This window comes from Prosthecobacter sp., assembly GCF_020439865.1.
Lineage (GTDB): Bacteria > Verrucomicrobiota > Verrucomicrobiia > Verrucomicrobiales > Verrucomicrobiaceae > Prosthecobacter.
Genome location: NZ_JAGRPF010000009.1, coordinates 1 through 46,701 on the forward strand (window position 1 = coordinate 1; position 46,701 = coordinate 46,701).

The window sequence follows — 46,701 nt, forward strand, 5'->3', positions numbered from 1 at the left end:
ACAGCGTCATCATTAACGGCGGCTCCAACACGGTGAACGTGACGGCAACGGCGGGCACCACTAACGCGCTGACCTTCACCGGGACGGATCCGTACGTGCGCACGTCCGGCACCGTGAACTTTGTGCAGAACACCGTCGACGGCGGCAGCATTGTCCTCACCAACGCGCCTTCCGGCGCGGGCAATGTAAGCGGCGGTCTGCTTGTAGGTGCAACGCTCAACGGCACCGATTTGATCGCGGCGCAGTCCGGCGTGCTGACCGCCTTCAACGGCTGGGTGCCAACGGGAACCAGCACATGGACCAACGGTGCTTCGATGGATGTGACCGGCACTAATCCGGTTGCCTATACCTCAGAAACCATCAACGCGCTGCGCTTCGACACCGCCGGCGCCCTTACCGTCACGCTGACAGGCACTCACACGATTGACTCCGGCATGCTGCTGGTCACGCCGACGGTGGATGCGAATTTCTCCACCATCACCGGGGGTGAATTGCGCGGTCCGGCAGGCGGTGAACTCGTCGTGGCGCAATACAACACGCTCGGCAGCCTGGAGATCGCCTCCAACGTCGTGGACAACACCTCGGTCACTTCCTTGATCAAGACTGGAGGCGGCACACTGGTGCTTTCCGGTTCGAATACCTACAGCGGTTCCACGCGGTTGAATGAAGGCGTGATCGAAGCCGCCGATGGCACTGGTTTGTCTTCAAACTCAGCCCTGGTGCTGAACGGCGGGGTGTTTCGATCCACGGCGGCCACATTCAATCGAGCGCTTGGCAGTGGGGCTGGCCAAGTTTCGCTCATCGGCGGCACCACGGGCTTCAGCGCTGGCTCTAGTGCGGTGGCGGTGAATCTCGGCGGTTCGGGAACCACGGTGCAGTGGGGTTCAGCTTTCTTTGATTCCGCGACGCTGGTTCTGAATGCGACCGGTGCCACGGCGGGCCTGGATTTTCAAAACGGCCTGGATTTGAACGGAGCCAGCCGCAGCATCCGTGTGGATGCGAATACGGCCACGGTCTCTGGAGTGATCAGCAACAGTGTTGGCGGCACACCGGCGGGTTTCGTAAAGGTCGGATCGGGCACGCTGCGCCTCACGCAGTCGAACACGTTCAACGGTGGTCTGACTGTCTCAGCGGGTACGCTCGCTGTCGGCAACGACAACGCGCTGGGCACGGGCGATCTCAAGCTCAGCGGTGGCACGTTGCAGGCGGACGGCGCGGCACGCACCGTCGCGAACAATGTGGTGATCGCGACGTCGTCCACGATCGCCGGTTCGCAGACCCTCACGCTCTCCGGTGTGATCTCGGGATCCAGCACGCTCACCAAATCGAACACAAGTGTCGTCATCCTTTCCGGCGACAACACCTACACCGGTACGACCAACGTCACCGGAGGCATTCTGCGGCTCCTCTCGAACACGGCCCTTGGATCCACTTCCGGCGCCACCTCGGTTTCGGGTGTGGCGCATGTGGAGCTCGGCGATGGAGTCGTGGTGACGGGTGAAACCATCACCATCTCCACCACCACTGGCACGACGGGAGACGGCTCTCCCACTCCGAATCGCGGTGGTCTTCAGGCTTCTGCGAATGCGACCGCCCAATGGGCCGGCAACGTGATCATCGGTGCCAATCAGGGACGCATCGGCGTTCAGGAAGGCGGCACGCTGACCATCAGCGGCACGATCACGGATGGAGCGAACAGCTACGACGTGCGTCTCAGTGGCGAACTCACCGGCACGGGCGGCCTGATCATAGCCGGCACCGGCAATTCATGGGATGGCCAGACGGAAATCGTTCGTGGCACGGTTTTCCTCGGTGTGAACGACGCCCTGCCCACCACCACGGCGCTCGACATTCATTTCACCAGCAGCAACAACACTGAATACGCCGGCGTGGACATGAACGGCTTCAACCAGACCATCGGCAGCCTGCTCAACGAAGGCAACACGGGCAGCAATGCCGAACTGACCAACAGCAGCGCCACGCTTTCCACCCTGACGATCAATCAAAACGTGGCATCCACTTTCGGCGGCGTCATCACGGGGAATCTTGTTTTGATCAAAACGGGTTCGGGTGTGCTGACCCTCGCTCCGGTGACCGGTGCGAACAGCTACACGGGCGGCACCATTGTGAATGAAGGCACGATTCGCCTGGGCAACGCCAGCACGGCGATCCCCGGGGACCTGACCGTCAATGGCGGAGCGACCGCCGGCGGAACGTTTGATCTGAACGGCCAAAACATCACCCTCGACACGCTGAACGGCGCGGCTGGAACTGTCAGCGGCGTCATTGCCAACAACAGCACGACTGCTGCCGTCCGCACGATCACCGTCGGCGCCAATGACGCCAGCAGCACCTTTGCGGGCACCTTGGTGGACAACACGGGTGGCGGTGCACTCGGACTGTTGGCTCTGACCAAGATCGGCGCCGGAACCCTCACGCTCAGCGGTGCCAGCACCAACAGCGGTGGCATCAACGTCAATGCCGGCGTGCTCTTGTGGAGCGGAGCCAACGACCTCCCTTCCGCCGGGATGCTCAACGTCAACTCGGGTGGCAACTTCAGTCTCGCCGATGGCGTCGCACGCAACACTTCCACGGGTTCTCTCGGACTCGCCGACGGTGCGATCCTGACCTTTGACTGGAACGCCGGCTCTCTTGACCAGCTCATCTCGACCAATGTGGCCACCGCCACGGGCAAGGTGACGATTCTCTTCAACGAAATCAGCCCGACGGGTTCAGGTGGCACGCTCATCAGTTCGACAAACGGCGGCCTGACTTCAGGAGGAGCGAACTACTTCATCGTCAACAACACGAACTACACCGCGGTCATCACCCAGAGCGACACTGCTGTCAGCATCGGCGAACAAACAGCCGCCACTCCGCTCACGGACGCCTACTGGCTGGGCGGTCTCGCGGGAGCTTCGGGTTCGATGTCGCTTTCCACTGGCGCAGCCAGCAACTGGGCCTCTGACGCCGCAGGCACTTCGGCGGGCGGCCTGGTTCCCGGAGGAAGTTCGGTCAATGTCATTTTCAGCGCCACCGGTGCCACACAGCAGGACATCGTGACGACGGACGTGGATCTGGATCTCGCCAGCATCACCTTCAACGACAGCGCCGCAGTCACCATCTCCGGAGCCAACACGATCACCCTTCACAGCCCCTCGGGCACGGCGGCGACATCCTCCGGATCAGGAACGACGGTCACCGTGGGCAGCGCCATCACCGTTACTTCCTCGGCCAATGCCACCAACACCATCGGCGTCAATCTCGTGCTCGCGGGTGACCAGACGTGGAACATCGCCAGTGGGAAGACGCTCAACGTCACCGGCGACGTTTCAGGCAGCGCCGGACTCACCCAGGCGGGAACTGGCACACTGGTTCTCTCCGGCACCAACACCTATACCGGTAGCACCATCATTGGTGGCACTTTGCAGATCGGCAACGGCGGTGCGACCGGGACGCTCGGTGGCGGCAATGTCGTCAACGACGGTGCGCTCATCATCAACCGCACTGGCACGCTCGCCGTGGACAATCTTATCAGTGGTTCCGGTTCACTGACGCAGTCCGGCACCGTCGCGACGACCTTCTCGGCTGCCAATACTTACACGGGAGACACCACCGTGTTCGGAGGCACGCTCACGATTGCCAGCGGGGCTTCCATCGGCGTTGCCGGTGCTTCGGCGGGAAGCCTGCAGATCGGCGACTCCAGCACTGGTGCGGTCATTGTCGAAGCCGGTGGCGAATTGCGTGTCGGCAGCGGTTCCTCCAGTTCCCTGCTCGTCGGTGCGCGCACGACGCTCAGCGGCACGACGTCGGGCACCTTGGACATGTCGGCGGCGACCACCTTCATTGCGAATGTCGGCCTCTTTCAGGTCGGCGGCTCCACCTCCACGAGTCAGGCTGGTGCCACAGGCACTGCGGTGGGCACCGTCACGCTCGCCCATAACAACACCATCACGGCCAGCACGGGAATCGTGGTCGCGGAGATGGCGCCCGCTGTTTCGAACACGCCTGTGACCAGCCTTCTCACCTTCGGGGCCGGAACGAACAATGTCACTACTCCATCACTGCTCGTCGGCGGCAGCCGCAGCACCGGGAGAATCACCATTGCAGCCGGGGGCACTCTCACTCTTTCCAACGGGGCAGGAAAGACCGACCTCACCATTGGCAGCAATCATGTCCAGGCCACCAATACAACGACCTCGGGTGAGATGGACCTCACCGGCGGCATCTTTGTCGCCACGCTTGGTCAGGTGATCATCGGCGACAAGAGCAACAGTACCAACTCTGGCGCGGGCACCGGCACCGGAACTCTCACCCTCGACGCCACCGCCAACAACGTCACCGCAGATTCGGTTGTGCTCGGCAATCTCGCCGCCAGCGCCGCCAGCGCCAATCTCACCCAGGGAACCCTGAACTTCGCAGGCGGCACTTTCACCGTCGCCAATGATGTCAGCCTTGGAATCATCTCAAATGGCGCGGGCGCGACCGTCAAAGGCACGCTTAATCTCACCGGCGGCACCTTCACCATCGGTGGAAACATCACCAGCACCAACAGCGCGAGCTCCACCGCCGTGGTCAAGCTTGACGGTGCCACCCTCGACATGACCGGCGGATCCATCGATGCCAACACCTTCGATGTGCGCTCAGGCGCCCTTAAAGACGTCAGCGAGATCTACGACGGTGGCGGCACCGTCGCGGCGGATCTCACGAAAACCACGACGGGCACGCTTTCCCTCCTCGGAACCAACAGCTACACCGGAGCGACCGTCGTCAATGCTGGCGCCCTTGAAGTCCGGGGCACCACAGGCACCGGAGCCGTGACCGCCCAGACCGGCAGCACGGTTTTTGGCACGGGCGTCGTTCAAGGAACCACGTTCACACTCGATTCGGGAGCCACACTCCGTCCCGGCGACAGCGTGGCCGACAGCTCTCACGGCACGCTGACCTTCACACCCGCATCCGCCTCGGGCAGCACCAGCAGCCTCCAGGGCAACATCGTCCTCGGTCTCACCGGTGCCACGCTCACTGACGCGACTTACGGAGGCAATGTCCTTGGCTCCGCAGGCTACAATGCCTGGGTGGACGCGATCTCCGGTGCAGGAAATCATGATCGCCTCGTCTTTAACGATCCTGCCAGCGGCAGCGGTTACACCCTCGACTTCCTCACGACCTCAGGAAGTCTGCAGATCGTCGGAGACAACTTCACCGCTGAGCAGGGCATGGCGTTCAATCTTCTCGACTGGGGCGATCTGGTGACGGCTGACTTCACCGGATTCACCTTCAACAGCGGCTACTTCATCGGCAATGGCGACGAAGGTGCTGATCTCGACCTGCCCGATCTCACCGGTCTGGGACTCGCCTGGGACTTCAGCCGCTTCACCACGTCCGGAGTCATCGTCATCGTGCCGGAACCTTCTCGCGCGTTGTTGGTGATGCTTGGATGTCTGGCTCTGGTGTTCCGCCGCCGTCGTTGATTCCGGTTTGAACGCAGGTTGCGCGGCGGTTCGTCTCCGCCACTATCGCGCATGCTTCGCCCCCTTCTGGTCCTCAGTCTCCTCTCGTTCGCTTCCGCTGCCGCCGAACTCCAAACGACCGGCGCAGGCGTTGAAATCACCGCAGGAAGTCTCGGCAGTTTCACGCTCACCTACCCGGAGTTTGAACCGGCGCACAAACAGATCGAAGTGAAGGCGGCAGGCTCCCAGGCGGCGATTCGTTATGAAGGCGGTGTCGAGTGTGCGGTCTCGATCACCAAAGACGAAATCGATCTCGTCTTCAAGAACGTCCCTGCGGGAACGAAATCATGGAAGATGTCGATGCTCATCGACATCGGCTTTGCCAAAGGCGGATCGTGGAAGATTGCCGACAAAGAAGGCGTGTTTCCGGCGGAGAAGGCTGCGCCGCCGCAGATTGCGAGCCTGAACGGCACGTCGTTCAGGCTGAAAAACGCGCAAGGGCAGAGCTTGGACATCACGACTCCGGATTACGCGTTTCAGCAGCTCACCGACAACCGCGAGTGGAACTGGGCCATCTACAACTGGTTCTTCATGGTGCCGTTCAATGCGGACAATCCGACCGGGAAGATTCGCATCACGTCCGATCTCGCCTCGGTGACGAAATTGATCGATCCCTTCGGCCAGAGCCTCAAAGACAGCTTTCCGAACAAGCTCAATAGTCTCGACGATCTGAAAGCCGACGTGGAGAACGAGAAAGCCTACTACGTCGGCATTGAAACACCGAAGCTGGACCGCTTCGGTGGTCTGCCAGGTAGTGGTGAGTTGCTTGGGCTGAAGAAGACAGGCTTCTTCCGTGTGGAGCAGAAACAGGACAAGTGGTGGCTCGTCGATCCGGATGGCAACGCGTTCTTCCACTTCGGCGTGTGCGGCTTCGCGCCGAACGACGACTACACCTATGTCAAAGGCCGTGTAGGCATCTACGAGTGGCTGCCGAAGCTCGACAGCGAGTTCGCCAGCGCCTTCCGCGAGCACAACCCTGATCATTTTTCCTTCTACCTCGCCAATGTGATCAGGAAGTTCGGCGTGCCCTACGATTACGAATCGCATGCGGCGCGAATGATCGAGCGCGTACGCAAGTGGGGCTTCAACAGCATCGGTGCGTTCAGTCCCGTGCCGACCACTGCGCATGTGAAGGCCGACTTTCCGTATGTGGCGCATCTGCCGATCAACGAATGGGAAGGCGTGCCGCGCATTCCCGGCGCTCACGAAGTCTGGGACCCCTATGATGCCGCCACGACAAAGATGATCGCCGACAAACTCGCCGCCGAGTTGCCTGCGCGCGCGAATGATCCGCTGCTCATTGGTTATTTCATCGTCAATGAGCCGCGTTACGACGAACTGCCTCGCGTGATCCCGTCGCTGCCGGGCAAACATGCCTGCAAGCAGCGTCTCGTGGCCTTCTTGAAGGACAAATACAAGTCGGCGGACGCGTTCAACACCGCGTGGCAGGCCAAGGCGGCCTCGTTTGACGATTTGATCGAGCCCGGCCTCGCAGTGACGACTGATGTGGCAAAGGCGGACGTGAAAGCCTTTGTCGGCGAGTTCATGGAAACCTACTTCACGCAGATCGAGAAGGCTTTCCGTCAGCATGACGCGAATCACATGCTCATCGGCAGCAGGCTCCAACCCATCACCATCGAGGACGAACAGCTCTGCCGCATCATGGGCCGGCATCTCGATGTCGTGAGCTACAACTACTACACCTACGGCGTCGATACGGCGGCGTTGAAGCGCTACCACGATTGGACGGGTGGGAAACCAATGATGCTCAGCGAGTTCTTCTGGGCCTCGCCGAAGGACAGTGGCCTCATTGGCGGCCGCGAGGTGAATTCGCAGCAGGAGCGTGGTCTCGCGTATCGGAATTACGTCGAGCAAAGCGCCGCGCTGGGCTTCATCATCGGCATCGAGTGGTTCACGCTCGTCGATCAGGCCACCACGGGGCGCTGGTTCAGCCAGTACAACGGCGAGAGCTACAACACCGGCCTCCTCAGCGTCGCCGATCGTCCATGGAAAGACATGCTGGCAGAGATGATGAAGACCAATCATACGATCTACGACCTGCTGCTTGGCAAACGTCCGCCCTTCGCGTGGGATGATCCGCGGTTCCGTTCCGGTTCGAAGTGACGCATCCAGATCAAGGATGGTCATTCAAGCGCCAAGGATGCTCATTTGGCCCTGCTTGTCAGTTGTGCTGGTGATCTGCAAGTCTGGTCGCTAAGATGTCGGGTATGCCAGCCAAATCCAAAATCGTTCAGCTCGTGGCCAGCGGTGACCTGCGCCTTTCCGCCAATCAAACATGCTGGCCGGCCCAGCAGGCCATGGAGGAGGCGTTGGAGGCCGCGCTCAAAGCCGAAGGCTGGCAGGTCAAACGTGCGCACGCCGTGGACCCCGCCAAGAAGCACGGCTTTATCGATTCGCAGAAGATGGGCATCGAGGTCTTTCGCGGCATCGATCCCGAGGCGCCGCTGATCGTCGCGGAGGCGGTGTGGCAGTACTCGCATCATGTGCTGGCCGGATTGACCACGCATCGTGGACCTATCCTGACGGTGGCAAACTGGAGCGGCCAGTGGCCGGGTCTGGTGGGCATGCTCAATCTGAACGGATCGCTCACCAAGGCGGGCGTGAAGTACTCGACACTGTGGAGCGAGGACTTCACCGACACCTTTTTCAAGACCAAGCTCAAGCAGTGGTTGAAGTCGGGCGGCATCACGCATGATCTCAGTCATGTGAAACCGCTCGAGAAGGTGAAAGTGCCTGCGAAGGCGACGACCCTGGGCAAGGAGCTGGCGGCGCAGCTTGTCACCGACAAGGCGATCATGGGCATCTTTGATGAGGGATGCATGGGCATGTTCAACGCGATCATTCCCGATCACGCGTTGCATGCCTGCGGTGTGTTCAAGGAGCGGCTCAGCCAGTCGGCGCTCTATCACGAGGCCATGCAGGTGAGCGATTCCGATGCGCTGGCGATTCATACCTGGGTGGTGAAGCACGGCATGACTTTCCAGCTCGGCGACGACCACGCCACACAGCTCACGCGCGACCAGGTGCGTCTCCAGTGCAAGATGTACGCCGCGGCGTTGCGTATCGCAGATGATTTTGGCTGTGACGCCATCGGCATCCAGTATCAGCAGGGCTTGAAGGATCTCATGCCCGCGAGCGACCTTGTAGAGGGCATGTTGAACAACACGGACCGTCCGCCGGTGAAGTCGCGTGACCGCAAACGCACGCTGTTCGAAGGCCAGCCGATGCTGCACTTCAATGAAGTCGATGAATGTGCCGGCCTGGATGGCATGCTCACGCATCGCGTGCATCGCGCCCTGCAGCAGCCGGTGGAAACGACGCTGCACGATGTGCGCTGGGGCGAGAAGTTTGGCAAAGACTACGTCTGGGTGTTTCTCATCAGCGGTGCCGCTCCACCCGCGCATTTTGCGGAGGGCTGGAAGAGCGCCGAGGGCTTCCGCCAGCCGCCGATGTACTTTCCGAACGGCGGCGCCACGCTGCGCGGCATTTCGAAGCCGGGCGAGATTGTCTGGTCGCGCATCTACGTGCAGGATGAGGCGCTGTACATGGACATCGGGCGTGGCTGCGTCGTCGATCTTCCGCGTGAGGAAACCGAGCGCCGCTGGGAGCTCACCACGCCGCAGTGGCCGATCATGAGCGCCGTGACCTATGGCGTGAGCCGCGACCAGCTCATGGCCAAGCATCAGGCCAATCACATCCAGGTCGCCTATGCCAACGACGCAAAGGCGGCCGACGAATGCATGTTCGCCAAGGCCGCCATGGCGCGTGCGCTTGGTATGAAGGTGAATGTGTGCGGCACGCTGTCTCGCTGATCGTTTTTCCAACCATGAAGTCCCTCCAACTCTTCCTCCTTGCCACGCTCGGTTCCAGCGCGTTTGCCGCCGAAGGTCTCACGCCGCTCAAGTACAACAACCCCGGTCTCGTCGTTGATCTCGGCGTTGGTCTGTGGGCCTGGCCCATGCCGATGGACTTCGATGGCGATGGCGACCTCGATCTCGTGGTGAACTGCCCGGACAAGCCCTACAACGGCATCTACTTTTTCGAAAACGCCAGCGGCGACACCGCAAAGAACAATATGCCCGTCTTCAAACCGGCGAAGCGCATCAGCAAAGGCGCGCAGAACGTGCAGGTGAGTTACATCGACGGCAAACCAGTCGTGCTGACGCCCGGCAATGTGCATCCCGATTTCCTCAAGACGGGCATTGAGCAGCAGGAGAAGCTTGGCCCGCCGGTGAACGTCCACATGAACAAGGTGCGCGGCAACATGTGGCGCATGATCGATTACGATGGCGATGGCAAAAACGATCTCGTCGTCGGGATCGGTGACTGGACCGAATACGGCTGGGACAACGCCTACACCGAGAACGGGCGCTGGATGAACGGTCCGCTGCGCGGCTACGTGTATCTGCTGAGCAACACCGGCACGAACGAGGCGCCGAAGTATGACAAACCGAAGAAGATCATGGCCACCGACCGGCCCGTGGAGACCTTTGGCTGGCCCTCGCCGAACTTCGGCGACTTCGACGGCGACGGCGATCTCGATCTGCTCTGCGGCGAGTTCCTCGATGGCTTTACCTATTTCCAAAACACCGGCACGCGCATGAAACCGAAGTATGCGCTCGGCATTCATCTCAAGGCCGACACGGGCCGCTACCTGACGATGGATCTCGAAATGATCACGCCAACCGCGATCGACTGGGACAAGGATGGCGATCTCGATCTCATCTGCGGCGACGAGGACGGCCGCGTGGCTTTCATCGAGCACACAGGCAAGTATGACAACAAGGCGCCCATCTATGCCGAGCCGCGCTATTTTCAGCAGGAGGCGGATCAGGTGAAGTTCGGCGCGCTCGCCACGCCTGTCGGCTTTGACTGGGATGGCGATGGCGACACCGACATCATCTGCGGCAATACCGCCGGTTATGTCGCCTTCATTGAAAACCTTAGCGGCAAAGGCGTCGAAACACCGAAGTGGGCCGCGCCCGTTCGCCTCGAAGCCGAGGGCAAGGTCATCCGTCCCATGGCCGGTCCGAACGGGTCGATTCAGGGGCCGTGTGAAGCCAAGTGGGGCTACACGACGCAAACCGTGGCCGATTGGGATCACGACGGCCTGCCTGACCTGCTGCTCAACTCCATTCTCGGCAATGTTGTGTGGTATAAGAATATCGGCACACGTCAGAAGCCGAAACTCGCCGCCGCGCAGCCCATCGAAGTCGAATGGAACGGCGAGCAGCCGCATCTCGCCTACGGCTGGTTGCGTCCCGATGGCAAAGCCTTGCTCACGCAGTGGCGCACCACGCCAGTCGGTATCGATTGGAACAAGGATGGCCTCACCGATCTCGTCATGCTCGATCAGGAAGGCTACCTCGCCTTCTTCGAGCGTGCGAAACTGGGCGACAAACTCATCCTTAAACACCCGCAACGGGTGATTTGCGCTTCGAAAGAAGCGAAAGCCCCGGGCTTAATCGACAAAGCGCTCGAGCATCTCAAAGTGAAGACACCCGTCGCCATGAAACCCGGCGAGTCTCTTCGCTTGAATGGCGGCATCGCCGGCAAGAGCGGTCGTCGCAAGATTTGCATCATGGACTGGGATCAGGACGGCAAGCTCGACATCCTGCTCAACTCCGCGAACGCCAACTTCCTCCGTCAGACCGGCAGCGAAGGCGGTCAGTGGTTCTTCGCCGACATGGGCCTCCTCTCCGACGCCAACATCGAAGGCCACGACGTGAGTCCGACCACCGTCGATTTCAATGACGACGGTCTACCTGATTTCGTCGGCGGCGCTGAAGACGGGCATCTCTATTACCTGCGGAATCCGAAGGCGAAGTGAAGAATGCTTGGTTTGGATATTTGAACGTAGCCGATAACATTTGGCTTCGCCTAGCTCATTGATTAGCCTGATGAGTGAATTCTGATATAACCACTCCATCCAGCCCGGAATTTTGGGAGCATTGGGCCATGATAGGCGCTGTTGATGAAACTGTAGAGTTTCTCAACAGATGTCTTAATCCGTCCTTCTTCAAAAGGGTTACTCTCATCGAAATGAGTCAGAGATTGAGGCAGTTTTACGATCTGCCTTGGAACACGCTCGAACTCAACGAGACCGAAATCAGCATGTCTCTCGACTTCCATCGAGCATGGATGCATCACAGTTGCCTTCGAGATTTGGCATCACTAGACAGAGGATACCTAATGTTTTTGATTTCGCCGTTCGTGTGCGAAAGGTTGGAGGAGCACCCAAACGACTTGTTTAACAAATATGGAAGCTGCGAGAGACTGACGCACAGAGTCATCCGAGCGCTCAGGCTGCTCAAGGAAGGCGATTTTTGCACCACTTCTTCATTTGCACTGCACCCCGATAGTGGACGTTCCGGTGGGACAATGGTATCTGCGGGCGGGCTGCCCCATGAAACCCGCTCGTTTAGCCCAAATGACTGTGAATTGTTCGAGCGCTTGATGCAGATTCCCGATCAAGGCAAAGAATCTTATAGAACGGCCTTGGACTTTTTTGAAGCCTCATTCCGCACAAGTGGAATAAACCGTTTTCTCATGTTGGTAACCACGTTGGAAGCCATCCTCAATTCTGGCAAAGATCAAATTCGCCAAACGTTTTCAAGACATGGAGCGCTTATCATGGCGGCAGGAGATTTGGAGCGCTTTAGGGTTTCTTATAAGCTCATGAAGAAGGCATATGATGTTCGGTCAGAGTTGGTCCATGGAGGCGCACACAAGTCAGTGCCGCCTGAGGTAATGAATGCGGTTTCCGAGTGCGCACGAAAGGCGCTTGTGATGTGGATATCAAATCCCGTTTCGAAGCATGAATTGTCCGAGCGTTTCATCGAGATGGGATTTAGCCAAAAGCTGTTCTGATTGCTCGTCGATTTGGTTGATTACGATTCGCTGACAATGACTCTCATCGAACTCCTCGCCCTCGCCGCCGCCGGATGCACGGCGGGTGCGATCAATGCGGTCGCGGGCGGTGGGACGCTGGTGACGTTTCCGGTGCTGCTGATGTGCGGCACGCCGCCGGTGATGGCGAACGTGACAAGCACGGTCGGGCTGGTCATCGGCACGGCGGGAAGCATCGTGAGTTTCCGCAAGCATCTGCGGGCGATCCGGCACTGGCTGGTGTGGTTCATTCCGGTGGGCGTGATCGGCGCGGCGATCGGAAGCTGGCTGCTCACGAAGACGACGGACGACCAGTTCTCGAAGCTCATTCCGTTCCTCGTGCTGTTCGCCACGGTGCTGTTTTTTCTTCAGGGCTTTCTGCGCAAGTCGGCGACGGAGACGAAGTCGAAAGCGCTGTGGTTTTCCATCGCGCTGCAACTGCCCGTGGCGATCTATGGCGCGTTTTTCGGTGCCGGGATCGGCATTCTGATGCTGGCGTCGTTCGGGTTCATGGGCATGACGCACATCCATGAGATGAACGCGCTGAAGAACCTGCTAGGCAGCCTCATCAACGTCGTAGCTGCCCTTTGGTTCATCTCGGCGGGCATGGTGAACTGGCCGCAGGCGCTGACGCTCACGGCGGGCGCACTGGTGGGCTATTACTTCGGAGCGCACTACTCGCAGCGCATCGAACCACGTCGCGTGCGGCATCTGATCACGGCGATCGGCTTCATCATTTCGATCGTCATGTTCTGGAAGCAGTTTGGCTGATAATCACGCCAGCTTCCACGGGCCGCGCATTGGACGCGTGAGCATCGCGGAGGCCTCGGCATCGTCGATGATCTGCTCTGTTTTCGGATCCCAGCGCAATTTGTCGCGGTGGAGGCGCAGGCCGATGTTCGCCAGATGTGCGATGGTGATGCTGCGATGCGCATACTCGATGGGCGCGGCAGGTTTTGCGCCATCGCGAATGGCGTCGATGAAGTTGCGGAAGTGGTCCTTGCTCTCGTAGAGGCGCACGTCGCCCTCGGCGAGCGGCTTGCGCAGTTCGACCGGCTTGATCTCCAGTTTGCCGCGTGTGCAGAGGACGCTGCCGTTTTCACCTTCAAAGGAAATGCCCGAGCCGAAGTCCTGCTTGTCGGCCACGCGGACGGTCGTGTCATCCCCGTAGCGATAGGCGAACGAAAACGTCGGCGGCGTGGTGTAGATGCCGCCCGGTGCGGGCCAGGTCGCCTTCAGATCGAAAAACTCTTCCGGGCCGCTCTCATCCATGCCGAGCGCCCACTGCACGATGTCGAGGTGATGTGCGCCGAAGTCGGTGATGTTGCCGCCGGAGTAATCGTAGAACCAGCGCCAGTTCGAGTGCAGCCGAGCCGGGCAGAACGGCGCTTCAGGCGCAGGGCCAAGCCAGAAGTCGTAGTTCAAACCTTCGGGCGCGGCCGTGGGTTCGATTTGTGCGGCGCAGCCGTTGTTGTCGCGGTTGTCGCTCGCGAGGCCGACGCGGATTTGCTTCAGCTTGCCCAGCTTGCCGTTGCGCACGTATTCGCAGGCCATGCGGAAGTGGATGTCGCTGCGCTGCTGGCTTCCGGTCTGCCACACGACGCCGCTCTTGCGCACGACATCGCTCATGAAGCGTCCCTGACCGATGGTGAGACTGAGCGGCTTCTCGCAGTAGATGTGCTTCTTGGCTCGTGCCGCGGCCACGGCCTGCAAGGCGTGCCAGTGGTCCGGTGTGGCAATCTGCACGGCGTCCACGTCCGCACGTGCGAGCACCTCGCGGAAGTCCTCATGCACAGCGCAGCCTTTGGTGTCGTAGGTCGTGTCCACAAGCCGGCGTGCGGGTTCACGACCCAACGTGTGGGCCTTCTTGATGATGCCTTTGTTATATCGATCCGACTCGCGCTCCACATCGCACACCGCCATGACCTGCACGCGTTCGTCCTGAAGGAAATTCTTCACCACGTCCGTGCCACGACCGCCGCAGCCGATGAGTGCCAGCGTGGTGCGGTTCGACGGGGCCACCGCACCGTCCTTTCCGAGCGCCGAGGATGGGATGATCGTCGGAAACCCGAGCGCCGCGCCTGCGGCGGAGCATTGTTGGAGGAAACGACGACGGGTGGCGGCTGAGGTGTTCATGGCTCAGACATAAACGGAGCTTTTCATTGAGTTGATCATACAAGGAATCCAGAAAAAACCTTGACGGTCATCGATTAAACACAGCATTATCCAGTGAATCATCTCCGCATCCTGCCTATGAAAACACACCTTATGCTCAGCCTGTGCGTATTGGCGGCCTCCGCGCTTTCCGCACGCGAATTTACTGACCAGCAGGGCCGCAAACTCGATGCTGAGGTTGTAGCAGTGGCCGGTGACCAAGTTTCCCTCAAACGAGCCGCTGATGGGCGTGCCTTCACGGTGCCGGTCGCCACTTTCTCCGCAGCGGACCAAGGTTTTATCAAGGAGTGGGGGCTTGCGAATCAAAAGTACAGCTTCGACGTCACCTATGAAAAGAAGAAGGTTGACTCCACCAAGAAGAAATTTGGGGCGGAGTTGATGACGACGGAAACCTGGAGTTACAAGATCGCACTGCGCAACCGCCTCCCAGTAGAGATTCAGAACCTGAGGGTGGATTACTGGGTCTTCAAGAAGGAGGACCAAGGCAAGGGCAAAGGAACGGCCCGCGTCGCCGCGTCAGGATCCAACAAAGTTGATTCACTGAAGGGATCTGGCACGCATTCGTTTGACTCTCTTCCGGTGAGTTTGAACAAGACGCAGTTGGAGGGGAACTTCATTTACATAGACGGCACACGTCCTCGTTTCGCTGACGCGATGGGCGGCCTTGTCGTCCGTGTTTTTGATCCGAAAAATCGCGAAGTCTTCTCTTACGCATCTGACAACAACCTTCTGCCTGCAGCCGCCGGACAGACGCGTGGCAGCGCTTCGAACGCAGGGAACTGACTGCTGACTTCGCGTTTGACGCGTCGGAACTTGTCCGCTGATATGCAGCGCCGGGTGAAATTACCCGGCGCTTTGTTTTGGAACCCGTCAAAAACGCGCCCAAACCCCGCGGTGTGAGGAAGACCGCGAAGCGCCAACCACCACCCCCGTCCGGGCGTGCGCGGGGGGATGCGCTTGGCCTGGTGGATGTGACATTGGCTTCAGACGCGTTCCGGCACAGGCTGGCTGAAGACCGCATTGTGCTGGACCACGTGACGCCGCAGGCCTTTGGTTTCGCAGCGGCGCTCATCGCGCGGCATGTGGAGAAGGCGCTGCCGGAGCGCCGTGTTTGGATTCTCTGCGCCGATGTAAAAACGCAGGATCACGTGCATGCCGAGCTCGGTGTGTGGCAGTGCCCCGCACTGTATTTTCCACGTCTCGGGCATGTGGTAAATGATGCGCTCGTTGATCCTGAACTGCTGGCGGAGCGGGCGGGCGTGCTAGGGAGCATGATGGAGGGAAATGCGCCGATCATGGTGCTTTGCGCGGACAGTCTGGACGAGCCCGCGCCTGCGCTGGACGAGATTTCCAGCCAGCGACGCATGCTGACGGTGGGATCGAAGCTGGATGTGGAGGATCTGCTGCAGGACTTGAACGAAGCGGGCTATGAGCGCGTGCCCGTGGTCACTGAGCGCGGTCAGTTTGCGCGACGCGGCGGCATCGTGGACTTCTATTCGTGGCAGGCGGAGGAACCGCTGCGGTTGGAGTTTTTCGACGACGAGATCGAGTCCATCCGCGCGTTCGACCTGCACAACCAGTCGTCCGTCAGGCGGATGGAGAGCGCCGGAGTCATCCTGCAGATGAGCGACAATGCGGAGGAAGCCTCGCGGGTGCGCGAGCATCTGCGCCCGGATGATTTTGTCGTCACGATCGACTGCGATGCCGAGGCCCATGCCCGCATTCTCAGCGGCGCCTCGCCTGCGGAAGGCGTGGAAGATTTCTCAGCCGCCATTCATGAGAATCCGCTGGGTGTATTCGACGCGTCGGACTTCGTGCTGCACGAGGCGCGGCGCGAGCATTTCGCAAGGCAGATTCGGGAATGGCATGAGACCGGATGGCGCTCGGTCATATTCTTCCACAATGAGGCGGAGCGTGAACGCTTTGCCGAATTGCAGAGCGGTCTTCCTTCATCACTGGAGACGAAACTGGGCTTGCTCTATCGAGGATTCACCGTTCCGGCGGCCAAAATCGCGGTGCTGACCGGCGCGGAAATCTTCGGGCGCCATCAGCAGATCCGCCGCGTGCGAGGATCCAAGCTCGACGAGGCCGAGGTGCTGCGGAAGGCGCGCGACGTGATGCGCGATCTGCGCGAGGGCGACATCGTCGTGCACGCCGAGCACGGCGTGGCGCGTTTCGGGGGCATCGAGGTGCGAGACACAGGCAAGCGTGAGGAAGTGCTCGTGCTACACTATGCGGATGGTGCGAAACTCTTTGTGCCTGTCGCACACACGCATTTGGTGACGCGCTATGTCGGTGTGGGCGGCAAGGCTCCCGCGTTGAGCAAACTTAGCGAGGCGCGCTGGCAGAAGACACGCAAAAGCGCGGAGAAGAGCGTGGAGGATTTCGCCGCGCGCATGCTCAGCGTTGCGGCGGAGCGACAGACGTTGAAAGCCTACTCCCATCAGCCCGACACGAAGTGGCAGGTCGAATTTGAGGAGTCCTTCTTGTATCATGAGACGCCGGACCAGCTCCGCAGCGTGGAGGAGATCAAGCGAGACATGGAGGCCGAGAAACCGATGGACCGCCTGCTATGCGCCGACGTGGGCTTTGGCAAAACAGAGGTCGCCATTCGTGCGGCGTTCAAAGCCGTCATGGGTGGCAGGCAGGTGGCGATCCTGGTTCCCACAACTGTCCTGGCCCGTCAGCATTGGGAGAACATCCGCCAGCGCATGAGCGAGTTTCCTGTGACCGTCGAAATGCTCTGCCGACTCACGCCCGCGAACCGTGAACGCGAAATTCTGCGGGGCATCACCGAAGGGACGGTGGACATCGTCGTCGGCACGCACCGTGTCATTTCGAAGGATGTGCGGTTCAAGAACCTCGGTCTCGCGGTGATCGACGAGGAACAGCGCTTCGGGGTGAAGCACAAGGAGAAGTTCAAAGAGCTCTTTCGTCTCGTCGATGTGCTGACGCTCAGCGCCACGCCGATTCCGCGCACGCTCTACCTCGCGCTCATGGGCATGCGAGACATGAGCACCATCGAGACACCACCGCCGAACAAGCAGGCCGTGCAGACGATGATCTGCCCCTACGACGAACGCACGATCAAACAGGCCGTCGAGGCCGAAATCGAGCGCGGCGGCCAGGTGTTCTTCCTTCATAACCGCGTGATGACGATCGAGAAGGTCGCTCAGCGAATCCGCGATCTTTGTCCGAAAGCCCGGGTCATCATCGGCCATGGTCAGATGGACAGCGAACTTTTGGAGGATGTGATGCACACCTTCGTCGATGGCGGAGCCGACGTGCTGGTCTGCACGACGATCATCGAAAGCGGTGTCGATATTCCGAATGCGAACACGATCATCATCGACCGTGCGGATCGCTTCGGGCTCGCCGATTTGTATCAATTGCGAGGTCGAGTCGGACGCGGTGGTGTGCAGGCGCATGCGTATCTGCTGCTGCCGCGTGATGCCGTGACGGCGGGTGATGCACGCAAGCGGGTGAACGCCATCAAGCAGTATGCGGGACTCGGCAGCGGCTTCAAAATCGCGCTGCGCGATCTGGAAATCCGCGGTGCGGGCAATCTTCTCGGCACGGAGCAGAGCGGGCACATCGCAGCGGTGGGATTTGATTTGTACTGCCAGATGCTCAAGCAAAGCGTCGCCCGCATGCAGGGGCGCCGCGTGGCGCGACCGGTGGAGGTCGGGCTGCGCACCGACTTCCTCGTCACGAACGAAGCCATGATGGTGCAGGCGGAACGAACGGCCACGCCGGCTTTCCTTCCGTCCACCTTTATCGAAGATCTCAAGTTGCGCATCACCGCCTACCGCCAGGTCGGCGAGATCATGACGCGAAAGGAACTCGAAGAGCTCGAGGCTCAGTGGCGCGACCAGTTTGGTGAGAAGCTGCCACATGCTGTCACCAATCTGCTCACCTGTGCCGCAATCCGGCTGGCGGCCGCACATGCCGGCATCAGCGATGTCGAGATCAAGGACCGGAAGCTCATGCTTTCGCGCAACGGCAAGTTTGTGATGATTCAGGGCAAGTTCCCGCGCCTCAGCTCCAGAGAAGGTCACAAACAGCTCGCAGAGACTCTGACGATGCTGCGGACGCTGTGATCAAAGCAGCTTCGAAAGCGTCTCATCAAAAAGCTTCTGCGCGGTCTCCTCTCCCATCGAATAGCGTTCCTTGAGGCGACCGGGAAACAGCGGTGAGGGACGTGAATGGATGGTGGTGATCACGGTCATCTTCTTGCCGTGCAGACGGGCCAGTTCGATGCGGTCGGTGAGGATCTGGCGGTTCAGCGCTTCATGGGAGGCTGCGATCGTGTCCAGCAGTCGGCCGTGAAGCATGAGGGGCGGCTTTCCCTGAGGCTGCGTGATGCGGTGCATGATGATGTGGTCGACGCCGTCGTCCGCAAACCATGGATCCACAGGGACCTCGTGTGCGATGCCGCCGTCGGTGCACATTCGTTCTTCAAACTCCAGCGGTGAGAAAAGCATCGGCACGCAGGCGCTGGCGGCCATGGCGGTGGCGAGGTGGCCGCGGGTGGCAAAGAGTGTCGCATTCTTCTCCAGATCGCTCAGGGCGATCATCAGTTTGGGATTCGACAGCGATTCGATGTTTCCAGTGCCGACGAGAGACTCGAAGTGGGCGATGGCACCGGTGGGGTCGAGAAAGCCGGGGTGTCGATGGCGGTAAACCGTAACGAACTGGTGCCAGATCCACTTCGTACGCTTGGCAAACGAGAGATACAGGCGAGGACTGAGCACCGCCTGCCGGATGGCCTCCTGTTCCAAACCCGCGGCATAAAAACCGGCGGTGATGGCGCCTGCCGACGATCCCGAGATGGCGACTGGGCGCACCCCCAGCGATTGCAGACGGGCCATGAATCCGGCGTGCGTGGCATACCCCATGAAGGAGGCGCCAAGCGAGATGGCGATGCGCGGTGTTGCACTCATGCGTTTTGCGCCTCAGGTTCAGCGATCGGGTGATGCTTGGCGCGCAGGAACATCGCGCCGCCGACGAGTCCCCAGAAAAGATTGAAGATCCATCCGGTCAGAGACGCGGAGACCCCCACGGCCTCAGGAACGGAGGCGAGGCCTGCAAGCAGCGCCTCAAACGTCCGTTCACGCACGCCCAGGCCGGAAATGGAAACTGGCAGCGACGCGGCGGTGTCCACAATCGGCATCGCGGTGAGGACATCGAGCAGCGGAGCCGCGCCGCCCACTGCGCGCAGCCCGCAGTAAAAGCTCATGAAGAAAGACAGGTGCATGCAGGCGGAAACGAACATGGCTGAGAGCATGCGCCGCCATAGCAGCGCAAAGACATCGTGCACCTGGGCCATGCGGGCGATGACACCAGCAAACAGGGGACTGCCAAGCGTGCGCGGAAAGGTGCGTCGTCCCCACGACAACAACGAGGGCTTGAGGGATAGGCCGGCGATGGCCAGTCCGATGACCGCTCCGCCGATATACACTCCAAAACCGGTGAGCAGCATGCGCAGATCGTAACCCAGACCGCTCCAGCGCGCCGATCCGGCCAGCATGCAGCCCAGAAACAGAATCGCCACGGACAGCAGCCCCGTGAGATGATCCAGCACGAGTGATACGCTCACCGGCATCGTTTGCCCCGGCATGCGTCGCGACAGTGCCACGATTTTGTATGTGTCCCCGCCGACCACGCCCACGGAACTGATGTTGAAGAAGGCGCTGATGACCTCCGCCCGCAGGACCCAGCCGAACGGCAGTTTCGGCATCAGCCCGCGAAGAATAATGTGCCAGCGGGTGGCGGTCAGAAACAGGGACAAAAACGCAAACGTGATTCCCGCGAGTGACCATGGCCAGTTCTCCAGCAACCCCCGCAGGCGCGGCGCGATGTCGGCGATGAGATCATGCTCCCGAAACAGCAGCGTCAGCAGCACACCACTGATGAGCAGGCGCAGGGAGATGGAGATGAAGCGTTTCAAAACGCGAGGTTAGGGCGGGGCGGTCACGCCACCGCCTTTTGGTCGAGGGCTTCAGCAATCGTGTTCACGCTTTGCAGGATGCGCTTCGCCTGATCCTGATCCGCCATCTTGAAACCGAAATGCTTCTCGATCATCACCACAAGCTGCAGCGCGTCGACGGAGTCGAGTCCGATGCCTGCGGGGCCGAAGAGGGGGGTGTCATCGCCGATTTCATCTGCGGTCATGTCGAGCATGAGTTCGCTGATCATGAGTTCTTTGAGGCGCTGGCGGGTCGGCATGCAGGGGATACGTGTCGTAGGGTGCAGAGGGGAGGCTAAAGGAGGCCCCCGTCGATTTTCAGGGTCGATCCAGTGATATAGCTCGCCTCTGCGCTGGCAAGAAAGAAAACCGCCGCCGCCACCTCGGCAGGTTTTGCAAAACGGCGCATGGGAAGCTGCATTTTGAGCGCCTTCACGTGCTCCGGCGTCCAGTCAGCGGGCAGGCCGCCCTCGATGTAGCCTGGACACACCGCGTTTACGGTGATTCCCATTCGCGCTGATTCCTTGGCCAGACTTTGCGTCAGTCCGACCACGCCCGCCTTTGCCGCCGCGTAGTTTGTCTGCCCGGCGGGCGACGAGATCGCGCTGAGGGAGGATATGTTCACGATCCGGCCCTGCCGCTCCCGCATCATCGCGGGAAGGACGGCCTGGCAGCCGTGGAAGACGGCGTTCAGGTTCGTGTCCATCACACGCGACCACTGATCCTGCGTCATGTTCGCCAGCAGAGCGTCCTCGTGAAAGCCGGCGTTGTTGATCAAAACGCCCGGCGTTGCGCCCTGGCGTTCGATTTCAGCGAGCGCCGCCTTCCATGCTTCCGGCGAGGTGATTTCGAGCGTGATCAAATCTGCGCGACCGGGGAAACGGGTCGCCAGTTCCGCGGCACGATCACGCCGTTCGCGCACACCGAGAAACACATGGCAGTCCGTTTCCCGTGTCAGGAAACATTCGGCGATGGCGAGGCCCAGCGCACCATTCGCGCCGGTGATCAGGATGCTGCGGGACATGCATCCAGTCTTGGAGTTTCAGGTTTCAGGTTTCAAGCCCGGAAGACGATCATTTCAACGGTGCCGCCCAAACCTGCGGCGAACGCACTCCGGGTCGCGCCTCGCCACCAGGAATGACGATCTGGCCATTCCAGAGCACCGCGTTCGTCGTCACGAGCGAGAACGGCACTTCACCCGCTTTGGACCACGACTGCGCCTTGAGGTCGAAAGCCAGAATGTCGCGCGGAAAGCCGGGATGCCTGTCTTTCGGCTCGAAGTTCACGTTTGCGCCGTCATCGCCGCCGATGATGAGGATTTTCCCATCGACCACCGGAGCCGGATTCGGCGCGGCGACAGACACGCGAGGCATGTCAGGCAGTTTTTCCCAGCCGGTGACCGGCTTGTAGCGCCAAGCATCGTTCAGCCACGCGCGCTCGGGTTTCCCATCCTTGTCCGCATGCAACGCCGCGCCGCTGAACAGATGCACCGCACCGTCTGCGGCGGCCATGCAGGCGAGGATGCGCGGTTTGCCGGGGCAGGGGGGCAATTCTTGCCACTTGCCGTCGGTCTTCTTCAAATCGAGCGCCCAAAACGTGTTCATCGCGCTCGTTGCTGACGGCGTTTCGATGCCTCCGGCAATGTAGATGACATCGTCGAGCACACAACCCGCCATGAACGCGCATGGCTTGGGCAGTGGCGGCAGTTTCGTGTCTTTGCCGACCCAGAACACCTCACGAAAGTGCTCCGTCGCGTTTCCACCACCCACGATGAGGAATCCGTCCGCAGTCGTGAGGCTCACGCCGTAGCCATTGGGCTTTGGCAGCTTGCCAATGACCTTCCATTCGCCATCGGGCGACTTCAGTTCATGAATCGTGTCATACCAGACCTTGGTGCCGCCTTCCCACGGCATCTTGTCGATAAAATGCGTGCCACCCGCGACGATCAACGCGCCGTTGCTCACACCTGCGAACGATCCGGCGAAACCGCGTTGGTCGGGGATGGGAGGCAGCCGGGACCAGTTCAAATCAGCGGCGGAGGCGGCGAGCGTGAGAGACATGAAGCAAAGGAGCGTGCGGCGCATGGCGGGCACATAACACAGGTTTGGTGATAGTTCCGGCATGTTCAGTGCTTATTTTGGCGTCCCCCATGCTCACCCTCTCCGGCAAATCCCACGGCAAATTCTGCGACGGCGTCTCGCGTCGCGATTTCATGCGCATTGGCGGCCTCGCCATGGGCGGGCTGTCGCTGCCGGAGCTGTTGAAGGCGGAAGCGGAGGCGAAAGCCGGCCGCAGCTTCAAGTCGGTGATCATGATCTATATGTGTGGCGCGCCGCCGCATCAGGACATGTATGATTTGAAGATGGACGCGCCGCTGGAGATCCGCGGCCCCTACAAGCCCATCAAGACCGCTGTCCCCGGCATCCACATCTCCGAGCACGCGCCGCGCCTCGCCAGGATCATGGACAAGCTGGTGCCGATCCGCAGCATGTATGGCAGCCCGAACGGCGCGCACGACAGCTTCATCTGCTACACCGGCAAACCGCCGCCGCCGAATGGTGGCGCGGCGCCTGTGGGCCGCCTTTCCGACCCGCCTTCGTTTGGCTCGGTCGTCTCAAAGCTCAAAGGTCAGGCGGACCCTGCAGTCCCGGCGTTTGTGGGACTCGCGCCCAAGGCTGGTCATCCGCCCTACGGTTCGCCGGGGCATCCAGGTTACTGCGGCAACACGCACGCGGCCTTCCGTCCGAATGGCGCGGGCGTGGAAGATCTTCAGCTCAATGGCATCACGCTCGATCGACTCGAGGACCGCCGCTCGCTGCTCGATGGATTCGACAATTTCCGCCGCGAACTCGACTCCAGCGGCCTCGTGAGCAGCATGGACGCCTTCAATCAGCAGGCGCTGAACGTGCTCACCAGCAGCAAGCTGCTCACCGCGCTCGATTTGAGCAAGGAGACCCCCAAGATGCGCGAACGCTACGGCAAGGGTGATCCGAAGAATTATGGCGACGGTGCGCCGCTGAATCTTGAGCACTTTCTGCTCGCCCGTCGCCTCGTCGAGGCTGGTGCACGTGTGGTGACGCTGAACTTCGGCCGCTGGGATTTCCACGACAACAATTACCCGCAGCTTCTGCGTCATCTGCCGCTGTTCGACCAAGGAATGAGCGCCCTCGTCGAGGATCTGCACGAGCGCGGGCTCGACAAGGACGTTGCCGTCGTCGCCTGGGGCGAGTTTGGCCGCACGCCGATCGTGAACAAGGACGGCGGGCGCGATCACTGGCCGCGTGTCGGCGGTGCGTTGCTCGCGGGCGGCGGATTCCGCACCGGTCAGGTCATTGGTGCCACCGACAAACTCGGCGGCGAGCCGACCGAGCGCCCTGTTCATTTCGGCGAGGTGTTTGCCTCGCTCTACCAGTTCATGGGCATCGACACCGTGAAGACGACGCTCAACGACCTCACCGGTCGTCCGCAGTATCTCGTCGATGGCTGGTCGCCGATGCCGGAGCTGGTTTGAGGCGTAACGCCGTCTTGCTTGTACTCGCCGCAGGCGGTAGGAAGACGCATGCCAAATCGAGCCCTCGGGATCAAAACCACGTTGCCAGAGGGAGTCACCCTCAAGGAAGGCGACGAGGCAGATCTCCGCGTGGTGGTTAAGGACGGTGTGCTGGTGGTGACCAAGGTACTGCGGCAAAGTGGAGCGGCGGAACAATCATCCGACTACAAGGCCAGGCTCGGCACCTGGAATCGGAAGTAGCCGCGACGGAAAGTCTTCGCGATGGCAGGGCGTAATTTGACGCGCATGTCCCTGCCGCATCCAGCGCATCCTGTTTCCCGCCGTGAAGTAATTCAGGCGGGCGCGATCGGCTTGCTGGGGCTTGGGATGAATCATCTCAGCGCGTTGCAGGCCATGACCGCAGCCACGCAGCCGGCACGCGCGAAGTCGGTGATCTACATCTTCCTCAGCGGCGGGCTGGCGCAGCATGAGAGCTTCGACATGAAGCCAGACGCGCCGATGGAGGTGCGCGGTGAGTTCAAGCCGATCCGCACCCGCACGCCCGGTCTCCACATCTGCGAGCATCTACCGAATCTCGCGCGCATTTCCAAAAAGTGGTCGCTCGTGCGCTCGCTCACGCATGGCAGCAGCGATCACTCGCTGGGCCATCACATCATGCTCACGGGCCGCAGTGATGCGCCGCTTGGATTTGATCCCGGAAAGCCGAAGAAGTCCGATCATCCCAGTATCGCCGCGCTGGCCACCGCGCTGCTGCCGAAACGGAAGGACAATCTCCCGCCTGCCATTGTTTTGCCGGACAAGCTCGTGCATCGCACCGGACGCACGCTCGCAGGACAATTTGGCGGCATGCTCGGCGCGCAGCATGATCCGTGGTTCCTCGAAATGTCGCCCTATCACCCGGAGCACTACGGCGCGTATCCGAAATACCTCTTTCACCACGAGCGCGGCTTTGAGACAGATGACACGCTCAAGTTTCAGGCGCCGCATCTCTCGTTGCCTCAAGGATTGACGCTCGACCGCGTGCTGGATCGTGTGTCGCTGCGCAACGCGCTCGAAAAGCAAACGGAGGATCTCACGGTCCTCGCAGGCGACGAAGCCTTCGACTCCACGCGTCAGGCCGCCATCGGCCTGCTGAGCAATCGCAAGGTGCATGACGCGTTCAGCTTGGAAAAGGTCGATCCGAAGCTGCTCGACCGCTATGGCCGCCACAGCTTCGGCTGGTCGCTGCTCATGGCCAAAAACCTCGTGCAAAGCGGCGTGCGCATGGTGCAGGTGAATCTGGGTAACAACGAGAGCTGGGACACGCATCAGGCCGCTTGGAAGAACCTCAAAAACTTCCTCCTGCCGCCGATGGACCAGGCCGTGAGCGCCTTGATCGAAGATCTCGACGCCAGCGGCCAGCTTGATGAAACGCTCATCGTCATGGGCGGTGAATTCGGACGTACCCCGAAGATCAAGAGCATCTCCGCCACCGCCCTTCCGGGCCGCGATCATTGGGGCCACGCGCAGAGCATCCTGCTCGCCGGAGGCGGCATCAAGGGCGGACGCGTGATCGGCGAGACCGACAAGCTCGGCGGCTATCCCGTGAGCGATGCGCAAACGCCCGAAAACTTCGCCGCCACGATCTACGAAGCCCTCGGCCTGCCACGCGAGACGATCTGGAAAGACTTCACCGGCCGCCCACACACGCTCTACATGGGCTCACCGATTGGCGGGCTGACGTGATCAGACGACGCGCCAGCGCGTCTTCAAATCGTTCCACTCATCATCCGGCGTCCGCTTCAAGTCACGCCACTCGGGCACCTGCAAGACGACGTGCTCGATCAAATCGGCGCACTGATCGGCGATTGTGGCGAGCGTGCGGCGCATGCCGGCGGATTCGGCGATTTCGAGCATCTTCTCGTGTGCGAGTCCGCCGCTGACGCGCGTGGCCTCTTCACTGGCTTTGCCGTCGCTGAGAGCGACGACGCGCAGCACGTCCTGCGTGTGATGCGGCAGCCAGCGGCGGTTTTCGGCGAGCACGGCGGCCAAAAGCGACTGCAACTCGGGTTTCCAGCCGTCGGCGAAGGTCGCGCCGAGGTGGCCGCCTTTTTCGTCGATGCGCATGTAGTGCGGTTGCAGCGGTTCGATGGGCGTCGCTGCCATGTCGGCGAAAGTTTGCGGCCAGTCGATGCCGAGTTCGCCGCCGATGGTGTGAAACGTGAACTGATCCTGCACGATGCGGTTTCGTGGGGTGTATACGCCGTCGAGCAAATGCATGCGAATGCCGGGCTGCACCGACTTGATGAGCGAATCGCCGACGATGTGCACCATCCAGCCGAACGCATAGGCGAGACCGCGCTCGCTGGTCATGTCATCGCGGATCGCGAGCGAGCAGTAGTCGGCGAGATGATCCCAAGGCACGCGCAGCGGCATGTCCGGCTTGGTCCAGCCGAAGACTATGTGAGAGCGACCGTAGAACAGTTCGTGGATCTGCCGCGGTCGATACGACTGCCCGTCATGCACGAGCGACCAGGGCTTCACCGCGCCGCCGGTGATCGGGCTTTTCTCCAACGGCACGGTGCCAAAGCCGACCTCGCGGCCGGTATCGACGCAAACGGCCTCCGGCATCACCTGAATGTCACAGCCGAGATAGGCCCCGCAGAGGAAACTGGCCCGATGTTTTTCAAGGATGGCTGCCACGGGCAGGCCGCGGCTTTTCACCGCCTTTTCCGCGAGGAGGCCATACATGGTGTGTCCGATCAGTCCGCTCATGGGTCCCAAGCAAACGCGACACATGTTGCCGGTCTGGCAAGAGAGGCAAAGGTGCCGCCGTAGGTTAGCGGTCATGCTCAACCTGTACTCACATCCCAGCGGCGGTTTCTGCGATGGTGTGTCGCGTCGAAACTTCCTGAAGATCGGCGGTCTCGCCATGGGCGGGATGTCGTTGAATGACGTGCTGCGTGCCGAAGCGGCGCAGAAGACCGGGAAGTCGCACAAGGCGGTGATCATGATCTTCCTGCCGGGCGGGCCGTCGCATCAGGACATCTTCGATTTGAAGCCGGACGCGCCGAGCGAGATTCGCGGCGAGTTCAAACCGATCTCCACGAACGTTCCCGGCATTCAAATCACCGAGCAGATGCCGCGTCTCGCGAAGATGATGGACAAATGCACCATCATCCGCTCGCTGGCCGATTGCGACGGTCGTCATGACGCCTTTCAATGCCTCACCGGTCGCAATTCCAAGCAGCAGCCTCCCGGCGGCTGGCCGTCGCTGGGCTCCGTGGTCTCCCGTTTGCAAGGCGCGGCCAATCCGGCGATGCCGCCCTTCGTCGGCCTCGCGCCGAAGATGGGCCACATGGAATGGGCGCGCACCGGCGATCCCGGCTTCCTCGGCGTCGCTCACGCGCCGTTCCAACCAAACCGCGGCGGCGGCACGGAGGACATGTCGCTCAATGGCATCACGCTCGACCGTCTGCGCGATCGCAAGTCGCTGCTCGGCAGTTTCGACAATCTGCGCCGCGATCTCGACGCCACCGGCCTCATGGGCGGTGTGGATGTCTTCAATGAGCAGGCGTTGAACGTGCTCACGAGTCCGAAGCTGCTTCACGCGCTCGATTTGAGCCGCGAAGATCCGCGCATCGTCGAGCGCTACGGCAAAGGCGAGAACCGCAATCGCGATGACGGCGGTCCGCGTCTCCCTGAGCACTTCCTCGCCGCACGTCGTCTGGTAGAAGCCGGTGCACGTGTGGTGACGCTCGCCTTCAGCCGCTGGGACTATCACAACGACAACTTCAAGCAGCTCCGTGAGGACCTGCCGCTGCTCGACAGCGGGCTGACGGCGTTGATCACCGATTTGCATGAGCGCGGCATGGACAAGGACGTCTCCGTCGTCGTCTGGGGTGAATTCGGCCGCACGCCGATCATCAACAACAAAGGCGGGCGCGACCACTGGCCGCGTGTCGCCTCCGCGCTGCTCGCCTGCGGTGGCATGCGCCACGGCCAGGTCGTCGGTGCCACCGACAAGCACGCCGGCGAGGCCACCGATCGTCCCGTCGCCTTTGGTGAAGTCTTCGCCACGCTCTACAAGCAGATGGGCATCGACGTCACGAAGGCCACGCTCACCGATCTCACGGGCCGCCCGCAGTATCTTGTCGACGGGCATCTGCCGATGGCGGAGCTGGTGTGACGGGATGATAAAACCGGCGCCTGAGGCTGGTGGCGAACCGCTGTTGGGTCGTCATGCGTCATGCCGGGCTCGATCCCCTTCGCAGCAGACGTCAGATAGTTTCTTTTGAAACGACAAAACTCTGTCCTCTCGCCCGTAGGTTCTCGCCATCATGAACCCGCTCCGACTCACCCTTCTCGCCGGACTCACGTCTTCCGTTGCGTTTCCTGCTGATGTTCCGCGTCCGCTGAACTTCGCGAACGACATCGTGCCCATCCTCACGAAGGGGAGCTGCAACAGCGGCGGCTGCCACGGCAAGTCAGGTGGCCAGAACGGTTTCAAGCTGTCGCTGCTCGGCTTCGAGCCGCAGGAAGATTACGAACACATCGTCAAAGAGGCGCGCGGCCGTCGCGTGTTTCCGGGTTCACCGGAACAGAGCCTGCTGTTGACCAAAGGCACCGCCCAACTCCCACACGGCGGTGGGAAGAAGCTCGATCCGAACTCGGAAGACTACGCCGATCTCGTGCGCTGGATTCGCGAAGGCATGCCGTATGGCAAGGACACCGATCCGAAGATGGCAAGCATCAGCGTCGAGCCCTCAAAGCTCACCATGCCGCTCAAAGGCGCGCAGCAGCTCAAGGTGACCGCGCATTACACCGACGGCAGCACACGTGATGTCACGAAGCGCGCTCTTTATGAGGCGAACGAAAAAGCGATGGCCGAGACGAGCGAAACCGGCCTCGTGAAGCTCTTTGATCTGCCGGGCGATGTTGCCGTGATGGTGCGCTATCAGGGCAAGGTCTCCACCTTCCGCGCCACGGTGCCGCTCGGTGCGCCCGTGGACAAACTGCCTGCGTCGCGCGGCTTTGTGGACGATCTCGTGTTCGCCAAATTGAAAACCATCGGCATGCCGCCTTCGGAGATGGCCGATGACGGCACCTTCATCCGCAGGGTCACGCTCGACATCTGCGGCCGTCTGCCCACGGCGGCGGAGATGAAAGACTTCATGGCGAGCAAGGACGCCAACAAGCGCAGCGCGCTCATCGACCGCCTGCTCGACAGCCCTGAATACGCCGAGTTCTTCGCCAACAAATGGAGCGCCCTGCTGCGCAACCAGCGCACGCAGCCGGTTTACGCACGCGGCAGCTACCTGTTCTATTCGTGGATTCGCGACAGCATCGCCGACAACAAACCCTACGACCAGTTCGTGCGCGAAGTCGTCGCCGCTTCGGGTGAGCTCGATCAAAGCCCTCCTGTGGCCTGGTATCGTCAGGTGAAGGACATGAAGCAGCAGATGGAGGACGTCGCGCAACTCTTCCTCGGCACACGCATGCAGTGTGCGCAGTGCCATCACCATCCCTTCGAGAAGTGGAGTCAGCAGGACTACTACGGCTTCGCCGCCTTCTTCAGCAACGTCTCGCGCAAGCCCTCCACCTTTGCCGGCGAGGAGATGATCTTCCACAAACGCGGCATCGCCCAGACCACGAACATTCGCAGCAAGGAGGCCGTCATGCCGACCAGCCTCGGCGGTGAAACGCTGAAGTTGAAACCGGAGCAGGATCCACGCTTCGCGCTCGCTGAATGGATGAGCGCCAAGGACAATCCCTTCTTCGCCCACACGCTGGTGAACCGTTATTGGAAGCATTTCTTCAATCGCGGCCTCGTCGAGCCCGAGGATGACATGCGCGAAACGAATCCGCCGGTGAATCCCGAACTGCTCAGCGCCCTCGCCGCCGACTTCGTGAAGAGCGGCTACGACATGAAGAAACTTATCCGCACGATCACGAACTCCACCACCTATCAGCTCAGCGCCGTGCCGAACGCGCACAACGCGAAGGACCGCCAGAACTTCAGCCGCTACTATCCGAAACGCCTCAACGCCGAAGTGCTCTACGACGCCGTGAACACGCTGCTCGATGTTGAAAGCAATTTCGCAGGCCAGGCACCGGGCACCCGCGCCGTGGCGCTGCCGGACAACAGCTACAACCAGAGCACCTACTTCCTCAGCGTCTTCGGTCGTCCCGATTCATCGAGCGCCTGCGAATGCGAACGCACGCAGGAGGCCAGCCTCGCGCAGAGCCTGCACTTGCTGAATGCCGCCGAGATTCAGACCCAGCTCTCACGCGGCAACGGTCGCGCCGACGCGCTCACCAAGGACGCACGTCCCGACGACGACAAGATCACCGACCTCTACCACATCGCCCTCAGCCGTGATCCGAATGCTCAGGAAGTCCAGTTCGCACACGCGCATCTCGACAAGAAGACCGCCGGCAAAACCGGCGATGAGGCCTTCAAGGGCAAGAAGGAGGCCTATGAAGACATTCTCTGGGCGCTGCTGAACACGAAGGAGTTTTTGTTCAATCATTGAGAGCCACGAACACGTCGGGCAGGAGCGCGGATGCCCGCCTCCTCCTGACGGCAACGAAACTGAAGTCCGTTTAATGATCACCCCCGCCATGCCACGCCTTTTCCTTTTCAGTGTTTGGTGCTCGGCCATTTTGCTTGCTGCGGGCTCCGCCTTCTCGCAGGCCACTTTTCCGTCCCCGACGCTGACCAGCATCTATCCGCTTGGCGGAAAACCGAATTCCACAGTCGAGCTGACATTGCGCGGCACCGATCTCGATGGCCCGCAGGCGATCATGATCGGCAATCGAGTGATAGGAATCAAATCCACGACGAAGGTCAGCATTCCGCTGCTCGACGACCTTCCCGTCGGCCTTCACGACTTGCGTTTCATCGGCCACTACGGCGTCTCCAACCCGCGCGTGTTTGAGATCAGTGCGCTCGACACGGTTGAGTCGTCCGGTACCAATACCAAGCCTGACAAGGCGCAGAAGGTCACGCTCGATTCCGTGATTCAGGGCGTCTTCAAGTCCGCCTTCCCGCACTGGTTCACCATCGATCTGAAAAAAGGCCAGCATCTCACCGCCACTTTTGACGGTGCTCGCTTTGACACACGCACCGAAATGCTCGGCACACTCAGCGCGCCTTCGGGTCGTGAGCTGGCCCACCTGCGTGCCGGAGTTCTTGCGTTCACCGCTCCGGCGGATGGGACGTATCGTCTGCGATTGAACGAGCTCATGTTCCGGTCGGGCGATGACTACGGATATCGCGTCACGCTCTCGTCCAAAGCGCCGCCTGCACCCTTGGCGGGCAAGCCAGGCCCTCCGCGTCCGGTGCAGATCGGGCAGACGATCAAGGACGCCTTCCTGGCGCACGGCCTCACGCATTCATTCGATCTCGCCTTCAAAGCGGGCGACCGGTTCATCATCGAAGTTCATTCCCACGATCTCGGTCATCCCACCGATCCGCATCTCGTCATCGAGAACTTCAAGAAGGACGCCGCAGGCAAGGAGACCCTGACCCCGCAGGCCGAGATCGCCGATGCTCCCGCCATCTCGCCCGCACCCAGCATCAACCTGCCCAATCGCGATCCGTTGTATGCCTACGAAGCGAAAGCCGACGGCACCTTCCGCATCACGCTGCTCGACAACTTCAGCACCACCGAGCCTTTTGAACTGCGCATTCTTAAAGATGCGCCGAAACCCGCGCCGCTCATCGCTCTCAATCCCATCTACAGCGGCACCGCGACGAAGACCGCCGAGATCGGCAGCGCCAATGTGCTTCGTGGCGGCATCTCCGCGCTCGAGATCATCGCGCCGAATCGCAACGCGTTCAGCGAGCCCGTCGAACTCAAGGCCGACAAACTCCCCGCTGGCGTCACCTGCCTCGGCGGTTTCATCGGCAAAGGCCAGTCGCTTGGCTACATCGCGTTTCAAGCCGCCGCCGATGCGCCCGCCGGCGCAGGTGTTCTCGATGGCATCCCGCAGAGCCGTTTTGTCAGCTTCGCCCTTGCCGACCTGACGAGGGGTTACACGCAGTATCGTTCCTCCGGCGCGCCTGTCCTCGGTGTCAGCACCCAGACATCTCCTGCTCTGATTCAAACCGAGAAGACGGACATTTTCGAGGTCGCGGCAGACGCCAAACTCGACATCGACCTCAAAGTCACACGCCACGCGGATTTCACCGACGCATTGACCTTGAAAGCCCTCGGCCTCATTGACGCCGCCAAGGCTCCCACGGTCGCCATTCCGGCCAAGGGAAACGCGGGCAAGCTCTCGCTTGATGTGAAAGCTCTCAAACTCGCTCCCGGTGACTACGGACTCATCCTTACAGGTCCGGCGAAGATGAAAGTGCGTCGGGGGATTGAAGAGCTGGCCGAGGCCGAGACCGCAGCCAAGAAGGCGCTGGGCGACCAGAAGGAGGCTCAGAAGAAACTCGCAGCGGCCAATGCCGATGCGACACCGAAGAAGGCGGAACTCGTCAAAGCAGCAACTGCGGAGGTCAAAGCGGCTGACGCTGCCAAAACCACCGCCGACAAGCTCGTCAATGACCTTACCGCCAAGTCTGCCGCCAAAGACGCCACATTCATCGTCTATTCCAACCCCATCCGCATTCGCGTGAAGGAAGTCGCCAAGAAATGAAAACCACCCAAGGCCTTCTGGCATTCTGCATTCTGCATTCTGCATTCGTCATTCCGGCGAACGCCGAACCCATCGACTACGATCGCGACATCCGTCCGTTCTTGAAGGACAACTGCATCGCCTGTCACAACAAGACCACGACCAAGGGCGGCCTCAACATGGAGACGCCGGAGCTCATGGCCAAGGGCGGTGAGAGCGATGTGGGCATCATTCCCGGCAAAGGTGCGGAGAGCATCATGTATCAGGCCGCCGCGCACACCTGGGACAGCGAGATGCCGCCGAAGGGCAACAAGGTTGGTGCCGTGAATCTCACCACGCAGCAATTGGCCTTGTTCAAGGAGTGGATCGATCAAGGCGCGAAGGCGTCGCCAAAGAAGGTTCAGGTTATCGCATGGGAGCCGCTGCCGGCGGGATTGCACCCAATCTATGCGGTCGCCATGGCCCCGCAGGGCGATTTCGCCGCCGCTGCGCGTGCGAACCAGATCAGCATTTACCATCTGCCGACGCAGAGCCTTGTCACGAAACTCACCGACGAGTCCCTCATCAAGTCGGGACTCTACAAGCAGCCCGGCGTCGCGCATCGCGACCTCGTGCAGTCGCTCGCCTTCAGTCCAGACGGCTCACGCCTCGCCACGGGCAGCTTCCGCGAGGTGAAGGTGTGGAAGCGCGGTGTTCCCGCACCTGCGCCGGTGGCCTCCACGAAATTCACGGCAACGCAGGAAGCCGACAACAGCATCAAGCTCAACGAGGGGACGAAGCTCGTCGCCCATATCAAATCCGATCTCGCCTCCGAGCAGGCGCTCGCGCAACGCACGCTCGCCGCCACTCGGGCCGCGTTGGAGGTCACCTATCAAAACGAGGCGATCAAGAAAGCGGAGGCGGATGCCACCGAGCAGACGAACCGTTTGAAGAAAGCCAACGAACTCGCCGAACTCGCGAAGAAGGCTCTCGAAGACAAAAAGAAAGACATCAAGCCCAAGGAAGACGCCAAAGTCGCCGCAGACAAAGCCGCGAAGGCGGCGGCCGACGAAGTCGCCAAAGCATCGGCAGGCAAACCGGATGAAGCGCTCGCCAAAAAGCAGACGGAGGCGCAGGCAGCTCTCGCGAAGGCCGTTGCCGAGCTCAAACCGGTGCAGGATGCGCTCAAGAAGGCTGAAGCCGCGGTCGCTGCGGCTGAGGCAAAGAAGTCTCCGGAGCTCGCCGAACTTATCGCTCTCGCGAAAACGGGTCTTGAGGAGAAGCGGAAAGCTGTGAAACCGAAGACGGATGCTCATGCAGCCGCTGACAAGGTGGCGAAGGAAGTCGCCGAACAGATTGCCAAACTGCCAAAGAGCGAACCGGACGCGGCTTTGGTTAAAAAGAGCACAGACGCTCAGGATCTGGCCACCAAGGCGGCGACCGATCTCAAACTCGCCAAGGAGGCGCTCACACGTGCCGAGGCTGCGATCACAGACACGGCGAACGAGATCAAGCTCGTCACCGAAAACGAGAAGAAGGCCAAGCAAGGTGTCGTGGACGCCAAAGCACGTCTTGAAGTCGTGAAGAAAGAGTCGGAGAAGGCGAACGCGGATCGCGATGCGCTGACGAAGACCCTCGCGCAGACCATGAAGAAGGCGAAGGCGCTGCAGTTCAGTGCGAACGGCCTCGAATTGATCGCCACCTACGACAGCGGTCCTGCGCAAGCCTGGAGCACGGTGAACGGCAAACCCGTTGTCCCCGGCAGCACGGGTTCGACATGGACGCTCGAACGCGTCATCGGCAGCGGCGATGGCAATTCACCGATCACCGATCGTGCGAACAGCCTCGCCTTCTCGCCGGATGGCAAAACGCTCGCCATTGGCAGCGGCGAACCTTCACGCAGCGGCGACATCACGCTATGGGATCTTGCGACCGGCAAGCTCACGAAGAACTACGAGGAACGACATCTCGACAGTGTCTTCGCGCTCGACTTCTCGCCCGACGGCAAACTCCTCGCCTCCGGCGGCGCTGACAAGGCGGTGCGCATCACCGATTTGAGCACCGGCAAGGTCGTGAAGGTCTTCGAAGGCCACACCCATCATGTGCTCGGTGTGTCGTGGCGTGCCGATGGGCGTCTGCTCGCCAGCAGCGGTGCGGACAACGTCGTCAAGATCTGGGACTGGACCACCGGCGACCGCCGCAAGAACGTCGATGGCTGGGACAAAGAAGTCACCGGCATTCATTACCTCGGTGCCGCCGATCAGTTCGCCACCAGCGCCGGCGACAACAAGCTGCGCCTCATCAACAGCGATGGAGGCGAGGTGAAGCAGCTCCCCGGTGCCACCAGCTTCCTTCAGGCCCTCGCCACCACCCGGAACGGAGACTTGGTGATCGGCGGCGATCAGGATGGCAACGTCCGTGCTTGGGACGTCGCCAGCGCGAAGGAAGTCGCGGTGTTCAAACCGTGAGCAACTCGGAGTCTTGCGCGGCGTTTCATGCCGCCATGAAATCGATCCTGCTGCTCCTGATTTTTGTCGCTCCTGTCATCGCCCAGACGAAAGACAAGTTTGCGCGTCTCGATACGATGGACGCGAACAAGGACGGCAAGTTGTCAAAGGAAGAACTCGGCGGGCGGTTCTGGCCGCGGGCCTCGGGTTTCGACTCGAATGGCGACGGCGTTCTGGATGCAGAGGAACTGACAGCGATGAAGGAAAAAGGCCGTCGTGGCAAAGAGGAGCAACCGCGGCCCGGCGGTGCGAACGCGGCGTTTGACGTGCGAGAGTTCAAAGGCACGAACGGCGAGACGATCCGCTACAGCCTCTTCGTGCCGAAGGACAAGCCTGCGGGCCTCCCGCTCGTGCTCTGCCTGCACGGCGCAGGCGGAAACACTTCCGCGGCGAACATTCTCGCCGCGCCCGAAATGCAGGAGAAGCATCCGTGCATCGTGATGGCACCGGCGTGCGATGGGAAATCCACGCGCTGGGCGAAGAGCGAGTTTCGCGGCAACGACGCCCGCTCCGTTATGCCGGAATTGATGGAGGCGCTCGATTCTGTCATCGCGGACACAAAGGCCGATTCAAAACGGCTTTACCTCACCGGCCAGTCGATGGGCGGCATGGGCACCTGGGGCATCATCGCCGAGCACGCGGCGAAATTCGCCGCCGCGGTGCCTGTATGCGGCATCTGGCAACCAGTGGACGCGCCGAAAATGAATGGCGTGGCGATCTGGGCCATTCACGGTGCGGATGACAATACCGTGCCCGTCAGCGGCTCGCGCGATATGATCGATGCGCTCAAAAAAGCCGCCGTGAAGCCGGAGCCGAAATACACCGAGTTTCCCGGTGTCGGTCACGGAAGTTGGGGGCCGGCTTATGAGAAAGCGGAGCTGTGGGACTGGATGTTTGCGCAAAAGCGCGAGTGAATCGTTCGCAGGTGCGTATAGCACCTCATGCGTCTCCTTTTGTTCATTGTTCTTGCGCTCTCATCCCAGGCCACTGCGCTTACGCTGCTCGATGCGCGCCGTTCAGATTACCAGATCGTCGTGCCGGACAAGTTGGAGACGCAGGCTCTGACAGACAGCCTCGAGCAGACTGCGCGACTGCTGCAAACGGCGTTTCAGGCAAATGGTGCCGATGTCGCCGTTGTGACAGAGAGCAAGCGTGATGCGGCCAAACCGGCGTTGATGCTCGGGAACACGCAGTTCGCGCAGAAGAACGGCCTCGAGGTGACGAAGCTGCGGGATTGGAGCTTTGTGCATCGGGTGGTGGGCAAGGATGTGATCATCGCGGGGCATGATCATCGGTCGAAGGCACCGACGGACAATGCGCGGCGGCCGAATTGGGATCGCGTGGGCACGGCGAAGGCGGCGGTGGACTTTGCGCGGCAGTTCATGGGCGTGCGTTTCCTGTATCCCGATCTGCCGGGCTACACGCCGGTGAGTGGCGCAGCGAAGATCGACCTGCTGGCCTCGCCCGCGATTGAGTTTCTGCCGATGGCGACGATGACAGTGCCGGAGTCGCTGAACGTGACCACGACGCCGCTGCTGCGGGTGAACACGGCGCATCCGGCGGGCGCGTCGTTTTACGATCTCGCGCACAATCGCTTCCCGCGCGTGGATGAGCAGTTCGGCGGTCACACGTGGGAGCGGGCGGTGCCGGCGGAGTTGTTTGCGGAGCACCCGGAATACTTCGCGCTGATCAGCGGCTCGCGTTTGAAGCCGGAGGGTGGCAAGGCGCAGTATTGTCTTTCGAATCCCGACGTGCAGGAGCGCATCTACCGCGATCTCGCGGGCTTCTTCGACAAAGGCTACGACAGCGTCGATCTCGGCCAGCCGGACGGCTTTCGCGAGTGCCAGTGCGAGAAGTGCGACGCGCTCTTCGGCACCGGCAAGGACTGGTCGGAGAAAATCTGGATCTTCCACCGCGATGTCGCGCAGCATTTGGAAAAGTCGCATCCGGGAAAGCAGGTGACGATGATGAGCTACATCCTCACCGCCGCGCCGCCGAAGAGCTTCAAAGCCTTCCCCTCAAACACCTGCGTCATGCTCACCGGAACGAACGATGAAGACATCGCCCCGTGGCGCGGCATCGACGTGCTGCGCGGCTTCACCGGCTACGTTTACAATTGGTGCCCGAACCTCGGCACGCGTTATACACCGATGCGCACGCCCGGCTACATCGAGCAGCAGGTGCAACGGCTCGCCGTGAACCGCATTCAGTCGCTCTATCGCGACGGCCCCGGTCAGCTCTTCGGACTCGAAGGCCCTGTCTATTACACCATGGGCCGCATGTTCGACGATCCGGCGAACAATCACGCGAAGGACCTCGTGCCCGAGTTCTGCGAGGCCGCGTTTCAAAACAAGAGCATCGCCTTCTCCATGCGCGCCTTTTACGACGAGCTGTATCACGCCATCGCGCTCTACTCCGACCACATCGGCACGCGCACCGACGTGTGGACCTACAAACCGCTGCCCACCGATGCTCGCGGTCGCAAAACGGTGCAGGACCCGTTTCAGCTCATCGCCTTCCTCTACACGCCGCGCGTGCTCGCCACGATGGAGGGTCATCTCGCACAGGCGGAAAAGCTCGCCACCACGCCGAAGGTGAAAACACGCCTCGCACTCGTGCGCACGGAATTCGATTACTTGAAGCACTTCGCGAAGGTCGTGCACCTGCATCAGGCCTGGCAGATGCTGCCCGACAGCGGCTCGCTGCATCGCCTGCTCGATGCCATCGACGCGCGAAACGCCTTCATCGCCACGCTTTACGTCAAAAAGCCTCAAAAAGAGTGGAACCACGTCCTCTTCCCCTTTCCCGGTCACGACGCGAAGCATCTCCAACTCGCCCACGACGGCTACCAGGAGCCCTACGCCAGCACCTGCTTCAACTGGGACACGAAAGCCATGCGCAACGCTCCGCCCATGGGCCTCAAGAAACTCACCATCACCAAAACGACCGCCAAACTCACGCTCGACAGCCCCGAGTGGCAAAACGCCACCGCGCATGCCCTCACACTCCTCCCGCCGCTGCACACGTTGCCGCGCACAACGACGATCCGGCTGCTCTACGACGACAAAGCCCTCCACCTCCGCGCCGAAGCCGAACTTGGCGACACGACCACCTTCACCGCCTACAACCGCGACCACCTTCTCACCAATCAAGAAGCCATCGACCTCTACCTCGCCCCGAATCCCGCCCAGCCACTCTTCTACCGCCTCACCCAAGGCGCGAACGCCGCCTCCAAATACGACGCCCTCAACGGCCGCATCACCGACGTGATGGATCCGCGTCACGGCAAAGACGACCCCACCTGGAACGGCGATTGGAGCAGCGAAACCCGCGTCGATGCCCAAACCAAGCGCTGGCATGCGCATCTCGTGATTCCCTTCACCACCCTCGGCGTCGAACCACCAAGCAAAGGCATCACCTGGAAAGCCAACTTCGGCCGCAACCACGCACTCCCCCGTGAAGTCATCGACCGTGCGGTCTGGTCGTCATCGCTCACCAGCAACCGCATGGACGAAACGACGGTGATGGGCGAGATCGTGTTTGAGTAGCGATCAGGGAGATAGGACTCAAGCGGTGGTGCGTTTGCTTTCGACAACCATGAACATCCACGCTCTCCGCTTCCTCCCCGTCCTTGCCGCCACACTCATCGCACCAGCTTTGGCGAATGCAGAAATTGCCGTGAAGAGCGGCGAGAAGATCGCCTTCCTCGGCGATTCGATCACGCAAGGCGGTTGGAGCAATCCGGCGGGCTATGTGAAGCTCGTGATCGCAGGTTTGGAGGCGAATGGTGTGAGGGCAGAACCGGTGCCAGCTGGAATCAGCGGACACAAGTCGGATCAGATGTTGGCACGCCTCGACAAGGATGTGCTGAGCAAGAAGCCGCAGTGGATGACCCTGAGCTGCGGCGTGAACGACGTCTGGCACGGCCCGCGCGGCGTGCCGCTCGATGATGCGATGGCGAAGAACGGCACTTATGACGACAAGGTGGCCGCTCGCGGAACCTACAAGAAGAACATCACCGCGATCATCGACCAGGCGATCGCCGCAGCTGTGAAGCCGGTTATGCTGACGGCCACTGTGATTCACGAGAATCTCGACAGCAAAGAAAACGGTCTGCTCGCGCCCTACAACGACTTCCTCCGCCAGCTAGCCAAGGAGAAGAACCTTCCGATGGCCGACTTGTTTGCGATGTTTGCAGAACGCATCAAGGCGGAAAACAAACCGAACGTCAAAGTGCTCACCAGTGACGGCGTGCATATGAACGTTGAAGGCAACAAGCTCATGGCGACTGGTGTGCTGAAGGCACTCGGCCTGAATGACGCCGAACTCGCCAAAGCGAAGGCCGCCTGGGCGCCTCTTGAAGCGCAGGCAGAAGAGTTTGCGAAAAAGCAGGCTGAAGCCCGTGCGAAGGCCGCAGCGGAGAAGGCGAAGAAAAAGTCCGAGCCGAAAAAGTAGCCCGAGGCTGCCCGACATGATTTTTCGCCTCCTTTTTGCTTCATCGCTTCTCATCGCCGCATCGCTTCAGGCCGAGGACATCACCTGGCAGCTTCAGTATGACGCCAAAACGCTGCCTGACGGCACCTGGAGCAGCGTCGGCACTCCGAAGGCCAAACTCGAAGCCGATGGCCTGCGCATCGAGGACGACGGCACTGGCTTCGGTCACTACCGCGCAGCTTGGAAGGCGGACGAGGATGAGGAAATCATCGTCGAGGCCGAGGTGAAGGTCCTTTCGACCACAGGCGCGGTGAAGGGCAAGACCACGTCCTCGCTCTGGCCATGGCGCGATGGTGCGCCGGTGGTCGTGCAAGTGAGCGATGGTAGGCATCAGGAAGGTCTCGCGCTGTTCCCGAACCAGGCGACGAACTTCACCGATCGCTTCATTCCGCAGGACACGACGAACCGTTTTCACACGTATCGGTTCGTCATTCGTGGCACGGACATGCAGATGTTTGTGGATGGTGAACGCAAGGTGGTTGGCCAAGGAGCCTTCTGGAAGCCTGCGGAGTCGAAGGAGCCCTTCATCCTCTTCGGCTCCACCGCCAAGACGGCCACGGGCAACGCGATTTGGAAATCCGTGAAGCTCGGCACGCGAAAAGCGACGGCGCCTTTGCCGAAACCAGAGCTCAAAGTCACCGTCAGCGAGCCGTGGATCATCCCCGAGCGCAAAGGCGTGCCGGAGACGCGGCCTTATTTGTATGACATGGGCAAAGGCCTGCTCCTCATGAGCGTCGCGCAGGGACCGGATGCGTTCTACGAGCCCTACGGCCTCTACAAATCCACCGACGCCGCCAAAACGTGGGTGCCCATCGTTGGCATCGATCAAAAGCCCGAAACTCCTCTCCCATGCCTGCGCCGTCCGGATGGCGGCATCACCGCCATGTCACGCTGGACGTGGTCGCAGCCGGACGGAGCCGTTTGGGGCAAAACCTGGCGCCTCAATGCCGACGCGACCACTTTCACCATGGAGGACAACCGCCTCAAGCTGCCAGCACAGTATGCGAACGAGCAAAAGAGCGACCAGACCATCTGCGAGCGCCACATCTGGAACGATGCCGACGGCGGCATGACGATGGTCGTGTGGACTCGCAAGAATACCAAACGCCCCGATGGCCGCAATCAAACCGAGCGCTGGTCCCATCTCATGCGCAGCACGGACGGCGGCAAAACGTGGAACCACTTCTCCGTCGTCGGCCCCGGCGGCGAGCCCGCCGTGTGCCGCCTGAGCGAAACCGAACAAGTCGCCGTCATCCGCGGCGACCGGAACTCGTGCATGAAGCAGATGTTTTCCCACGACGCTGGCAAAACGTGGACGCCAGCCGTGGAGATGGAGGAAGGACGCGTTCTGCCCGATCTCGTCATGATGAGCAACGGCGTCCTCGCGTGCAGCTACGGCCGCCCCGCGAGCTGCCTCATGTTCAGCCTCGACAAGGGCAAAACCTGGACCTCGCACCACGTCATTTCCGATCGTGTCCGCTTCAACTACACCAGCATCCGCGAGATCAGCCCCGGCAGACTGCTCTACATCCACGACGCGCCAAAGATGACGTGCGTTTATGTGGATGTGGAAGTGCTCGGACGTTAAAAAGCCACATGAAGCCGTTCTCCACTGCCCTGTCCCTCTTGATTATCACGTGTGCTGTCGCGTGGCGCGCACTCGCAGCCGGGCCGGTGCCGGACAAGCTCGTGGTGCTCACGTTTGACGATTCGGTGGCGAGTCAGGCGACGTTTGTGGCTCCGCTGCTCAAGAAGCATGGCTTTGGCGCCACGTTCTTCATCACGGAGGGCTTCGAGTTCCTTGTGGACAAGAAGCACTACATGACGTGGGAGCAGATCAAGGTGTTGCATGACGAGGGTTTCGAGATCGGCAACCACACGCGCAAGCATGCGGGTGTGAACAAGCAGAAGCCGGAACAGCTCGCCGCCGATGTGGAGTTCATCGAGCAGCAGTGCGTGAAGTTCGGCATTCCGAAGCCGGTGAGCTTCTGCTACCCCGGCTACGCGACGAGCGAGGCCGCGGTGAAGCTGCTGCGCGAGCGGGGCTATCAATTTGCCCGCGCTGGTGGCGCGAAGGCCTTCAACCCGAACACGGACGACCCACTGACGATGCCGCAGGCCTTTGATGGCAAGCCGGACAGCACCTTGGAGCAGTTCAAGGCGGCGGTGGCACAGGCGAAGGATGGCAAGATTGCCGTGATGACCTTTCACGGCGTGCCGGATATCAAGCATCCATGGGTGAACACCGATCCGGTGAAGTTCGAGGCCTACATGCAGCATCTGAAGGATGAAGGCTGCACAGTGATTGCGATGCGTGACCTCGCGAAGTATGCGGGGAAGGAGTGACGTGGATTGGCACGTATTGGGAGCACCATGAAGACGCTCCTCCTTTCCCTTGCCCTCAGTGTTTCCGCATTTGGTCAGCTCGTCGTCCAGCGCGACATCCGCTACCTCGACGACGGCCATGCACGGCATGTGCTCGACATCTATGCGCCGGCGAAGGCGAAGAATCTACCGGTCGTGTTCTGGATTCACGGTGGTGGGTGGCAGCAGGGTGACAAATCGGACGTCGAAACGAAGCCGAAATGGTTTGTGGAGCATGGCTTCGTCTTTGTCTCGACGAACTATCGCCTGCTGCCGGAGGTGGACATGGGCACGCTCATCCGCGACTGCGCGAAATCCTTTGGCTGGGTGCAAAAGCACATCGCGGACTACGGCGGTGATCCGAAACGCGTGCTCGTGGGCGGGCACAGCGCGGGTGCGCAGTTGGCGGCGATTCTTTGCACCGACGACCGCTACTTGAAGGAAGTCGGCGCGGATTTCTCGTGCCTCATCGGTTGCGTGCCGGTCGATGGTGACACGTATGACATTCCGGCGATGATCGAGGTGGCTGAAACGCGGGCGCGTGTGCACGGCTTTCCGATGCCGAAGTATGGGCATCGGTTGAAATTCGGCAACGATCCCGCCCTGCACAAAGACTTCTCCGCGGTGACGCACGTGGCGAAGGGCAAAGGCATCCCGCCATTTCTGATCCTGTATGTCGCTCATCATCCCGACAACACGGCCCAGGCGCAGCGCTTCGGCGGCGTGTTGAAGGAAGCCGGAGTGCCGGTGACGCTTTTCGGCGGGCGGGACACGCATCACGTGAAGCTCAACAACGACCTCGGCCTCGCGTCCGATCCAGCGACGAAGGCGCTGGATACGTTTGTCGCGTCGATCGTGAAGAAGTGAGGCGAGCTACTTCGACTGAGGCGGGAGCAGCTTGAGGACTTCGGCCGCCACCTGCGCGCCTTGGGCGGCTTTGCCATCCGCCTTGTAGTGCAGGCTGTCGGCGCACCACTCAGGATGTGGCAGTGTGAGTGCATAGAGATCGTCCACGGGAACACCTTCCTTCTTCATGAGATCGGTGGCAATGCGGTTGCGCTCCGTCACATTCGCGTTGTTGGGAGCGAGTTCTTCAAACTTGCCATTCACGTGCGAGGGCGTGCACGTCGCCCAGATGAGCTTCGCTTTCGGTGCGAGCTTGCGAATGTGCGCGAGCATTTGCGGCAGGAACTCGGCGTATTCCTTCTCGCTCACGGCCCCGATGCCGTGCAGACCGTTGTTGAAGTGAATCACGTCAAAAGTCTCCGCGCCGAGCACGGCGCTGAGCTCCGCATGCAACACGGGATCGCCCACACAGCGCGAGGTGGCGAGACGCGCGACGTAGGCCCTGCCGGCGAGCACCTTCTCGACGTCGGCGCCATAGCCCTGCGTCACGGAGTCGCCGATGAGCAGCACGCGTGGCAGATCGTGCTTGTTGGCATTCGGCATCCAGATGTTGCACCACTCGGTGCCTTCGCGTGGAACGATGCGGTCGGCGGCGATGGTTAAAGTGGCGATCGCGAGGAAAAGCGGGACGAATTTCATGACTCAGACTCCGGCGATGATCTTGTTGAGGCGGTCGTTGAACTCCGGCAGCGGCAGGCCGTTGTCTTCGACGGTGATCCAGCCGTTGTAACCGACGTCGTCGAGCGCCTGCCGCATTTTCGGCCAGTCGATGCTGCCATCACGCGGATGCACGAACTTGCCGCTGTGGTTGTCCGGCGCGAGCGCGTAGTCCTTGATGTGGATCTTCTTGATGAGGCCGCCCAGCGTGTGAATCCAGTCGTGCACGGGCACGAGATACTTCACGTGATTGCCCACGTCGTAGTAGGCCTTCACAAACGGGTGGTTGAAGGACGCGACGAAGTTCTTGTAGAGGTCCGGACGCACCCAGAGGTTGTTCCAGACATTCTCGAGGCCGATGATGACGTTCAGCTTTTCGGCCAGTGGGATGAGCTTCGTCACCTGCTCCTTCGATCCATCGGTCGATTTGTTCTGTAGCATGATGTAGCGCTCGAAGGGTGTGTTGTCGCCCTTCACCACGCGGCTGACGTGGCCGGTTTTCTCATCGAACTCGATGTCAAAGTCCCACGGGTCAGGGATTTTCACCGTCGGGCCGCCAACGCGGCATGGCACGAGCAGGATCGTCTCCGCGCCGAGCCAGTGCGCCGTGCGCAATGCCTTCTCAGTGACCGCATAGCTCGCTGCGACCTGTCCCGGATCGTCGCTGTTAAACTCGGCCCAGCCGCGCAGCACGGAGTGCACCTTCAAGCCAATGCCTTCGACCATTTCACGTGCTTTCTTGGCCTCGGTCTCATCGTCGAAGAGATAGGAGACCTCCACGCCGTCGAATCCGGCCTCCTTCAGTTCGCGCAGGAACTTCTCCTCCGGCTTGCCGACGATCTTGGCCTTCTTGATCTCGGTCTTGAAGATCGCGGCGTTCGACGACGAAAGGAGAGACAGCGACGCTGCGCCAGCGGTGGCGAGGAACTGACGACGGGAGGGCGAGAAGGTGGTTGGTTTCATCGGAGAAACCAAACGCGGTGAGTCGAGACCTTGTTGCCGCCGGACAAGTCCGACTTGTCTGACAGTTCCTACGAGTCAGACTCGTCTGACTACCTCATGAAATCTCTCTGCGTTCTCCTGATCTCTGCAGCGCCCCTCTGCGCCGCCGATACCATCTTCGACGGCAAGACGCTCAATCACTGGAGTGGCAAGGCGGAGCACTGGCGCGTGGAAGATGGTGCGATCACCGGTGAGATCCCCGCGGACAAGCCGCTGAAGGGCAATGAGTGGATCTTTTGGGACGGTGAGGTGCATGACTTCGATCTCACGGTCGAGTTTCGCATCACGGGCGGGCCGAGCGCGAACAGCGGCATCCAGTATCGCTGCCAGCAGAGTCCGGACGGTCATGCGAGCGGTTATCAGGCGGATCTCGACATGGGCGCGGTGTGGCTCGGGCGCATCTACGATGAGCATGGGCGTGCGTTGCTCGTCGAACGTGGCGCGCGCGTGAGCATTGCGCCTGATGGCCGTCGATGGACGGATGTGTTTGCGGAACCGAAGGGCTTTCAAAGCGTGCTCAAACAGGGTGATTGGAACAAATATCAAATCACCGCCACGGCATCGCATGTCGAGGTGCGTGTGAACGACGTGCTCTTCAGTGTACTCGACGATCATGAGGAGAAAGCGGCGGAGTGGAGCGGCAAGATCGCGTTTCAGCTCCACAGCGGCCCCGGACCGGCGAAGATCCAGTTCCGCAATATCCAGCTCACGCATCTAGGCAAGACGGCGATGCCGCAGCGTGCGGATGTGAAGCCGGTAGAAGCGAAAAGCGATGTGGCGAGCATCGCGCCGCCTGCGGAGCTGAATCTCGGCTTTGAAAAAGGTACGCTCGAAGGTTGGAAGGCCGAGGGAGACGCGTGGGAGAAGCAACCGATCGAGGGTGACACCGTCGCGGCCCGCAAGCGCGGCAACTCGCAGCACACGGGCAAGTTCTGGCTCGGTGGCTACGAGCGCATCGGCGACAAAGGCACCGGCACGCTCACGTCATCGAGTTTCGTCGCCACGCATCCGTGGGCGAGCTTTTTGATCGGCGCGGCGCCGGATGCGAAAACGGAGCGCGTCGAGATTGTCGATGAAGCGAGCGGCAAGGTCATTCACAGCAGCAGCGCCGCGCAGCAGGAGAACATGAAGCGTGTGGCGGTGAATCTCGAAAGCGTCGCGGGCAAACGCATCTTCATCCGCATCGTCGATCAATTCAAAGGCGGCTGGGGCCATGTGAACTTCGATGACTTCGTGTTTCACGATGAAAAGCCGTTCTTCGCCAGCGCGGGCGCTTTGAGCATCAGCGGCGACCGCACGAAGCGTGGCGATGAAAGCCCGGTGCTGTGGCATCTGCTGCCGAATCCAGCGCAGCCGACAAAGGTTGCGAATGAGGCGGCACAGAAACTCGTCTCCGGCATTCGCGTGCAGGACGGTTTCCAGGTTGAGCTGATCGCTGCGGAGCCGGATGTGCGGCAGCCGATTGCTTTCTGCTTCGACGAACGTGGCCGTTTGTGGATCGCGGAGGCGTTCAGTTATCCAAATCGCCAGCCCGAGGGGCAGGGTAAGGACCGTATTACCATCCTGGAGGACGCGGATGGTGATGGCTCGTTTGAGACGAAGAAGGTTTTCATCGAGGGACTGAATCTCGTCAGCGGCATCGAGGTCGGCTTTGGTGGCGTGTGGGTCGGTGCCGCGCCGTATTTGATGTTCATTCCGAAGGACGCGAACGACAAAGCGGGCGAACCAAAGATCCTGCTCGATGGATTCGGTTATCAGGACACGCACGAGACGCTGAACAGCTTCCTCTGGGGGCCGGACGGCTGGTTGTATGGGAATCAAGGTGTCTTCAACACGGCCAGCATCGGCAAGCCGGGCTGTGATCCGAAAGACCGCGTCGCGATGCGTGCCGGCGTGTGGCGCTATCATCCGGTGCGGCATGTGTTCGAGGTTTTCTGCCACGGCGGATCGAACCAGTGGGGGCTCGACTACAACAGCAACGGCCATCTCTTCATGACGCACTGCCGCAGCCACTGGGGCAAGGGCGGCACGACGCACGCCATCCGCAACGGCCACTTCTGGAATCAGGCGAACGCGAACTACCCGTCCTACGTTTCCGCCACCGCG

At 60.9% G+C, this 46,701-nt stretch carries 31 protein-coding genes; 22 read left to right on the forward strand and 9 right to left on the reverse strand.

Translation table 11 applies throughout. The features are described 5' to 3' along the window. The 6 genes from KDL09_RS00575 to KDL09_RS00600 form a co-directional block, all read left to right on the forward strand. Positions 1 to 5,474: autotransporter-associated beta strand repeat-containing protein (locus KDL09_RS00575; protein ID WP_294380245.1), on the forward strand; the 5,474-nt coding region annotated here is incomplete at its 5' end. Between the two features lie 51 nt (positions 5,475 to 5,525). Continuing rightward, positions 5,526 to 7,637, forward strand: a complete 2,112-nt coding sequence (locus KDL09_RS00580) for a beta-galactosidase (RefSeq protein ID WP_294380247.1) — start codon at positions 5,526 to 5,528, stop codon at positions 7,635 to 7,637. A 95-nt stretch (positions 7,638 to 7,732) separates the two neighbouring features. Continuing rightward, entirely contained in the window at positions 7,733 to 9,346 is a 1,614-nt protein-coding gene (locus KDL09_RS00585; RefSeq protein WP_345781058.1) for a fucose isomerase, read from the forward strand. A gap of 14 nt (positions 9,347 to 9,360) precedes the next feature. Beyond that, the gene (locus KDL09_RS00590) at positions 9,361 to 11,364 is read left to right on the forward strand and encodes a VCBS repeat-containing protein (protein ID WP_294380251.1); all 2,004 of its coding nucleotides are present in this window, start codon (positions 9,361 to 9,363) and stop codon (positions 11,362 to 11,364) included. A gap of 128 nt (positions 11,365 to 11,492) precedes the next feature. Further along, positions 11,493 to 12,404 carry a HEPN domain-containing protein gene (locus KDL09_RS00595; protein WP_294380253.1) on the forward strand — a complete coding sequence of 304 codons (912 nt, stop codon included), beginning with the start codon at positions 11,493 to 11,495 and terminating at the stop codon, positions 12,402 to 12,404. A 36-nt stretch (positions 12,405 to 12,440) separates the two neighbouring features. After that, the gene (locus tag KDL09_RS00600; protein ID WP_294380254.1) at positions 12,441 to 13,193 is read left to right on the forward strand and encodes a sulfite exporter TauE/SafE family protein; all 753 of its coding nucleotides are present in this window, start codon (positions 12,441 to 12,443) and stop codon (positions 13,191 to 13,193) included. A 3-nt stretch (positions 13,194 to 13,196) separates the two neighbouring features. Here KDL09_RS00600 and KDL09_RS00605 read toward each other — a convergent pair whose 3' ends face one another. Then, entirely contained in the window at positions 13,197 to 14,558 is a 1,362-nt protein-coding gene (locus tag KDL09_RS00605) for a Gfo/Idh/MocA family oxidoreductase (protein ID WP_294380256.1), read from the reverse strand. Between the two features lie 117 nt (positions 14,559 to 14,675). Between KDL09_RS00605 and KDL09_RS00610 the strand changes: the two genes are divergently transcribed. Both KDL09_RS00610 and mfd read left to right on the forward strand, forming a co-directional pair. Beyond that, positions 14,676 to 15,380: a hypothetical protein gene (locus tag KDL09_RS00610; RefSeq protein WP_294380258.1), complete on the forward strand. Its 705-nt coding sequence runs from the start codon at positions 14,676 to 14,678 to the stop codon at positions 15,378 to 15,380. A gap of 239 nt (positions 15,381 to 15,619) precedes the next feature. Then, the gene (mfd, locus tag KDL09_RS00615; protein WP_294380260.1) at positions 15,620 to 18,697 is read left to right on the forward strand and encodes a transcription-repair coupling factor; all 3,078 of its coding nucleotides are present in this window, start codon (positions 15,620 to 15,622) and stop codon (positions 18,695 to 18,697) included. Here mfd and KDL09_RS00620 read toward each other — a convergent pair whose 3' ends face one another. From KDL09_RS00620 to KDL09_RS00640, 5 genes are read right to left on the reverse strand one after another with little or no spacing between them, the layout of a single operon-like run. After that, positions 18,698 to 19,540, reverse strand: a complete 843-nt coding sequence (locus KDL09_RS00620; protein WP_294380262.1) for a patatin-like phospholipase family protein — start codon at positions 19,538 to 19,540, stop codon at positions 18,698 to 18,700. Further along, positions 19,537 to 20,547 (reverse strand): lysylphosphatidylglycerol synthase transmembrane domain-containing protein, encoded by a 1,011-nt coding sequence (locus tag KDL09_RS00625; RefSeq protein ID WP_294380265.1) that lies wholly within the window; start codon positions 20,545 to 20,547, stop codon positions 19,537 to 19,539. The genes KDL09_RS00620 and KDL09_RS00625 overlap by 4 nt, the downstream gene beginning before the upstream one ends. 23 nt (positions 20,548 to 20,570) lie before the next feature. Beyond that, on the reverse strand, positions 20,571 to 20,825 hold the full coding sequence (locus KDL09_RS00630) for a phosphopantetheine-binding protein (protein WP_294380267.1): 255 nt from the start codon (positions 20,823 to 20,825) through the stop codon (positions 20,571 to 20,573). Between the two features lie 35 nt (positions 20,826 to 20,860). Beyond that, positions 20,861 to 21,589, reverse strand: a complete 729-nt coding sequence (locus KDL09_RS00635; protein WP_294380269.1) for an SDR family NAD(P)-dependent oxidoreductase — start codon at positions 21,587 to 21,589, stop codon at positions 20,861 to 20,863. 49 nt (positions 21,590 to 21,638) lie between these two features. Beyond that, complete coding sequence (locus tag KDL09_RS00640) at positions 21,639 to 22,649, reverse strand: kelch repeat-containing protein (RefSeq protein ID WP_294380271.1); 1,011 nt, start codon at positions 22,647 to 22,649, stop codon at positions 21,639 to 21,641. A gap of 65 nt (positions 22,650 to 22,714) precedes the next feature. Between KDL09_RS00640 and KDL09_RS00645 the strand changes: the two genes are divergently transcribed. From KDL09_RS00645 to KDL09_RS00655, 3 genes are read left to right on the forward strand one after another with little or no spacing between them, the layout of a single operon-like run. Then, complete coding sequence (locus KDL09_RS00645) at positions 22,715 to 24,076, forward strand: DUF1501 domain-containing protein (RefSeq protein WP_294380273.1); 1,362 nt, start codon at positions 22,715 to 22,717, stop codon at positions 24,074 to 24,076. Positions 24,077 to 24,124: 48 nt separating this feature from the next. Then, positions 24,125 to 24,316 (forward strand): hypothetical protein, encoded by a 192-nt coding sequence (locus KDL09_RS00650; protein WP_294380274.1) that lies wholly within the window; start codon positions 24,125 to 24,127, stop codon positions 24,314 to 24,316. A gap of 45 nt (positions 24,317 to 24,361) precedes the next feature. Next, a complete protein-coding gene (locus KDL09_RS00655; RefSeq protein WP_294380276.1) occupies positions 24,362 to 25,801 on the forward strand; it encodes a DUF1501 domain-containing protein in 1,440 nt (479 codons plus the stop codon). On the opposite strand, the gene KDL09_RS00660 is transcribed toward KDL09_RS00655, so the two are convergent. Beyond that, positions 25,802 to 26,830, reverse strand: coding sequence for a hypothetical protein (locus KDL09_RS00660; protein WP_294380278.1), 1,029 nt, complete (start codon positions 26,828 to 26,830; stop codon positions 25,802 to 25,804). Between the two features lie 73 nt (positions 26,831 to 26,903). Between KDL09_RS00660 and KDL09_RS00665 the strand changes: the two genes are divergently transcribed. The 10 genes from KDL09_RS00665 (at position 26,904) to KDL09_RS00710 (ending at position 42,897) form a co-directional block, all read left to right on the forward strand. Continuing rightward, positions 26,904 to 28,244: a DUF1501 domain-containing protein gene (locus tag KDL09_RS00665; protein ID WP_294380279.1), complete on the forward strand. Its 1,341-nt coding sequence runs from the start codon at positions 26,904 to 26,906 to the stop codon at positions 28,242 to 28,244. 151 nt (positions 28,245 to 28,395) lie between these two features. Beyond that, entirely contained in the window at positions 28,396 to 30,591 is a 2,196-nt protein-coding gene (locus KDL09_RS00670) for a DUF1549 domain-containing protein (protein WP_294380281.1), read from the forward strand. Between the two features lie 88 nt (positions 30,592 to 30,679). After that, complete coding sequence (locus KDL09_RS00675) at positions 30,680 to 32,707, forward strand: hypothetical protein (RefSeq protein ID WP_294380283.1); 2,028 nt, start codon at positions 30,680 to 30,682, stop codon at positions 32,705 to 32,707. Further along, positions 32,704 to 35,133 carry a c-type cytochrome domain-containing protein gene (locus KDL09_RS00680; RefSeq protein WP_294380285.1) on the forward strand — a complete coding sequence of 810 codons (2,430 nt, stop codon included), beginning with the start codon at positions 32,704 to 32,706 and terminating at the stop codon, positions 35,131 to 35,133. The genes KDL09_RS00675 and KDL09_RS00680 overlap by 4 nt, the downstream gene beginning before the upstream one ends. Positions 35,134 to 35,168: 35 nt before the next feature. Then, a complete protein-coding gene (locus KDL09_RS00685; protein ID WP_294380287.1) occupies positions 35,169 to 36,086 on the forward strand; it encodes a prolyl oligopeptidase family serine peptidase in 918 nt (305 codons plus the stop codon). A 27-nt stretch (positions 36,087 to 36,113) separates the two neighbouring features. After that, a complete protein-coding gene (locus tag KDL09_RS00690) occupies positions 36,114 to 38,720 on the forward strand; it encodes a DUF4838 domain-containing protein (protein ID WP_294380289.1) in 2,607 nt (868 codons plus the stop codon). Positions 38,721 to 38,769: 49 nt separating this feature from the next. Further along, positions 38,770 to 39,627 (forward strand): GDSL-type esterase/lipase family protein, encoded by an 858-nt coding sequence (locus KDL09_RS00695; protein ID WP_294380291.1) that lies wholly within the window; start codon positions 38,770 to 38,772, stop codon positions 39,625 to 39,627. Positions 39,628 to 39,643: 16 nt separating this feature from the next. Beyond that, on the forward strand, positions 39,644 to 41,254 hold the full coding sequence (locus KDL09_RS00700) for a sialidase family protein (RefSeq protein ID WP_294380293.1): 1,611 nt from the start codon (positions 39,644 to 39,646) through the stop codon (positions 41,252 to 41,254). Between the two features lie 8 nt (positions 41,255 to 41,262). Then, positions 41,263 to 42,012, forward strand: a complete 750-nt coding sequence (locus tag KDL09_RS00705; RefSeq protein WP_294380295.1) for a polysaccharide deacetylase family protein — start codon at positions 41,263 to 41,265, stop codon at positions 42,010 to 42,012. Positions 42,013 to 42,039: 27 nt separating this feature from the next. Then, positions 42,040 to 42,897 carry an alpha/beta hydrolase gene (locus tag KDL09_RS00710; RefSeq protein WP_294380297.1) on the forward strand — a complete coding sequence of 286 codons (858 nt, stop codon included), beginning with the start codon at positions 42,040 to 42,042 and terminating at the stop codon, positions 42,895 to 42,897. A gap of 6 nt (positions 42,898 to 42,903) precedes the next feature. Here KDL09_RS00710 and KDL09_RS00715 read toward each other — a convergent pair whose 3' ends face one another. Together KDL09_RS00715 and KDL09_RS00720 are read right to left on the reverse strand one after the other, a co-directional pair. Then, complete coding sequence (locus KDL09_RS00715; RefSeq protein ID WP_294380299.1) at positions 42,904 to 43,575, reverse strand: SGNH/GDSL hydrolase family protein; 672 nt, start codon at positions 43,573 to 43,575, stop codon at positions 42,904 to 42,906. Between the two features lie 3 nt (positions 43,576 to 43,578). Continuing rightward, the gene (locus KDL09_RS00720) at positions 43,579 to 44,556 is read right to left on the reverse strand and encodes a sugar phosphate isomerase/epimerase family protein (RefSeq protein WP_294380300.1); all 978 of its coding nucleotides are present in this window, start codon (positions 44,554 to 44,556) and stop codon (positions 43,579 to 43,581) included. Positions 44,557 to 44,652: 96 nt separating this feature from the next. Between KDL09_RS00720 and KDL09_RS00725 the strand changes: the two genes are divergently transcribed. Next, a partial coding sequence (locus KDL09_RS00725; RefSeq protein WP_294380302.1) for a PVC-type heme-binding CxxCH protein occupies positions 44,653 to 46,701 on the forward strand: 2,049 nt, incomplete at its 3' end.

What these genes read in the sequence shown, in the direction of transcription:
- KDL09_RS00580 (WP_294380247.1), top strand. Translation starts at nt 5,526, where the DNA reads ATGCTTCGCCCCCTTCTGGTCCTCAGTCTCCTCTCGTTCGCTTCCGCT.
- KDL09_RS00585 (WP_345781058.1), top strand. Translation starts at nt 7,733, where the DNA reads ATGTCGGGTATGCCAGCCAAATCCAAAATCGTTCAGCTCGTGGCCAGC.
- KDL09_RS00590 (WP_294380251.1), top strand. Translation starts at nt 9,361, where the DNA reads ATGAAGTCCCTCCAACTCTTCCTCCTTGCCACGCTCGGTTCCAGCGCG.
- KDL09_RS00595 (WP_294380253.1), top strand. Translation starts at nt 11,493, where the DNA reads ATGATAGGCGCTGTTGATGAAACTGTAGAGTTTCTCAACAGATGTCTT.
- KDL09_RS00600 (WP_294380254.1), top strand. Translation starts at nt 12,441, where the DNA reads ATGACTCTCATCGAACTCCTCGCCCTCGCCGCCGCCGGATGCACGGCG.
- KDL09_RS00605 (WP_294380256.1), bottom strand. Translation starts at nt 14,558, where the DNA reads ATGAACACCTCAGCCGCCACCCGTCGTCGTTTCCTCCAACAATGCTCC.
- KDL09_RS00610 (WP_294380258.1), top strand. Translation starts at nt 14,676, where the DNA reads ATGAAAACACACCTTATGCTCAGCCTGTGCGTATTGGCGGCCTCCGCG.
- KDL09_RS00620 (WP_294380262.1), bottom strand. Translation starts at nt 19,540, where the DNA reads ATGAGTGCAACACCGCGCATCGCCATCTCGCTTGGCGCCTCCTTCATG.
- KDL09_RS00630 (WP_294380267.1), bottom strand. Translation starts at nt 20,825, where the DNA reads ATGCCGACCCGCCAGCGCCTCAAAGAACTCATGATCAGCGAACTCATG.
- KDL09_RS00635 (WP_294380269.1), bottom strand. Translation starts at nt 21,589, where the DNA reads ATGTCCCGCAGCATCCTGATCACCGGCGCGAATGGTGCGCTGGGCCTC.
- KDL09_RS00640 (WP_294380271.1), bottom strand. Translation starts at nt 22,649, where the DNA reads ATGCGCCGCACGCTCCTTTGCTTCATGTCTCTCACGCTCGCCGCCTCC.
- KDL09_RS00645 (WP_294380273.1), top strand. Translation starts at nt 22,715, where the DNA reads ATGCTCACCCTCTCCGGCAAATCCCACGGCAAATTCTGCGACGGCGTC.
- KDL09_RS00650 (WP_294380274.1), top strand. Translation starts at nt 24,125, where the DNA reads ATGCCAAATCGAGCCCTCGGGATCAAAACCACGTTGCCAGAGGGAGTC.
- KDL09_RS00655 (WP_294380276.1), top strand. Translation starts at nt 24,362, where the DNA reads ATGTCCCTGCCGCATCCAGCGCATCCTGTTTCCCGCCGTGAAGTAATT.
- KDL09_RS00660 (WP_294380278.1), bottom strand. Translation starts at nt 26,830, where the DNA reads ATGAGCGGACTGATCGGACACACCATGTATGGCCTCCTCGCGGAAAAG.
- KDL09_RS00665 (WP_294380279.1), top strand. Translation starts at nt 26,904, where the DNA reads ATGCTCAACCTGTACTCACATCCCAGCGGCGGTTTCTGCGATGGTGTG.
- KDL09_RS00670 (WP_294380281.1), top strand. Translation starts at nt 28,396, where the DNA reads ATGAACCCGCTCCGACTCACCCTTCTCGCCGGACTCACGTCTTCCGTT.
- KDL09_RS00675 (WP_294380283.1), top strand. Translation starts at nt 30,680, where the DNA reads ATGCCACGCCTTTTCCTTTTCAGTGTTTGGTGCTCGGCCATTTTGCTT.
- KDL09_RS00680 (WP_294380285.1), top strand. Translation starts at nt 32,704, where the DNA reads ATGAAAACCACCCAAGGCCTTCTGGCATTCTGCATTCTGCATTCTGCA.
- KDL09_RS00685 (WP_294380287.1), top strand. Translation starts at nt 35,169, where the DNA reads ATGAAATCGATCCTGCTGCTCCTGATTTTTGTCGCTCCTGTCATCGCC.
- KDL09_RS00690 (WP_294380289.1), top strand. Translation starts at nt 36,114, where the DNA reads ATGCGTCTCCTTTTGTTCATTGTTCTTGCGCTCTCATCCCAGGCCACT.
- KDL09_RS00695 (WP_294380291.1), top strand. Translation starts at nt 38,770, where the DNA reads ATGAACATCCACGCTCTCCGCTTCCTCCCCGTCCTTGCCGCCACACTC.
- KDL09_RS00700 (WP_294380293.1), top strand. Translation starts at nt 39,644, where the DNA reads ATGATTTTTCGCCTCCTTTTTGCTTCATCGCTTCTCATCGCCGCATCG.
- KDL09_RS00705 (WP_294380295.1), top strand. Translation starts at nt 41,263, where the DNA reads ATGAAGCCGTTCTCCACTGCCCTGTCCCTCTTGATTATCACGTGTGCT.
- KDL09_RS00710 (WP_294380297.1), top strand. Translation starts at nt 42,040, where the DNA reads ATGAAGACGCTCCTCCTTTCCCTTGCCCTCAGTGTTTCCGCATTTGGT.
- KDL09_RS00715 (WP_294380299.1), bottom strand. Translation starts at nt 43,575, where the DNA reads ATGAAATTCGTCCCGCTTTTCCTCGCGATCGCCACTTTAACCATCGCC.
- KDL09_RS00720 (WP_294380300.1), bottom strand. Translation starts at nt 44,556, where the DNA reads ATGAAACCAACCACCTTCTCGCCCTCCCGTCGTCAGTTCCTCGCCACC.